This window comes from Microbulbifer maximicatervae (SeqCode) (assembly GCF_052467815.1).
Genome location: NZ_CP174326.1, coordinates 180,515 through 238,185 on the forward strand (window position 1 = coordinate 180,515; position 57,671 = coordinate 238,185).

General features: G+C 52.2%; 54 protein-coding genes and 1 other RNA gene (1 of these 55 cut by a window edge). 18 read left to right on the forward strand and 37 right to left on the reverse strand.

Translation table 11 applies throughout. The features are described 5' to 3' along the window. The 5 genes from pilB to yacG all read left to right on the forward strand — a co-directional run. On the forward strand, positions 1-1,414 hold the 3' portion of the coding sequence (gene pilB, locus ACJJIW_RS00750) for a type IV-A pilus assembly ATPase PilB (RefSeq protein ID WP_282933852.1). 299 nt of this gene lie to the left of the window's left edge; the window shows 1,414 of its 1,713 coding nt (coding positions 300-1,713); the start codon falls outside the window, past its left edge; the stop codon is at positions 1,412-1,414. Between the two features lie 167 nt (positions 1,415-1,581). Continuing rightward, positions 1,582-2,796, forward strand: a complete 1,215-nt coding sequence (locus tag ACJJIW_RS00755) for a type II secretion system F family protein (protein WP_282933853.1) — start codon at positions 1,582-1,584, stop codon at positions 2,794-2,796. Between the two features lie 6 nt (positions 2,797-2,802). Beyond that, entirely contained in the window at positions 2,803-3,687 is an 885-nt protein-coding gene (locus ACJJIW_RS00760) for a prepilin peptidase (protein ID WP_444936465.1), read from the forward strand. Between the two features lie 110 nt (positions 3,688-3,797). Next, positions 3,798-4,406 (forward strand): dephospho-CoA kinase, encoded by a 609-nt coding sequence (gene coaE / locus ACJJIW_RS00765; RefSeq protein ID WP_444936466.1) that lies wholly within the window; start codon positions 3,798-3,800, stop codon positions 4,404-4,406. 319 nt (positions 4,407-4,725) lie between these two features. Next, positions 4,726-4,941: a DNA gyrase inhibitor YacG gene (gene yacG, locus ACJJIW_RS00770; RefSeq protein ID WP_108734183.1), complete on the forward strand. Its 216-nt coding sequence runs from the start codon at positions 4,726-4,728 to the stop codon at positions 4,939-4,941. Positions 4,942-4,994: 53 nt separating this feature from the next. Here the strand turns inward: yacG and mutT are convergent, their stop codons facing one another. The 21 genes from mutT to rsmI all read right to left on the reverse strand — a co-directional run bounded on the left by mutT (position 4,995) and on the right by rsmI (position 30,173). Continuing rightward, entirely contained in the window at positions 4,995-5,393 is a 399-nt protein-coding gene (gene mutT / locus ACJJIW_RS00775) for an 8-oxo-dGTP diphosphatase MutT (RefSeq protein WP_444911373.1), read from the reverse strand. Positions 5,394-5,402: 9 nt separating this feature from the next. Continuing rightward, on the reverse strand, positions 5,403-6,605 hold the full coding sequence (gene argJ, locus ACJJIW_RS00780) for a bifunctional glutamate N-acetyltransferase/amino-acid acetyltransferase ArgJ (protein ID WP_444936467.1): 1,203 nt from the start codon (positions 6,603-6,605) through the stop codon (positions 5,403-5,405). Between the two features lie 232 nt (positions 6,606-6,837). Further along, on the reverse strand, positions 6,838-9,588 hold the full coding sequence (gene secA / locus ACJJIW_RS00785; protein WP_444936468.1) for a preprotein translocase subunit SecA: 2,751 nt from the start codon (positions 9,586-9,588) through the stop codon (positions 6,838-6,840). Positions 9,589-9,751: 163 nt separating this feature from the next. Beyond that, complete coding sequence (locus ACJJIW_RS00790) at positions 9,752-10,687, reverse strand: M23 family metallopeptidase (RefSeq protein WP_444936469.1); 936 nt, start codon at positions 10,685-10,687, stop codon at positions 9,752-9,754. Between the two features lie 157 nt (positions 10,688-10,844). After that, positions 10,845-11,759 (reverse strand): UDP-3-O-acyl-N-acetylglucosamine deacetylase, encoded by a 915-nt coding sequence (gene lpxC, locus ACJJIW_RS00795; protein ID WP_282933860.1) that lies wholly within the window; start codon positions 11,757-11,759, stop codon positions 10,845-10,847. 394 nt (positions 11,760-12,153) lie between these two features. Next, on the reverse strand, positions 12,154-13,395 hold the full coding sequence (gene ftsZ / locus ACJJIW_RS00800) for a cell division protein FtsZ (RefSeq protein ID WP_444893039.1): 1,242 nt from the start codon (positions 13,393-13,395) through the stop codon (positions 12,154-12,156). 88 nt (positions 13,396-13,483) lie between these two features. Further along, positions 13,484-14,719, reverse strand: coding sequence for a cell division protein FtsA (gene ftsA, locus ACJJIW_RS00805; RefSeq protein WP_282933862.1), 1,236 nt, complete (start codon positions 14,717-14,719; stop codon positions 13,484-13,486). 115 nt (positions 14,720-14,834) lie between these two features. Next, positions 14,835-15,521: a cell division protein FtsQ/DivIB gene (locus tag ACJJIW_RS00810; protein ID WP_413665884.1), complete on the reverse strand. Its 687-nt coding sequence runs from the start codon at positions 15,519-15,521 to the stop codon at positions 14,835-14,837. 133 nt (positions 15,522-15,654) lie between these two features. Next, complete coding sequence (gene murC, locus ACJJIW_RS00815) at positions 15,655-17,118, reverse strand: UDP-N-acetylmuramate--L-alanine ligase (RefSeq protein ID WP_444936470.1); 1,464 nt, start codon at positions 17,116-17,118, stop codon at positions 15,655-15,657. Between the two features lie 29 nt (positions 17,119-17,147). Continuing rightward, on the reverse strand, positions 17,148-18,245 hold the full coding sequence (murG, locus tag ACJJIW_RS00820) for an undecaprenyldiphospho-muramoylpentapeptide beta-N-acetylglucosaminyltransferase (RefSeq protein WP_444936471.1): 1,098 nt from the start codon (positions 18,243-18,245) through the stop codon (positions 17,148-17,150). Continuing rightward, positions 18,245-19,468, reverse strand: a complete 1,224-nt coding sequence (gene ftsW, locus ACJJIW_RS00825; RefSeq protein WP_444936472.1) for a putative lipid II flippase FtsW — start codon at positions 19,466-19,468, stop codon at positions 18,245-18,247. The genes murG and ftsW overlap by 1 nt, the downstream gene beginning before the upstream one ends. Next, positions 19,465-20,847, reverse strand: a complete 1,383-nt coding sequence (gene murD, locus ACJJIW_RS00830) for a UDP-N-acetylmuramoyl-L-alanine--D-glutamate ligase (protein WP_444911379.1) — start codon at positions 20,845-20,847, stop codon at positions 19,465-19,467. The genes ftsW and murD overlap by 4 nt, the downstream gene beginning before the upstream one ends. 8 nt (positions 20,848-20,855) lie before the next feature. Then, entirely contained in the window at positions 20,856-21,941 is a 1,086-nt protein-coding gene (mraY, locus tag ACJJIW_RS00835; RefSeq protein WP_444893034.1) for a phospho-N-acetylmuramoyl-pentapeptide-transferase, read from the reverse strand. Continuing rightward, a complete protein-coding gene (locus tag ACJJIW_RS00840) occupies positions 21,941-23,320 on the reverse strand; it encodes a UDP-N-acetylmuramoyl-tripeptide--D-alanyl-D-alanine ligase (protein ID WP_444936473.1) in 1,380 nt (459 codons plus the stop codon). The genes mraY and ACJJIW_RS00840 overlap by 1 nt, the downstream gene beginning before the upstream one ends. Further along, the gene (locus ACJJIW_RS00845; protein WP_444936474.1) at positions 23,313-24,845 is read right to left on the reverse strand and encodes a UDP-N-acetylmuramoyl-L-alanyl-D-glutamate--2,6-diaminopimelate ligase; all 1,533 of its coding nucleotides are present in this window, start codon (positions 24,843-24,845) and stop codon (positions 23,313-23,315) included. The genes ACJJIW_RS00840 and ACJJIW_RS00845 overlap by 8 nt, the downstream gene beginning before the upstream one ends. Then, on the reverse strand, positions 24,842-26,602 hold the full coding sequence (locus ACJJIW_RS00850; RefSeq protein WP_444936475.1) for a peptidoglycan D,D-transpeptidase FtsI family protein: 1,761 nt from the start codon (positions 26,600-26,602) through the stop codon (positions 24,842-24,844). The genes ACJJIW_RS00845 and ACJJIW_RS00850 overlap by 4 nt, the downstream gene beginning before the upstream one ends. 188 nt (positions 26,603-26,790) lie before the next feature. After that, on the reverse strand, positions 26,791-27,066 hold the full coding sequence (ftsL, locus tag ACJJIW_RS00855; protein ID WP_413663017.1) for a cell division protein FtsL: 276 nt from the start codon (positions 27,064-27,066) through the stop codon (positions 26,791-26,793). 4 nt (positions 27,067-27,070) lie between these two features. After that, positions 27,071-28,003 carry a 16S rRNA (cytosine(1402)-N(4))-methyltransferase RsmH gene (gene rsmH, locus ACJJIW_RS00860; RefSeq protein ID WP_413663018.1) on the reverse strand — a complete coding sequence of 311 codons (933 nt, stop codon included), beginning with the start codon at positions 28,001-28,003 and terminating at the stop codon, positions 27,071-27,073. Positions 28,004-28,015: 12 nt separating this feature from the next. Continuing rightward, positions 28,016-28,459: a division/cell wall cluster transcriptional repressor MraZ gene (gene mraZ, locus ACJJIW_RS00865; protein WP_444936476.1), complete on the reverse strand. Its 444-nt coding sequence runs from the start codon at positions 28,457-28,459 to the stop codon at positions 28,016-28,018. Between the two features lie 455 nt (positions 28,460-28,914). Next, an RNA gene (gene rnpB, locus ACJJIW_RS00870) (RNase P RNA component class A) lies at positions 28,915-29,271 on the reverse strand. A 59-nt stretch (positions 29,272-29,330) separates the two neighbouring features. Beyond that, entirely contained in the window at positions 29,331-30,173 is an 843-nt protein-coding gene (gene rsmI, locus ACJJIW_RS00875) for a 16S rRNA (cytidine(1402)-2'-O)-methyltransferase (protein ID WP_444911383.1), read from the reverse strand. 39 nt (positions 30,174-30,212) lie between these two features. On the opposite strand from rsmI, the gene ACJJIW_RS00880 reads away from it, so the two are divergent. The 4 genes from ACJJIW_RS00880 to ACJJIW_RS00895 all read left to right on the forward strand — a co-directional run bounded on the left by ACJJIW_RS00880 (position 30,213) and on the right by ACJJIW_RS00895 (position 33,724). After that, positions 30,213-32,126 carry a penicillin-binding protein activator gene (locus tag ACJJIW_RS00880; RefSeq protein WP_444936477.1) on the forward strand — a complete coding sequence of 638 codons (1,914 nt, stop codon included), beginning with the start codon at positions 30,213-30,215 and terminating at the stop codon, positions 32,124-32,126. Then, on the forward strand, positions 32,113-32,475 hold the full coding sequence (locus ACJJIW_RS00885) for a YraN family protein (RefSeq protein ID WP_444936478.1): 363 nt from the start codon (positions 32,113-32,115) through the stop codon (positions 32,473-32,475). Before ACJJIW_RS00880 ends, ACJJIW_RS00885 begins: the two co-directional genes overlap by 14 nt. A 64-nt stretch (positions 32,476-32,539) precedes the next feature. Continuing rightward, positions 32,540-33,130, forward strand: coding sequence for an SIS domain-containing protein (locus ACJJIW_RS00890; RefSeq protein WP_108734203.1), 591 nt, complete (start codon positions 32,540-32,542; stop codon positions 33,128-33,130). A gap of 3 nt (positions 33,131-33,133) precedes the next feature. Then, the gene (locus ACJJIW_RS00895) at positions 33,134-33,724 is read left to right on the forward strand and encodes a BON domain-containing protein (protein ID WP_444893027.1); all 591 of its coding nucleotides are present in this window, start codon (positions 33,134-33,136) and stop codon (positions 33,722-33,724) included. 70 nt (positions 33,725-33,794) lie between these two features. Here ACJJIW_RS00895 and ACJJIW_RS00900 read toward each other — a convergent pair whose 3' ends face one another. After that, positions 33,795-34,985: an acetyl-CoA C-acyltransferase gene (locus tag ACJJIW_RS00900; RefSeq protein WP_444936479.1), complete on the reverse strand. Its 1,191-nt coding sequence runs from the start codon at positions 34,983-34,985 to the stop codon at positions 33,795-33,797. A 174-nt stretch (positions 34,986-35,159) separates the two neighbouring features. On the opposite strand from ACJJIW_RS00900, the gene ACJJIW_RS00905 reads away from it, so the two are divergent. Continuing rightward, entirely contained in the window at positions 35,160-35,756 is a 597-nt protein-coding gene (locus tag ACJJIW_RS00905; protein WP_444936480.1) for a LemA family protein, read from the forward strand. Between the two features lie 2 nt (positions 35,757-35,758). After that, positions 35,759-37,666 carry a M48 family metallopeptidase gene (locus ACJJIW_RS00910; RefSeq protein WP_444936481.1) on the forward strand — a complete coding sequence of 636 codons (1,908 nt, stop codon included), beginning with the start codon at positions 35,759-35,761 and terminating at the stop codon, positions 37,664-37,666. Between the two features lie 38 nt (positions 37,667-37,704). Here ACJJIW_RS00910 and ACJJIW_RS00915 read toward each other — a convergent pair whose 3' ends face one another. The 9 genes from ACJJIW_RS00915 to zapE form a co-directional block, all read right to left on the reverse strand. After that, positions 37,705-38,328 (reverse strand): Yip1 family protein, encoded by a 624-nt coding sequence (locus tag ACJJIW_RS00915; protein WP_282933883.1) that lies wholly within the window; start codon positions 38,326-38,328, stop codon positions 37,705-37,707. Positions 38,329-38,435: 107 nt separating this feature from the next. Further along, positions 38,436-39,623 carry a GGDEF domain-containing protein gene (locus ACJJIW_RS00920; RefSeq protein WP_444936482.1) on the reverse strand — a complete coding sequence of 396 codons (1,188 nt, stop codon included), beginning with the start codon at positions 39,621-39,623 and terminating at the stop codon, positions 38,436-38,438. Between the two features lie 134 nt (positions 39,624-39,757). Next, positions 39,758-40,153: a ClpXP protease specificity-enhancing factor gene (locus ACJJIW_RS00925; protein WP_108735312.1), complete on the reverse strand. Its 396-nt coding sequence runs from the start codon at positions 40,151-40,153 to the stop codon at positions 39,758-39,760. A 25-nt stretch (positions 40,154-40,178) separates the two neighbouring features. Beyond that, positions 40,179-40,805 carry a glutathione S-transferase N-terminal domain-containing protein gene (locus ACJJIW_RS00930; protein WP_108734210.1) on the reverse strand — a complete coding sequence of 209 codons (627 nt, stop codon included), beginning with the start codon at positions 40,803-40,805 and terminating at the stop codon, positions 40,179-40,181. 107 nt (positions 40,806-40,912) lie between these two features. Continuing rightward, positions 40,913-43,114 (reverse strand): ubiquinol-cytochrome c reductase, encoded by a 2,202-nt coding sequence (locus ACJJIW_RS00935; RefSeq protein WP_282933885.1) that lies wholly within the window; start codon positions 43,112-43,114, stop codon positions 40,913-40,915. Then, positions 43,111-43,710 (reverse strand): ubiquinol-cytochrome c reductase iron-sulfur subunit, encoded by a 600-nt coding sequence (gene petA / locus ACJJIW_RS00940; RefSeq protein ID WP_444936483.1) that lies wholly within the window; start codon positions 43,708-43,710, stop codon positions 43,111-43,113. Before petA ends, ACJJIW_RS00935 begins: the two co-directional genes overlap by 4 nt. A gap of 301 nt (positions 43,711-44,011) precedes the next feature. Continuing rightward, on the reverse strand, positions 44,012-44,404 hold the full coding sequence (gene rpsI, locus ACJJIW_RS00945) for a 30S ribosomal protein S9 (RefSeq protein ID WP_282933887.1): 393 nt from the start codon (positions 44,402-44,404) through the stop codon (positions 44,012-44,014). A gap of 15 nt (positions 44,405-44,419) precedes the next feature. Continuing rightward, positions 44,420-44,848 (reverse strand): 50S ribosomal protein L13, encoded by a 429-nt coding sequence (gene rplM / locus ACJJIW_RS00950; RefSeq protein WP_444930018.1) that lies wholly within the window; start codon positions 44,846-44,848, stop codon positions 44,420-44,422. A 114-nt stretch (positions 44,849-44,962) separates the two neighbouring features. Then, a complete protein-coding gene (gene zapE, locus ACJJIW_RS00955) occupies positions 44,963-46,087 on the reverse strand; it encodes a cell division protein ZapE (RefSeq protein WP_444936484.1) in 1,125 nt (374 codons plus the stop codon). Positions 46,088-46,432: 345 nt separating this feature from the next. Between zapE and ACJJIW_RS00960 the strand changes: the two genes are divergently transcribed. After that, positions 46,433-46,873, forward strand: coding sequence for a Z-ring associated ZapG family protein (locus ACJJIW_RS00960; protein ID WP_282933890.1), 441 nt, complete (start codon positions 46,433-46,435; stop codon positions 46,871-46,873). Positions 46,874-46,961: 88 nt separating this feature from the next. Here the strand turns inward: ACJJIW_RS00960 and sat are convergent, their stop codons facing one another. Further along, positions 46,962-48,152, reverse strand: coding sequence for a sulfate adenylyltransferase (gene sat / locus ACJJIW_RS00965; RefSeq protein WP_282933891.1), 1,191 nt, complete (start codon positions 48,150-48,152; stop codon positions 46,962-46,964). A 388-nt stretch (positions 48,153-48,540) separates the two neighbouring features. On the opposite strand from sat, the gene ACJJIW_RS00970 reads away from it, so the two are divergent. Both ACJJIW_RS00970 and ACJJIW_RS00975 read left to right on the forward strand, forming a co-directional pair. Beyond that, positions 48,541-49,683 (forward strand): S1C family serine protease, encoded by a 1,143-nt coding sequence (locus ACJJIW_RS00970; protein WP_282933892.1) that lies wholly within the window; start codon positions 48,541-48,543, stop codon positions 49,681-49,683. 21 nt (positions 49,684-49,704) lie between these two features. Then, entirely contained in the window at positions 49,705-50,133 is a 429-nt protein-coding gene (locus tag ACJJIW_RS00975; RefSeq protein WP_282933893.1) for a nuclear transport factor 2 family protein, read from the forward strand. 43 nt (positions 50,134-50,176) lie between these two features. On the opposite strand, the gene hisD is transcribed toward ACJJIW_RS00975, so the two are convergent. From hisD to ACJJIW_RS01000, 5 genes are all read right to left on the reverse strand, one after another. Beyond that, the gene (gene hisD, locus ACJJIW_RS00980) at positions 50,177-51,487 is read right to left on the reverse strand and encodes a histidinol dehydrogenase (RefSeq protein ID WP_444936485.1); all 1,311 of its coding nucleotides are present in this window, start codon (positions 51,485-51,487) and stop codon (positions 50,177-50,179) included. Between the two features lie 14 nt (positions 51,488-51,501). Continuing rightward, positions 51,502-52,140 carry an ATP phosphoribosyltransferase gene (hisG, locus tag ACJJIW_RS00985; protein ID WP_444936486.1) on the reverse strand — a complete coding sequence of 213 codons (639 nt, stop codon included), beginning with the start codon at positions 52,138-52,140 and terminating at the stop codon, positions 51,502-51,504. A 50-nt stretch (positions 52,141-52,190) separates the two neighbouring features. Then, positions 52,191-53,453 (reverse strand): UDP-N-acetylglucosamine 1-carboxyvinyltransferase, encoded by a 1,263-nt coding sequence (gene murA / locus ACJJIW_RS00990; RefSeq protein ID WP_444893015.1) that lies wholly within the window; start codon positions 53,451-53,453, stop codon positions 52,191-52,193. A gap of 46 nt (positions 53,454-53,499) precedes the next feature. Further along, entirely contained in the window at positions 53,500-53,733 is a 234-nt protein-coding gene (locus tag ACJJIW_RS00995; protein ID WP_282933897.1) for a BolA family protein, read from the reverse strand. An 87-nt stretch (positions 53,734-53,820) separates the two neighbouring features. Beyond that, positions 53,821-54,474, reverse strand: coding sequence for an MlaC/ttg2D family ABC transporter substrate-binding protein (locus ACJJIW_RS01000; RefSeq protein ID WP_282933898.1), 654 nt, complete (start codon positions 54,472-54,474; stop codon positions 53,821-53,823). Positions 54,475-54,883: 409 nt separating this feature from the next. Here ACJJIW_RS01000 and ACJJIW_RS01005 point away from each other — a divergent pair, with 409 nt between their 5' ends. Genes ACJJIW_RS01005 through lptA form a run of 4 tightly spaced genes read left to right on the forward strand, consistent with a single transcriptional unit; the run spans position 54,884 to position 57,583 of the window. Then, complete coding sequence (locus ACJJIW_RS01005) at positions 54,884-55,855, forward strand: KpsF/GutQ family sugar-phosphate isomerase (RefSeq protein WP_282933899.1); 972 nt, start codon at positions 54,884-54,886, stop codon at positions 55,853-55,855. A gap of 60 nt (positions 55,856-55,915) precedes the next feature. Beyond that, on the forward strand, positions 55,916-56,461 hold the full coding sequence (locus ACJJIW_RS01010) for a KdsC family phosphatase (protein ID WP_444894794.1): 546 nt from the start codon (positions 55,916-55,918) through the stop codon (positions 56,459-56,461). Further along, positions 56,458-57,027: an LPS export ABC transporter periplasmic protein LptC gene (lptC, locus tag ACJJIW_RS01015; protein ID WP_282933901.1), complete on the forward strand. Its 570-nt coding sequence runs from the start codon at positions 56,458-56,460 to the stop codon at positions 57,025-57,027. The genes ACJJIW_RS01010 and lptC overlap by 4 nt, the downstream gene beginning before the upstream one ends. Then, positions 57,014-57,583: a lipopolysaccharide transport periplasmic protein LptA gene (gene lptA, locus ACJJIW_RS01020; protein ID WP_444936487.1), complete on the forward strand. Its 570-nt coding sequence runs from the start codon at positions 57,014-57,016 to the stop codon at positions 57,581-57,583. The genes lptC and lptA overlap by 14 nt, the downstream gene beginning before the upstream one ends. Positions 57,584-57,671 lie beyond the last annotated feature (88 nt).

Below are 57,671 nucleotides of genomic sequence, written 5' to 3' on the forward strand. Positions count from 1 at the left end.
GCTTTTTATTGCGGTGGCCGACCCCACCAACCTCGCCGGCCTGGATGAAATAAATTTTAACACCGGATTAAACACAGATGCGGTACTTGTAGAGGCTGATAAGCTCAGCAAAGCAATAGAGAGCTACCTTTCTGACGGTGATGATATCGGGGCCGGATTGGAGGGTATTGATGATGATGAACTCGACGCCCTGGATGTCGGTGGCGATGAGCAGAGCCAGGATAGTGATGATGCCCCTGGGGGAGATGAAGCTCCTGTTGTTCGCTTCGTCAACAAAGTCCTACTCGACGCAATCCGTACCGGCGCATCTGATATTCATTTTGAGCCCTACGAAAAATCTTACCGCGTCCGCCTGCGTACCGATGGCGTTCTTCACGAAGTAGCCAAGCCACCTATACAGCTAGCACCTCGTATTTCTGCCCGCTTAAAGGTGATGTCGAAAATGGACATCTCCGAGCGTCGCGTCCCCCAGGATGGGCGCATCAAAATGAAGCTGTCGAAAACCAAAGCTATTGACTTCCGTGTTAACAGCTTACCGACACTTTGGGGAGAGAAAATTGTTTTGCGGATTTTGGACCCGTCTTCAGCCAAACTGGGAATTGATGCACTCGGCTATGAGGATGAGCAAAAAAAGATCTACATGGATGCCCTGGCACAGCCACAGGGAATGATTCTGGTAACCGGCCCCACTGGATCGGGGAAAACAGTTTCCCTTTATACAGGCCTAAATATTCTCAACACACCAGAACGCAATATTTCAACAGCCGAAGACCCTGTAGAGATCAACCTGGAGGGCATTAATCAGGTTAACGTATCATCCAAGGTAGGACTGGATTTTGCCGAGGCACTGCGCTCTTTCTTACGCCAGGATCCGGATATTGTCATGGTGGGTGAGATCCGAGACCTGGAAACAGCAGAAATCGCGATCAAGGCAGCACAAACCGGCCACTTGGTTCTTTCAACACTTCATACCAATTCTGCCCCTGAAACCCTAACCCGCCTTATGAATATGGGCGTCCCCAGCTTCAACATTGCAACCTCGGTCAGCGTTATTATCGCTCAACGACTTGCGCGGCGTTTATGTGGAGAGTGTAAAAAGCCCACAACGCTCCCACCTGAAGTTTTAACAGCCGAGGGGTTTGATGCGGTAACAGTACCAGAAAACGAGTGGACAATATTTCAACCAGTCGGCTGCGATCATTGCTCGAAAGGCTATAAAGGGCGAGTCGGCGTCTATGAAGTGGTTCGCATCACCGATGGTATCGCAAGAATTATAATGGAGGGAGGCAATTCAATTCAGATTGCCGACCAGGCAAAAAATGAAGGATTCAACAACCTAAGAACCTCAGCCCTACGCAAAGTTGTCATGGGCGTTACAAGCCTGGAAGAGGCTAATAGGGTCACGAAGGATTAGCACTTCGCGACGACTGATCTATAGCGGTATCCTAAGGAAAGGTCAGGCATTATTGCCTTTGCATTTAGGTTTCAGCCCTAAACACAAAGAAAACACCAAGGTCTGATAAAATCCACACTGCCAGCCTCATCACTGGCACCAAGAGACAACAGGCAGGAATAATAACTATGGCCAACGCCGCAGCAGTAACATATATCTACAAAGGCGTAGATAGTAAGGGCGCAAAGGTCGAGGGTGAAATCAACGGAACCAGCCCTGCGCTAATTAAGGCCCAGCTTCGCAAGCAAGGGATTATCGCCAATCGCGTGCAGAAAAAGCCAAAACCTTTATTTGGCGGCGGTAAAGGTAAAGTAAAGCCTGTCGATATCGCCATATTTACTCGCCAAATGGCGACCATGATGAAAGCCGGTGTCCCTCTGGTGCAGAGCTTTGACATTGTTGCAGATGGCTCCGACAACCAAGCCCTTAAAGAGTTGATATTAAAAATTCGGAGTGAAGTTGCCTCTGGCACAGGGTTTTCCGAGGCACTCCGTAAACACCCCGTGTACTTCGATGATCTGTTTTGTAACCTGGTTGCCTCTGGTGAACAGTCTGGTGCCCTGGAAACTATGCTGGACAGGATTGCTACCTACAAGGAGAAAACCGAGTCTCTAAAGGCAAAGATCAAGAAGGCGATGACCTATCCTATCGCCGTCATTATTGTAGCTGTTATCGTCACATCCATTTTGCTGATTAAGGTTGTTCCTCAATTTGCACAAACTTTTGCGGGGTTTGGTGCAGACCTTCCCGCATTCACCCTCTTAGTGGTCAATATCTCAGAGTGGATGCAAGCCAACTGGTTTTATGCCCTGCTTTCCGTCATTGTTGGTGTCGGCGGTACGATTGAAATAAAGAAGCGTAATAAAAAAGTCGCTGAGGCTTTTGACAGGATTATGCTGCGTATTCCCATTCTTGGCACTATCACCTACAACTCAATTGCTGCCCGCTTTGCCAGAACCATGTCAACCACATTTGCAGCCGGTGTCCCCCTTATCGATGCACTCAAATCCGTTGCCGGAGCAACCGGCAACTGTGTTTATGAGGAGGCAACCCTAAAAATAAGGGACTCAGTTGCTACCGGTGTACCCCTTAACTTGGCGATGCGACAATCTGGCCTTTACCCCACCATGTTGATTCAAATGGCTGCAATTGGTGAAGAGTCCGGCGCTCTCGATGAGATGCTGGGTAAAGCTGCAGACTTTTACGAAGAAGCAGTAGACAACCTGGTGGATAATCTTACTACCTTGTTAGAACCGATGATCATGGCTGTTCTGGGTGTCCTTGTCGGTGGCCTGATGATCGCAATGTACCTCCCAATATTTAATATGGGTAATGTAATCTAAAGCCAAATGTTAGACGTACTCCAGAATCATCTAGCGCTGCTCATAGGCAGCGCCTTTATTTTAGGCCTCTTAATAGGCAGCTTCCTTAACGTCGTAATCCTGCGCCTCCCCGTTATGATGGAACGGGAATATAAGCGGGATTTCTATAGCTATTTTGATACAAAGCCCACTGCCCAAGAGCAAAAAGAGTTAAATAAGCCTTTTAACCTGATACTCCCCCACTCCCACTGCCCCAAGTGCCAGGTTGAGATTAAGCCCTGGCAAAATATCCCCGTCATTAGCTACCTTTTCCTTCGCGGAAAATGCGGTTCTTGCGGTACTGCTATTTCCAAGCGTTACCCAATGGTGGAATTGGTAACTGGTATTCTGACTGCCATTGTTGTTTGGCAGTTGGGCTTCACTTGGCAGGCATTAGCTGGATGCTTCTTTACTTGGGCTCTCGTTGCTCTAACAGGTATCGATTTTGACAAACAGCTGCTTCCAGACAGCATTACTCTACCGCTACTCTGGGCCGGTTTACTGATCAATATTTGGGGAGCTTTTACTTCTTTGCAGGACGCAGTCATCGGCGCTATCTCCGGCTATCTGTCACTGTGGCTGGTGTTCCATATCTTTAAGATTGTTACCGGTAAGGAAGGTATGGGAGCTGGGGATTTTAAAATCCTAGCAGCCATTGGCGCCTGGTTTGGCTGGCAAGTGCTGCCGTTAGTTATCCTACTTTCCGCTGCTGTTGGCGCAGCTGCTGGAATTTCCTGGAGTATTGCCGCAGGGCGGGATCGCAACTTGCCCATCGCTTTTGGCCCCTACCTTGCCGGAGCCGGCTGGATCGCCATGCTTTGGGGTGATCAAATCATGAGCTGGTATTTCAATATCTCTGGTCTTAGCAGCTAAACGACCAACTCACTATTCTCCACCTATTTGCTTTACTATGACCCCGGCCAGCTATCTGGCCGGGGTTTTTATTTATACCGCAACCTATTTATTCTTGGGGAGGGCAGCCATTGTTTACCGTAGGCTTAACCGGCGGGATCGGTAGCGGAAAGTCAGCAGCAGCTGGGTATTTCCGTGGCCTGGGCATTAATGTAGTAGATGCAGACTGGGCGGCAAGGGTTGTGGTACAACCGGGAAAGCCCGCTCTGGAACAGATAGCCCGGCACTTCGGGGCCGATGTCTTACTGGAAAGTGGCGAATTAAACCGGAGCAAACTGCGCACACTGATATTTGACGACCCAGGCGAACGGCAATGGCTGGAAAGTCTATTACACCCACTGATAAGAGAGGAGATAACCTCCTCACTGAACGCAAGTCAGGGGCCCTACGCGATACTGGAATCCCCCCTCCTGATTGAATCAGGCCAATATGAGCTCGTAAACAGGATTTGTGTAGTCGATCTACCTGAGGCTTTGCAGCTTGAGCGCGCCAGCGCGCGCGATAACAGCCAGCAGGAACAGATTCGCAAAATCATGGCGGCCCAACTGACAAGGGAGCAACGACTAGAGAAGGCAGATGATGTGCTGGATAACGCTAGTGACTTAGCCTCACTCAAAGCTCAAATAGAGCAGCTCCACCGGGAATACTTACGGATTGCTCGGCCGGAACAGTCGAGCTAAGGAGCCTCTGAATAACTCCGTAATGCCTCTGCGGGCCTTGAAGGTTGCAGATGTTAGGCGCAGCTCACCGCGAATGGCCGTAGCCCTTTGCAAGAGATGCAACGCAGCAGCTGTGGCCTTCAAGGCCCGCCCTCCGGGGCTTGCAGAGCGATTCACACTCCGCGTTGCGACCTCTTGAAAGGTCTAGACATTCCTGCGAAGCCGCGCCTTGATTGTGAACCGCTCTGCATGCCAGAGGTATCACGGAGTTATTCAGAGGCTCCCTAAGTTAATTAGAGTACAATTCCGATTCAGATCACTTTAGAGCCCAAGCTAACTTATGCCTAAATCCAGCGTAACGCCGACACTCAACTGCCCTACCTGCAAAAAGCCCATTGAGTGGAGCGATAAGTTTCCCTTCAAACCTTTTTGTAGCGAACGTTGCAAGCTGATTGATCTCGGCGAATGGGCTAGTGAGGGACACAAGATTCCCGGGGAGTCAGTGTATGACGATGTGCTGAGTGATGACCTGGACCCGAACAAGCCCCGCCATTAAGGCCATCCAATCCACTTGAACAGCTGCCTGCAAGCAGCTGTTCAAGATGAAGCTTAGGAGAAACTCCCTTTTACCGCTTCAATAATTGCTTGATTGGCATCGGGGAAGTGGAATTTATCCAGCTCCCCAGCAGACACCCACTTGATTTCCTGCTGCTCTCGCCCAAGAGCCTCACCCGTGAACTGCGTTACCTGCCAGGTATCCAGCAGCACGGTTTTTTCAGGGTAATCGTGACGAATTTCCACCAGCGGCTGCAACTCCTGTACTTCAATGGCCACTTCTTCAAGTAGCTCCCTATAGAGCGCCTCCTGCACAGACTCACCAGCTTCCACCTTGCCACCGGGAAATTCCCAGCGCCCTCCCATATGCAAATGGTCGGGACGGCGGGCAATCAGGATCTTGCCATCCCCTCGGGTTACTACACCGACAGCAACATGGACAACCTTACTCACTCTACTACCTCAAGTCCGATATTCTGCGTTGATGGTGACATACTCGTGAGAGAAGTCACAGGTCCAGATGTGCTCACTGCTGGCACCGCGACCCAGCTCAATACGGATTGTAAATTCAGGTTTTGAAAATACCTGCTCTCCAACCTGTTCTTGATATCCAGATGCGCGCCCACCGGCACTTACCACCTGTACATCATCGAGAAAAATTTCCACCTTATCGGTGTCTAATTCGCCTTGGATAGCATTGCCGATCGCCATAACCAGCCGACCCCAGTTGGGGTCTGAGGCATAAAGTGCAGTTTTCACCAGCGGAGAATCACCGACTTCAAAAGCTACCGTCAAGGCCTCTTCACTGCTGAGCGCGCCATCCACTTGTACGGTAACAAACTTGGTCGCCCCCTCACCGTCCCTGACAATGGCCTGGGCCAGCTCTATATGTATTTCCGAAATTGCCCTATACAGCTCCAGGTAGCCAGTGCTCTCAGAGCTGCTGATCATCTCCCCCCGCGCACCTGTGGCCATCAAAACACAAGCATCATTCGTCGAGGTATCTCCGTCTACGCTAATTCGATTAAATGAGGCCCCGACAACTTCGCGCACCATTTGATCTAGCAGGGACTGTGTCACACCGGCATCAGTGGCGACATAGGCCAGCATGGTAGCCATGTTCGGCTGGATCATGCCGGAACCTTTGGCAATACCGACAACGGCAATCTCTTCACCATTAATCATTAACTTGCGGCTCGCAATCTTTGGCCGGGTGTCCGTAGTCATAATGGACTCGGCCGCCAATTCCCATCCGGCGGGATCAAGCTGTCCAGCAGACCCCGGGATAGCAGTGAGTAACCTCTCCATCGGCAAGTGCTCACCAATGACACCAGTACTAAAAGGCAATACTTGTTCAGCAGAAATCTTCAGTGCATCTGCCACCGCCTCGCAAGTAGCCCGGGCATCCGCCAGTCCCCTTACCCCAGTAGCGGCATTGGCATTGCCGGCATTAACCACCAGGGCTCGCACTTCTCCTTTGGCGATATGCTCTTTGGCCACCGTTACCGGAGCCGCACAAAAAGTATTCTGGGTAAAAGTGGCTGCAACTGAAGTTCCTTCAGCAAGCTCAACCAACAACAGGTCATTGCGTTCCCAGTCTTTGATCCTGGCTGGCACACTGGCGAGGCGAACCCCTTCGACAACGGATATGGATAATTCAGGCATAAGAATAACGACTTTGGGCTATCACAGCTGCAGGTAAACCTAGACCCCAGTTCACCCAAACGGAATAGCGGAAATAAATGAGCGGCCGACATTATCAAAGCCGAACCTCAGTAAGGCAAGCCAAAAATAAACTTATCTGCGGAATTAAAATCTTTTTCCGCAGATAATTCTTTTACCGGTTAAAAAAATACCCCGCTAAGCGGGGCACTTTCTGAATTCAAGCAGTAGAGAACTAGCTCTGGGTAGAGGAAGCCAGCTTGCCGTGACACTGCTTGTACTTTTTCCCGGAACCACAGGGGCAGGGATCATTGCGCCCGACCTTAGGGCCGCGACGTTCTGGTGCCGGAGTAGCCTGCTGCTGCTCCTTGGGCTCATTTTCTGGAAGCGCCGAAGCTTGAGCGTGTTGCAGCTCAAGCTGCTGCCTGCGCTGCTCTTCCAGGCGACGCTGCTCCATCTCTTCCGCTTGCTCACGAGTCATCGGCTCTACGTGGGCAAGAATACGCACCACTTCATGCTTGAGGTTCTCCAGCATGCTCTGGAACAGGTGGAAAGACTCGCGCTTGAATTCCTGCTTGGGGTTTTTGTTGGCGTAAGCCCGCAATCCAATACCCGCACGCAGGTGGTCCATGCTGGAAAGATGCTCTTTCCACAACTGATCCAACACTTGCAGCATAATCTGACGCTCGATAGTCGGCATCAGATTGGCATCACCGGAAGATTCACCAATGCGGGAAACTTTTGCAGCATAGGCTTCCTGCGCGGCGACAGTAATCTTTTTCCGCAGGCTCTCTTCGTGCAGAGTGCGATCTTCATCGAGCCACTGCTGAACCGGCAACTGGATACCCAATTCACCAGAGAGCTGCTGCTCCAGGGCTGGAATATCCCACTGCTCTTCCACGCTCTGGGGGGGGATAGAACCGGAGACAATGCCGTCAACTACATCTTCACGAATGGCAGAGATCGTATCACTGATAACCTCAGCTTCCAGCAGCTCATTGCGCTGGCCGTAAATCACCTGACGCTGGTCATTGGCCACGTCATCGTACTCCAACAACTGCTTGCGAATATCAAAGTTGCGGCCTTCAACACGGCGCTGGGCTTTTTCGATAGCGTTGGAAACCATGCGGTGCTCAATCGCCTCACCGCGCTCCATACCCAGCATCTGCATAAAATTCTTCACCCGGTCAGAGGCGAAGATGCGCATAAGGTTATCTTCCAGAGATAAGTAGAAACGAGTAACACCCGGGTCACCCTGACGACCTGCACGACCTCGCAGCTGGTTATCAATACGGCGGGATTCATGACGCTCAGTACCGATAATATGCAGACCGCCCGCAGCGATCACCTGCTCGTGACGCTTCTTCCAATCTTCCTTAACTTGTGCGAGCTCCACTTCAGTCAGTTCGCGATCTTTTTCCTGGCCCAAGGCCGTCGCTTCAGCCTCCCAATTACCACCGAGAACAATGTCGGTACCGCGACCAGCCATATTGGTAGCGATAGTCACTGCACCCGGGCGACCCGCCTGGGCGATAATCTGTGCTTCGCGCTCGTGGTATTTCGCGTTGAGAACCTGGTGCTTAATGCCCGCCTTTTGCAACTTGCGGGACATTTCCTCTGAAGTCTCGATAGAGGCGGTACCTACAAGGATCGGAGCCTGCTTTTCGCGACAGTGCTTCACATCCTCAATAATCGCTTCCATCTTCTCTTCCTGGCTCAGGTAAACCAGGTCATTGAGATCTTCACGTTGAATTTGTTTATTGGTGGGGATCACCACCACGTCCAGGCCATAAATTTGCTGGAATTCAAACGCTTCTGTATCCGCTGTACCGGTCATTCCCGAAAGTTTGGGGTAGAAGCGAAACAGGTTCTGGAATGTTGTAGAAGCGAGGGTCTGGCTCTCACTCTGAATCTGCACACTCTCTTTTGCTTCCAGCGCCTGGTGCAGGCCTTCGGAGAGACGGCGACCGGGCATGGTCCGACCGGTGTGCTCATCAATTAACACCACCTGGCCGTTCTGAACGATGTAATCCACATCGCGGTTAAACAGCACATGCGCGCGCAGGGCGGCGTGCACATGGTGCAACAGGCCCAGGTTCCCAGGGGCGTAAAGGGACTGGTCTTCCTTCATCAACCCACTGCGTGACAGCAGGTCTTCGATTAATAAGTGCCCCTGCTCGGTCAGCTCAACCTGACGAGTCTTTTCATCAACGGTGTAGTGCCCCTCCCCACCTTCTTCGGCACGCTCCAGCTGGGGAACCAGCTTATTCATCGCCATATAAAGGTGAGAAGAGTCTTCGGCGGCTCCAGAAATAATCAATGGAGTACGCGCCTCATCGATCAGAATGGAATCCACCTCATCGACAATAGCGAAGTTCTGAGGGCGCTGGGTGCGGTCCTCTTTGCGCAACACCATGTTGTCACGCAGGTAATCAAAACCGAATTCGTTATTAGTGCCGTAAGTAATGTCAGCCTCATAGGCCGCTTTCTTTTCTTCCGGTGGCTGCTGGGAAACAATAACTCCCACCGTCATGCCCAGGAACTCATATACCGGGCGCATCCAATTGGCATCCCGCGAAGCGAGGTAATCGTTCACCGTAACAATATGAACGCCCTTACCTTCAAGCGCATTCAGATAGGCCGGCAGGGTTGCAACCAGGGTTTTACCTTCACCGGTACGCATTTCTGCAATACGCCCTTCATGCAAGGTCATACCACCGATCAGCTGAACGTCGAAGTGGCGCATTCCCATGGCCCGGCGACCCGCTTCACGCACTGCAGCAAACGCCTCAGGCAGAATTTGATCGAGCTTTTCCCCGTCAGCGAGTCGCTGTCTGAACTCATCCGTTTTAGCCCGCAGGCCTGCATCGTCAAGCTTCTGGAAATCCTCTTCCAAAGCGTTGATCTTTCCCACGACGCGTCGCATGCGCTTCAGCTCGCGGTCATTTTTTGAACCAAAGACCGATTTAATCAGTTTGCCAATCATTATCTAGAAACCACTTATCTTATTTGCGCTGTCGGCGCTAATATCGGGCAGATCGATGCACCGACGCTCCTTTATGCGAGGGGTGCAAGTAAACAGGAAGGCGCAAGCGCTGGCAACTCTTATGCCAAGCTACCAACAATTACGCGTAAAGGAAGGATAGTTCTTATCTGCCTGTGCGGCGGATATAGCTAGCTGGATCAACCGTGCGGTTGTTCTTATATATCTCAAAGTGAACATGGGGCCCGGTAGAGCGACCACTGGAACCCATCAGGGCAATAGTCTGCCCCCTCTTGACCACGTCACCCAACCCCACTTTAAGCTCACTATTGTGCCCATAGCGGGTTGAATAACCATTGCCGTGATTAATCTCTACCAACTGACCATAGCCATGGCGCTCATCAGCCCAGGTGACAACACCTGCGGCTACTGAAACAACATCGGATCCCATCTTGCCAGCAAAATCCACCCCCTTGTGCCAGGTCCTACGGCCAGTGAATGGATCGGTGCGATAACCATAACGGGAAGACATCCACCCCTTGCTGATCGGGCGGCCCGCCAAAAACTGCTCGTCCTCAAGCTTGAGGTTCGCCATCAGGGATTCGAGCGTGTTCAGCTGCATTTGGCGATCTTCAATCTGATGAGAAAGATCTCCAATAACATCCAGGAATTCCGGTGGCTGATACGGCAACTCCGATGCGCCTGCGATTCCGGGGTCTTCCGGCCCACCGATAGCAGGTGCACTGCCAAACTCAAACTCTCCTTCATCAAGGTTGGCAACAGAGGTTAAACGCTCACCCAGTGCATCAAGGCGAGTTAAACGCGCCTGCAACTCTGCAAGCTTGACGGTAAGAGCAGCCAGCTGCTCCCGCGCCTCTCTATCGGCTTCAGCAATTTCTTCCTGCTGCTTGCGCAGTGCTCGGTTCCAGGCCTTGGCCGTTCGGGAGTCAAATAAGTCCGTTTTGGTAACCGGTAAATTCGCCCCCAGTAGAAATGCGCCCACAGGAAGACTTAGCAGGCACAACCCCAACAGGGCTTTGCTCAAACTGCCAAAATTAAAGCTGCGAGTCGCACCGCGCTCATTAACCAGGATTACTTTCATAGGAGCTGTGAGGAGTTCGACATTTTTAATTTTCGTTAGTCCCCAACCTATAAGCTGAGGTGCCAAACCAATAAGGATACCAAAAATCTATAGGCTTTCTCTGTGAAACAATCATACAAAAAAGCCGGCACTATAATGCCGGCTTCTTGCGAAAGTATCAAACTGCCAAAATCGGCTTGATATAGGAGATCGGTGCTTCTTCCTGCTCACCTTCAAAGGTGACCATTTCCCAAGCATCCTCCTGAGCCATCAGGTTGCGAAGGGATTTATTGTTCAGCGCATGGCCAGACTTAAAGGCCTTGAACTCACCAATCAGGCTGGTCCCCAGAAGATAGAGATCGCCAATCGCATCCAGAATTTTATGTTTCACAAATTCGTCTTCATAACGCAACCCGCCTTCATTCAGAATACGGTACTGATCAATCACAATTGCGTTATCAACGGAACCGCCCTGAACCAAGCCTTTAGAGCGCAAGTACTCAATCTCGTGCATAAAGCCAAAGGTACGGGCGCGACTCACTTCCTTCACAAAGGAGGTACTGGAAAAGTCCACGGATGAACTCAGGTTGCGCCCTTGGAAAACCGGGTGGTCAAAGTCGATTGTAAAAGACACCTTAAAGCCATTAAAAGGTAGGAAGCTGGCAACCTTATCGCCATCCTCTACAGTTACTGGCTTCTTGATTCGCAGGAATTTCTTCGGAGCTGCTTGCTCCTGGATGCCCGCGGATTGAATTAGAAATACAAATGGGCCGGCACTGCCATCCATAATGGGCACTTCTTGCGCGGATAACTCGACAACCGCGTTATCAATGCCAAGGCCCGCCATTGCTGAGAGCAGGTGCTCTACCGTAGCAATGCGAACATCACCCTTTTCCAGGGTGGTTGAAAGGAGAGTGTCGCCGACATTTTCCGCACGAGCCTCGATTTCAACAACCGGGTCCAAATCGGTTCTACGGAACACGATACCGGTGTCTACGGGCGCTGGTTTAAGGGTAAGTACAACTTTCTTGCCAGTGTGCAGACCTACGCCAGTGGCGCGAATAGCATTCTTAAGCGTGCGCTGTTTGATCATGAAACTATCTTTTCCCCGTCGGTGGACTACGCCCCTGAGGCGCAGCAAGCCATCGATACTAGCACAATTGCGACGCCAATACCAATTCTGGGCGAGTGGTCACCACAACTGTGCACCACCTACCTATAGAGGATAGATCAAGCAAAGATTGCAGCGCCAACGCATGTCGCTATGACAGCATTCTAAGATCGGAAGCTCCGCAAGCGCTGTTAATAATTGTTAATTATTTTAGATAGTTATTGCGACTCGTTGGTTCTGGCAGAAATCTGCATAAACGGGGCAAGGGCCTACCCATTCGACAAGGTAGACCCGAGCAAAAGCCGTACCGCAGCGGCAATACCCAGCCGGAGCCGGGCAGACATGAGCGGTGTTCTGCCTCTGCGGTACCGTTTTTCTAGTCTGCCTGACGGCGCAGGAAGGCTGGAATATCCAGGTACTCCATATCCGCATCAGCGGGATTCAAGGCAGGGGCCGGGCGCTTGGGGCGCTCCGCTTCAGTACGCGGGCGCGGATCAATAGCTTCGCGGCTTGCCAGCCCTGCAGAGCTGTGACCAGCATGAGCTGTGTGACTATCGCGAGCCTCACGGGTTTCACGAACGGGCTCCCGAGGCTCAGGGCGGCGGGTATTATCCACTACCTTTGCCGGGCGCGCGGCCGGAGAGCCCTCTCCAAGGCCTGCGGCCACAACAGTAACCCGCATCTCATCACCAAGCTTGTCATCCACCGCGGTACCAATAACCACAGTAGCTTCATCGGAGGCGATTTCCTGGACAATCTCACCCACTTCAGAGTACTCACCCAGGGTCAGCTCCTGACAGCCCGCCTCTTCGCTACCAGTGATAATATTCACCAGAATACCGCGAGCACCAGCCAGGTTGACGTTATCCAGCAGCGGGCTTCGCACGGCTTTCTCAGCCGCTTCGCGTGCACGGTTCTCACCGACAGCGGAGCCGGACCCCATCATCGCCATACCCATTTCAGACATCACGGTTCGCACATCGGCGAAGTCCACGTTCATGATGCCCGGGCGAATCATCAGGTCGGCAATACCTTGTACAGCACCCAATAAAACGTTATCTGCTTCTTTGTAAGCAGATTTCATTGTGATCTTGCTGCCGAGTACTTCCAACAAGCGATCGTTGGGGATAGTAATCAGAGAATCGACTTTATCGCGCAGTTCGAGGATACCCTCTTCAGCTACAACTGTGCGTTTGCGCCCTTCGATCTTAAATGGGCGAGTAACTACCGCAACGGTAAGGATGCCCAGTTCTTTTGCAATCTCAGCGACAATCGGCGCACCACCGGTACCGGTACCACCGCCCATACCGGCAGTGATGAATACCATATCCGCACCGGTTAATACCTCAGCAATGCGATCGCGATCTTCAAGTGCGGACTGACGGCCAATATCCGGGTTTGCCCCTGCGCCCAAACCGCGTGTAATTGTGTTACCCAGTTGCAGGATAGTGCGGGCCTCAACATCTTTGAGGGCCTGTGCATCTGTATTTGCACAGATAAAATCTACACCCTCAACATCATTGGCGATCATATGCTTAACAGCATTACCACCACCGCCGCCGACACCAATCACCTTGATGACAGGCTTATCCTGTACGCTATCAACTAGTTCGAACATTGCTGTTCCCCTTTCTTGCTCATGTCGAATTTTACAGCCATGCCTAAAAAAAATCCTTCAACGGATGGCTAAATCTGGTTGCACTCTATTACAAATTTCCGCGAAACCAGTGCTTTACCTTGTCCCACCACTGATTATCGTTGCGCACAGGCTGTATTTTGCCCTCTCGAGCCTCTTCCTGCTGCATCGCATACATCAATAATCCAACTCCAGTGGAATAAATTGGGTTGCTGACGATATCCGTCAAACCTGCAATACCCTGAGGCACTGCTAGGCGAACCGGCATATGAAAAATTTCCTCAGCCAGTTCAACCGCGCCCTCCATTTTTGAAGAGCCGCCGGTAAGTACTACACCCGCCGCACACAAATCTTCGAAGCCGCTGCGACGTAACTCCGCCTGTACTAATGTAAACAATTCGTCGTAGCGCGGCTCAACGACCTCGGCCAATGCCTGTCGGGATAAATCCCTAGGCGCGCGATCACCAACGCTCGGTACCTTAATCGTCTCACCTTCGCGAGCGAGTTTTGCCAACGCGCACGCATATTTGATTTTCAAATCTTCTGCGTGCGGTGTCGGTGTGCGCAAAGCCATGGCAATATCATTGGTAACCTGGTCTCCAGCAATCGGTATCACACCGGTATGCCGAATAGATCCACCAGTAAACACAGCAATATCGGTGGTTCCCCCACCAATATCTACCATGCATACTCCCAACTCTTTTTCATCTTCGGTCAGGACTGCGTAACTTGAAGCCAATTGTTCAAGAATGACATCTTCTACTTCCAGACCACATCGACGAATACACTTTTCAATATTCTGTGCAGCATTCACTGCACCGCTGACCAAATGGACCTTTGCTTCGAGGCGAACACCAGACATTCCGAGAGGTTCTTTTACCCCTTCCTGATTATCAATCAGGTATTCCTGCGGAAGCGTGTGCAAAATCTTCTGGTCCGCAGGAATAGCGACAGCCCTGGCAGCATCAATAACACGATCGAGATCCTGTTGGGTAACCTCTCGATCCTTAATCGCAACTATACCGTGAGAGTTCAAGCTGCGAATGTGACTTCCCGCAATCCCTGCGTACACAGAGTGAATTTCACAACCCGCCATCAACTCAGCTTCTTCCACAGCGCGCTGTATAGATTGCACAGTTGATTCAATATTAACCACTACGCCCTTTTTCATTCCAGTGGAACGATGAGAGCCGATACCGACAATATTAAGTTCCCCATCACCGGAAGCTTCACCGACAATAGCGACTACTTTAGAGGTGCCTATATCCAGTCCAACAATCATGCGCTGATCGGATACCTGTGTCATTTTCGTGCCAACCTCGCTGAGCTGCATTCTGTTTCAGGTTCTGCTATCGGACCAGAACACAGCATTCGCTTTTAAACTTTTATCTATAAAACAGCCACCCGGGCTGCCTCGATGTTTACTTTTCTTCGTCTTTCCACTGAACCGCTACCGCATTGCTGTAGCGCGTATCGACGCTGACAACTTTTTGCAAGTGCGGCGCCAGTACACCCCGACTCAAATACAGAAAACGGTGTACCCGCTCCAATAAAGCATCATGGCCAAGTTTTAATTCAATTCCCGACACTAACTCCAGATGCCAACCGCTTAGGTCGTCAAATGACAACCGTTTAACCTCCATATCCCGCGTGGTCAGTAACCCCGCAAGCGCGCGGTATTGCAGCATAATCCGCTCTACCAATTCTTCATCCCCGGCAAGCTCGGGCAGGGACTGAACCCCCATATGTGACGGACGCGGCAGCAAATCCCCACTCGCTACCAACAATTTATCTTTACCCCAGGTCGCGAGAGGTTGCGCTTCAGTGATATCAACCTCAACACCCTTCGGCCAACGCCTGCTCACCGAGGCGGAAGTAATCCAGGGGTTAGACAGTAATGTCTGCTGCATCGCCTGAATGTCCGCTGAAAAAAAGCCCGCTTTCAAGTGAGGAAGAAGCACCTCTCTTAACTCTTCTTCAGTTACCGCATTAAAAGCCCCGCGTACTTCAACTTGCTCTAGGGCATCAACATTACTCAACTCAACCGATGGCACCCATCGCCATAACCAAACTGCACCATAGAGCAAAGCACTAAAGCCTGCGAACATCACCAATAAAAAAAAACACCGCTTCCAGTTCAGACGAAGCTTCTCGGGATCATCGGTTCCAAGAGGGCTCGCTCCGCGAGCTGTCTTTTTTTTTCTCCCGGCTGATTTCGTTCCAGCTCCTTTCACTAGCTACTTAGCCCTCGCCGCTGCGCTCGCCTAAGCGCCAATCAGCCAACCTTTGCGAAAGTGCTCCGACGTTGCCAGCTCCCTGGGTCAGGACAATATCACCTGGCTCCAACAGATCAGCTAATACCGGGGGAACCTGATCGATAGTTTCCATAAAAATCGGATCTACCTGTCCCCTGTTGCGTAAACTTCGCGCAAGCGTTCTGCCATCGGCACCAGCAATTGGCGCTTCACCCGCACTGTATACATCCAGCAAAATTAACTTATCCACCTCAGAGAGGACCTGGACAAAGTCTTCAAACAAGTCCCGCGTACGGGTATAACGGTGGGGCTGATAAATCATTACCAAGCGACGATCCGGCCAGCCATCTCGAACTGTCTTTACAGTAGCGGCTACCTCACGTGGGTGGTGGCCGTAGTCATCTACCAACATCACCTTATCAGCTTCGGTATCATCGCTAACGGCATAATCACCGTAGATCTGGAATCGACGACCAACGCCCTGGAAGCCTATCAGGCCTTGGCGAATTGCTTCATCACTAACGCCTTCATCACTAGCTACAGCAATTGCTGCAGTCGCATTGAGAACATTGTGAATACCCGGCGTATTCACAGAAACCTGCAATAGATCACCCTTGGGTCTCTGTACCGAGAAATGACTGCGCAGTGGTTCCTGCTTTACTTCAACGATACGGTAGTCATTACCCTCATCAAATCCATAGGTCAGAACCGGGCGGGAAAACTTGGGAATAACTTCCTGAACATTGGCGTCATCCCCGCAAACTACCGCCAAACCGTAAAACGGCAGGTTGTGAACAAAATCAATAAAGATCTGCTTTACCTTTTCGAAGTCTCCACCATAAGTTTCCATATGGTCTGCATCGATATTGGTAATCACCGTCACCATCGGCTGTAAGTGAATAAAAGACGCATCGCTCTCATCAGCTTCAGCCACTAAATAACGACTTTCGCCCAAGGCAGCATTGGCACCTGCAGCATTGACCAGACCACCGATAACAAAGGTCGGATCTTTTTTGTCTGCCGCAAAGATTGAGGCGATTAAGCTGGTCGTGGTGGTCTTTCCGTGGGTTCCTGCCACAGCAATGCCATAGCGATAGCGCATTAGTTCACCGAGCATTTCGGCACGGCGTACAATAGGGATTCTCTTTTCTCTCGCTTCAATCAGCTCCGGGTTATCGCCATGTACGGCAGAGGAATTAACCACAACATCAACGCCGCGAACATTTTCCTCGCTGTGTCCGATTTGGACCTTAACCCCTAATTTGCGCAATCTATCAGTAACCGCAGATTCACGCAGGTCAGAACCTGAGACTTCGTAGCCCTGGTTCTGCAATACCTCTGCAATGCCACTCATACCGGCACCACCGATCCCAATAAAGTGGATACGGCGGATACGACGCATGGCCGGTACCGCATAACTTTTATCTTCGTTTGTCCGCACTGAAGACATTACTTTAACCTTCGTCCACTTATTCTGTGTTACCTGGCCGAGGCCAGCTCTTCCCTGCAAGCATTTACTACTTGCTCGGTCGCATCAGTTTTTGCCGCGCGCCGCGCGGAGGTCGCCATTTGCAATAGTTTCTGGCGATCTTCTAACAGACTTTGTAATAAGCCGGATAACTTCTGCTCGTCCATTTCCCGCTGCTGCATAACAATCGCTCCGCCAGCATTTTGCAACCACTCGCCATTACGCGTTTGATGATCATCAATTGCAAAGGGGAAAGGCACCATGATTGCACCGACTCCCGCAGCTGAAATTTCAGAAACAGTCAAAGCCCCGGAACGGCAAATAATCAGGTCCGCAGAGCGGTAGGCCTCAGCCATATTCGCAATAAAAGGGACCACCTCAGCTTCTACTGCCGCCTCTTTATAGGCGTCTTTGGCAGCCTGAAGGTGACGCTCTCCAGCCTGGTGGACCACTACCGGGCGCAGGGAGGGTTTCAGCAATGCGATTGCCTTAGGAACCAGTTCATTAATTGCTACAGCACCGAGACTACCGCCCAATACCAAAAGGCGCAGAGACGACTGGCTGCCAATTCGTGTTTCTGGCTCAGGCAATTCTGCAATTTCTTTGCGCACTGGATTACCCACCTGCCTGGCACCGGGTAACCCACTGGGAAATGCTTCAAGCACCTGGCTGGAAATCCGCGCTAACAAGCGGTTTGTCGTTCCGGCAACAGCATTTTGCTCGTGAATTATCAACGGTATCCCCCCGAGACGGGCTGCAACGCCCCCTGGGCCGGTCGCAAAGCCACCAAAGCCGAGTACTGCATCAGGTTGTACCTGCTTAACAACTGTCCTGGCCTGAGCAATTGCCCGCAAAATTTGCAACGGGGCTTTGAGTAAGGCCAACTTTCCCTTCCCCCGAATACCCTCCACTTTAATGCAGTGCAAAGGAATATTCGCCGCAGGTATTAATCGGGATTCAATCCCACGGGCAGTACCTAACCACTCGACAACAGCTCCCTGCTCTTGCAACGCTTTAGCCACAGCCAACGCTGGGAACACATGACCGCCGGTACCACCGGCCATCAGCAAAAACTTCTTTCCAGAAAAACGCTTATTTACTTCAGACATCAAACCGTTTCTCCGTTGCTGCCCTTCACACTGGACTTGGTTGAATGGAATATTGGCAGCTGACGCAAAAGCTCAAGCCCCCCGCTTCCGTTTTCAGCAGGCTCTTTTAGTTCAGCCCGAATCCGCATCGCCAAGCCAAGTAATGCACAACATACAATCAGGCTGCTGCCACCAGAGCTGACAAATGGCAGCGTTAGCCCTTTAGTCGGCAACAGGCCTGAAGCAACGCCCATATTCACGAAAGCTTGTCCTGCCAATAGCACTGCCATACCAAAAGCTAGAAGTGCAGCGAAAAATTTCTCCTGCACCAGGGCCTCTTTTACCAGGCGGAGCAGTGAGTAGGTGAGAACAACAAAAAGCCCTACCAGCACTACGCCACCCAACATTCCCCATTCCTCTGCCAAAATGGCAAAAATAAAATCCGTATGGGCCTCAGGCAGGTAAAACAGTTTCTGCACACTATTGCCCAAACCAACTCCAAACCACTCTCCGCGACCAAATGCAATCAGGGACTGGGTAAGTTGGTAGCCACTGGCAAACTGATCCCCCCAAGGATCCAGAAACGTCAGCAATCGCTGTAAGCGATAGGGGCTCATCAGTGCCATTAGCACCAGTCCACTCGCAGCCGCAGCTACCAATAAAAAAGTATGGGGAAGACGCGCTCCCGCCAAAAAAACCATTGCCAATACGGTGCCTGAAATTACAACCACCGAACCGAAGTCCGGTTGTAAAAGCAATAACAGAGCAACCGATGCGAGAATCACCACTGGCACCATAAAGCTGGTCCAGTGGCGTAGTTGCTTATTTCGACGAGTTAAAAAACTGGCAAAAAAAACTAACAGACAGAACTTAGCCACTTCCGCGGGTTGCACAGTTATGCCTGCAAATACCAGCCAACGCCGGCTACCGTTCACCTCCCGTCCAATCCCCGGCACAAGCACTGCAATCAATAACAGACAGGCAAACAGTAATAATGGCCAGGACAGTCGCGACCAAATTGACAGGGGAATCTGACTAACGACAAATCCAGCTAATCCACCAACCATCAAAAAAGCCAAATGACGCCTGAGGAAATACCAGGGATCACCATAAATATCCGTAGCAAAAGCGATAGATGCTGAAGCGACCATCACCACACCAATGCTAGCCAGAACCAGAACACTGAGTAGCAGCAGCCCATCCTGCCATTCACTACCTTGGGCCTTGATTACCTGGGCACTCACTGGGAGCCTCCAGCGGTATAGCCTAATTCCAAAACGGCCTGGCGAAAATCATCACCGCGGGCTTCAAAATTCTTATACATATCAAAGCTGGCACATGCCGGTGATAACAATACATAGTCACCGCTATTAGCTAATTGTCTGGCCTCAGCAACGGCCTCTACCATTGTGCTAGCCCTGCGAATCTCGCACAGGCCATCAAAGACACCGGCTATTTTCTCTCCATCCACACCGATACACACCAGGGCCCGGAGTGCTCTTGCACTTTTTCGTAAGGGAGCAAAATCAGCACCCTTGCCATCCCCTCCAGCAATAAGCACTATTTTACTGGTTGCCGTAGCCAAGCCATCCAATGCCGCCTGGGTTGCTCCTACATTGGTGCCTTTTGAATCGTTAACATAAACAACGTCTTCAAAATCAGCCACGCGCTCACAGCGATGTTTCAGCCCGCGAAAGCTGCGTAAAATTTTTAGCATCGCCTCAGTGGGTAGGCCCAGTGCATAACCCATTGCCAGGGCTGCCAAACCATTGGCAATATTATGCTTACCCACCATAGCCAAATCGGCCACAGGTATTAAAACTTCTGTGCCTCGAGCCAACCAGTTCTGCCCCTCATGCAAGCGCAGGCCAAACTGATTGAGATCCGGCTGATCAAGCCCAAAACTCCACTCCCGTCTCTCTCGAGAAAGAGGCCCCTGGGATAAGGGGTCCGCGCGATTTATCACGAACTGATCCGCTCCGCGATAAATGCGCTGCTTGGCCCGGTGGTACTCCACCATACTGGGGTAGCGGTCCATATGGTCCGCACTCATATTTAAAATGGTGGCTACGGTAGGTGCCAGCGAGTAGGTGGTTTCCAATTGAAAACTGGAAAGCTCCAAAACAAAGATGTCCGGCAGAGGTTTCTCAAGTAAATCCAGCACCGGCACACCGATATTGCCGCCCACACCAACTGTCAGCCCTGCCTCTTCAACCATCTCCCCCAGGAGTGTGGTCACTGTACTCTTTCCGTTGGAGCCTGTGATCGCGGCGAGCTTCGCTGTCGATTGCATCCGAGTCAGGGCCTGGGCAAATAACTCAATATCCCCAACCACAGGAATCCCATCCGCAATCGCCTGCTGCAATACGGGTTCAGCAAGCGCAACTCCCGGGCTGGCAATAATCAAGCTCGCAGCGAGTATTGTCCCCGGGCGCAATGGACCTGTTTCCACCGCAACCTCTGGGAACTCCTGACGAAAAGCTTCGAGCCCCGGCGGGTTATCGCGACTGTCTGCAACGACCGGTGTATGGCCGTAACGCAGCAGGTAGCGCACCACCGACTTTCCGGTAGCGCCAAGACCTATTACCACTTTCTGCTGTGAAGAAGTCGCGATCAGGCTCATTTATCTATTTATCGAATTTTCAGTGTTGCCAAACCAGCCAAGACCAGAATGACGGTAATAATCCAAAAGCGCACAATGACCCGAGGCTCCGGCCACCCTTTTAACTCAAAGTGGTGGTGCAGAGGCGCCATGCGAAAAATTCTCTTCCCCGTTAATTTAAAGGATGCCACCTGCAAAATTACGGAAACCGTCTCCATCACAAACACACCGCCCATAATGAACAGAATAATTTCATGACGAGTAATTACTGCAATAATTCCCAGCGCCGCCCCCAGTGCCAGAGCACCCACATCTCCCATAAACACCTGGGCCGGATAAGTGTTAAACCATAAGAATCCGAGTCCGGCACCACCGAGGGCAGCGCAGAACACCGCCAACTCCCCGGCTCCTGGAATTGCGGGAATATGCAGGTAGTCAGCAAATTCCATATGGCCGGATAAATAAGCAATCACCCCAAGTGCTCCACCCACCATCACAGTAGGCATAATCGCCAAGCCATCGAGGCCATCAGTCAGGTTAACCGCATTACTGGAGCCAACAACGACAAAATAGGTCAACAATATAAAAGATACCGGTCCCAGGTTTATCGCAACATCTTTAAAAAACGGGACAAAAAACTGAGTCTCTGCCGGGCTTGAAGCACTCATATACAGATAAATAGCTGCACCCAACCCGGCAACGGATTGCCAAAAATATTTCCAGCGAGCAATAAGGCCACGGGGATTTTTATAAACGACTTTTTTATAGTCATCCACGAAGCCCACAGCACCGAAAACAAAGGTAACTAATAAAGTAACCCACACGTAACGATTACTGAGGTCAGACCAGAGTAGGGCTGAGGCAAAAATTGAGGCGAGAATCAAGGTGCCGCCCATAGTCGGGGTACCAGATTTACTCAAATGGCTTTGCGGACCATCATCGCGAACAGCCTGCCCCACCTGTAAATGATTCAACCAATGAATCATGCGCGGACCCACAAGTAGTGAAATACCCAGAGCCGTCAACGCAGCAAGAATTGCGCGCACTGTCAGGTAGTTAAATACCGAAAAACCGCTGACATGTTGTTGTAATAGCTCCGCTAGCCAAAGCAGCATTACTTCTCCCCTCTGCTATTGCCAAGCAGTGCCTGCGCTACCAATTCCATACGGGCGCTGCGTGATCCTTTAACCAAAACTGTGGTTTGTTCATCCAATTGTTGAGTGAGAGCAGTAACCAGGGGCTCTCTCTCGCGATAATTGCGCAGCGACTCTTGCCTCCCCGCAGAAAAGGCCATGCTGGCGGCAGTACCCAGCGGCCCCAATGTAAACAGCGCATCCAAGCCCCGCTCTCGTGCCAAAGCTCCAACGCTTCTATGCATTTCCTCCGCGTCCGGCCCCAACTCCGCCATATCCCCCAGCACCAGAATTTTTTTACCTGAACGCTGTGACAGCAATTCAATGGCCGCACCTACTGAACCCGGGTTCGCGTTGTAACTGTCATCAATAACGGTTGCACCGGCTATACCTGCCTGCTCCTGCAAGCGCCCAGCAACCCCGGTCACCGTGTTAAGTCCGCTGATAATTTCAACCGCAGGTATTCCCGCAGCAAAAGCACATCCAGCAGCAACCAGAGCGTTGTGAACGTTGTGCTCACCAAGCAATTTCAGGCTAACAGGGTGGGCAACGCCTTCAATTACCAAGTCAAATGAAGGGCAACCATTGGGATTCAATACAATATTATCCGCATGGATAGCACACTCATTGGATAAGCCAATACCCAGAGTCTTTACCCCCTCGGGCATATTCTCCAACCAGTAATTCGCATAGCCATCATCGGTATTGATCACCGCCGTCGCCGATACATCCAAACTGGTATAAATTTGGCCCTTGGCTTTTGCGATAGCATCAACTGAGCCAAAGCCCTCGACATGCGCTGGCATTACGTTATTTACCGCCGTCACCTGCGGCTTGCCGATACTACACAGGTAGCCAATATCGTCAGGGCCGTTAGCTCCCATTTCGAGAATCAACACATCGTGTTGCACTGTCAGCCCAAACAAAGTCATAGGTAAACCGAACTGGTTGTTCAGGTTTCCCTCGGTTACGCAGGGTGTATGACTCTGGGAAAAAATTGCAGACAGCATCTCCTTAACGGTGGTTTTTCCGCAGGACCCTGTGATCGCCACAACTGGACCGTCAAACTGCTCACGGCACAGTAAGCCAATTTGTCCTAATGCGACCGTCGTATCTTCAACGCGCCACTGCGGTAAACTGCAACTGGGCACTTCACGATCGACGACCAACCCCAATACCTGGCCATCCAGCTCACCGACAAAGTCGTGAGCATCAAAATTTTCGCCAACCAGAGCAACAAATAAAGATTTGGGGTCCAGCTTGCGGGTATCCGTACAAACCAGTTCAAACTCCACAGAGCCATTGATTAACTCACCGCCAAAACGGCTTTGCAGTTGCTGCAACGTAAGGGAATTAATCACCTTGGCTCTCCTTGCCTTCACTTGACTGGCCCGATACATCCACGCGGACTTTGAGAGCTGCAGCAGCTTGCTCACGATCACAGAAGTGAATTTTTTCACTGCCGATTATTTGGTAATTCTCGTGCCCTTTACCGGCGATCAATACAATATCCCCCGGTTGGGCTGCAGATACCGCCTGAGATATCGCTGTCGCGCGATCAATTTCAACTTCGATATTACTGGCAGCCCCTTCGAGAATATCGTCGATAATTTTTTGCGGTTCCTCGCTACGCGGATTATCGCTAGTCACAATGGCACGGTCCGCCATCTCGGAGGCAATACGCCCCATCGCCGCGCGCTTACCCGTATCCCGGTCACCGCCACAACCAAAAACACACCACAAATTACCGCGACAGTAAGGGCGCGCTGCTGCTAAAGCCGCGCGAAGGGCATCTGGTGTATGGGCATAATCCACCAATACACCCACATCATCGGAACCCTCAACCAGGACACGCTCCATACGCCCCGGCACCGCTTTAATAGTGGGGAAAGCGGCAAGAATATCTTCAAAAGGCATGCCCTCTGCCGCTGCAGCAGCTACCACAGCCAGAGCATTGTGAATATTGAAATCGCCGATTAAGGGTGCGTGCAGTTCACCGCTGCCCCAGGGGGAATTAAGCTTTACAGAAAAACCGCGCTCATGGCGACGCAGATCAGCAACATATAAATCACCCGCCTGCAGCCCATAAGTAATAACGCGCAGGCCATGCAATTTGCAGCGCTCTGCCAACTGGGCGCCAAACGGATCATCCAGATTAATGACTCCTCGCTTCAATTTTGGCAGTCCGAAAAGTTTCTCTTTGGCTGCGCCGTAAGCGGCCATATTGCCGTGATAATCCAAATGATCGCGGCTCAAATTGGTAAAAATTGCCGTATCAAAAATCAGCCCATGCACACGTCCCTGAGAAAGGGAATGCGAAGAAACTTCCATTGCGGCAGCGGCAACGCCACTATCGCGATAATTTGCAAAGTCCGCTTGTAAACTCACCGGGTCAGGCGTTGTTAAACCCGTTTCCTGCAATTCGATTTGGTTATCTTTCCAGACACCATTACCAATGGTGCCTATCAATGCTGCACTGCCAAAGTGGCGAGCCAGTAATTGGGAAGTCAAATAGGCGCAAGTGGTTTTACCGTTGGTGCCAGTCACTCCAACCAAGTGCATTTCACCACTGGGATTACCGTGGAAGCGCGCGGCAATTTCCCCTACCCGCTTTGCCAGACCGGGAACACTGACCACCTGGATATCACCACGGCTTTTACATTCCAACTTGTCGCCGTCGGCAAGCACTACCGCAGCACCTGCAGTAATTGCCGCATCGATAAATTCCCGACCATCGACCACAGAACCGCGCAAGGCCATAAATGCATCGCCCGCTTTTATCTTGCGGCTATCCAGGGCAATACCAGTGACAAAAATATCGGGAATACCGGCGTAACCCGGCACTAATTCTTTGATAGAAACAGAATGTTTTTCGCGCTGACTCACGATTTTGAACCCCTCTCGCTTAACTGCGCGGCCAATTGCCCCTCCGCCGATTCAATTTTTTCCGGCGGAACCTGCAACAGGCGCATAGCACCAGTCATCACCGAACCGAATACCGGTGCAGCAACTTCACCACCGTAATATTTGGCATGACTGGGATCATCAATAACAACTACCGCGGCAAGGCGCGGATTATCAGCGGGGATAAAGCCCGCAAATACTGAGCGGTAGCGATTATCCGCATAACCACTACTGCCAACTTTGTGCACAGTACCGGTCTTGCCGGCGACACGATAACCTTCTACAGCGGCAAGGCGTCCGGTACCCTTAGCACCAATCACCGTCTCCAACATCGCAGTAACCTGCCCAGCCAAGGACTTCTCAATAACCTGCTCAGGCTCGCCCGGAACTTTGTTACCGGATAAAACCAGGGAAACAGGACGCTTAACCCCTTCATTCGCCAGCACGCTGTAGGCTTGTGCCAGTTGCACAGCGTTAACTGTTAAACCGTAGCCGAAGGCGAAATTAGCCCGCTCGATTGGGTGCCAGCGGCTGCGACTGGGCAAGATCCCCTGTGCTTCACCGGGGAAGCCACTGCCCACTGCCTCGCCCAGACCCAAGCGATAAAAGAGTCCCCGCAGAGAATTTGGTTCCAAATCGAGAGCAATTTTTGTAATTCCCACCTGGCTCGACTTGGTAATAATCTTGGTGAGGTCTATTTTTCCGTAATTAACCGGGTCCACCAGGGTTTTTCCCGGCACGCGAATATATCCAGGGCTGGTGTTTATTTCTGTTCTTGGGGTGTAGCGCCCGGTTTCCAAAGCCGCCAATACCGTTAAGGGTTTCACTGTAGAACCCGGCTCAAACTGGTCGATCAGCGCACGGTTGCGCATAGCCGCCGATTTAACCCCTTTGCGATCATTGGGATTAAATGAAGGCTGGTTGGCCATGGCCAACACATCGCCACTGTGAGTATCGAGAATCACCATAAAGCCGGAAGCGGCACCGTTTTCCGACACCGCCCGCTTTAATTCCCGGTAAGCCAAATATTGCAGGCGCATATCGATAGACAAACGCAGATCCCTGCCCGGTTGCGCTTCCTGACGAATTGCCAAATCCCTTACCGTGCGCCCTTTCAGATCTTTAATTACCTGACGTGATCCCGGCTGTCCGGACAGCCAATCGTCGTAGGCCAATTCCATTCCTTCCTGGCCGCGATCATCGATGTTGGTAAAACCGAGAAGTTGGGCTACGACCTCCCCAGCAGGATAGAAGCGCCGATACTCTTTTTTACTGAAAACACCTGTAATACCCAGGTCCAGCACTTTCTCAGCCTCTTCTGGAGACAGGTGCCGGCGCAGGTACATAAATTCTTTATTGCGGTATTTCTTCAGGCGAGAGCCCAGTTTGGAAGACGGTAAATCCAGCGCGCGAGCCAGGCGCACTAAATTCGCATCGCTTATTTCACTCAACAGCTTGGGATTGGCCCACAGGCTGTGTACCGGTGTACTGACAGCGAGAAGCTCACCGTTTCGATCGACTATTGAGCCCCGATAGGCAGCAATCTCTTCGGTGCGCAAGGTGCGGGCCCGGCCCTGGTCTTGCAGGAAACGATATCCGCGCTCAGCAGCAGGCACTACCTGAAGTTTGGCCAAGTGGAACACAAGGGTAAGAGCGAGCAGGCACAGCAGGACCGCCACCAGCGCAAAGCGCCAGCGGGCTATACCCGGCTGAATATCCTTTTTTTTGACTGCGCCCATGTTTTCCCAGTTGGCGTTATCTATTTATTTTGCATCCCGGCTGAGCATGCCACTCTCCAGGGCCTGAACTCCAAAACTCAATTAACGCAAAATTCTTTATAATTATTTAAAGGCCAAAGCCCCCAAACGCAGAAACCCCACCGGGCAAGCAGTGGGGTACTTACGTCTTCATCCAAGGCGGTTAAAACTTAATCCGCCACTACCAATACCTGTTCCGAAGGTGCTGGCATATGCATTTTTAATTTTTCTCGGGCGACCTGTTCGACCCGGCTATAGGCAGACCAGGCACTTTTCTCCAAAAGGAGGCGCTCCTGCTCATAGCGCAATTCATCGTGGGCTTTTTGTGCCTTACCCAGCTCAGCAGTTAACTCTCGGCTTTGTTGGGTGGTATGAATAACAGATAGCGACGACAGTATTACCGCTATCCACATTACCCCCACTCCAAGTAGAGCCTTGCCAGACATAAACTCAGCTTCCCGCCAGTTTTTCTGCCACCCGCATTACTGCACTGCGGGACCGCTGATTTTCATCCACTTCAACCGTGTTGGCTTTCACTGCCTTGCCCACCGAGCGCAGTGACTTGGCTATCTGACTATCCATAACCGGAAGGCCACGAGGCAACTGGGGACCGCGCTCTTTTTCCCGAATAAAACGCTTCACCATTCGGTCTTCAAGAGAGTGGAAACTGATAATCACCAGTCGCCCACCCGGTGCCAGCAACTGCAGGGATTTATCCAATGCACTCTGCAGGTCATCCAACTCGCCATTAATATGGATACGAATAGCCTGAAAGACTCGGGTAGCAGGATGTTTACCTTTTTCCCAAGCCGGATTCGCCTCTTTCACAACCTCGGCAAAATCGAGGGTGCGCTCAAATGGTTTTTCCAGCCGGCGCTTTACAATGGCAGCTGCCATTCGGCGGGCAAAACGCTCCTCGCCGTACTCTTTAAACACCCGGGCCATTTCGGCCTCAGCCTCAGTGTTGACCCACTCCGCTGCACTGATACCCCGACTGGTATCCATACGCATATCCAGGGGGCCATCCTGCATAAAACTGAAACCGCGTTCGGCCTGATCCAGTTGCGGCGAAGACACTCCCAGATCGAGCAATATTCCACTGACCTTACCGGCAGCTTGCCCGGCAGCCTTATCCATATCGGCAAAAGACCCATGCCAGATGGAAAAACGGGATTCACCGGCAAACCGCTGCTCTGCAAATTCAACAGCCTGGGGATCTTTATCCACCCCTACCAACTGACCATTGGGCCCCAAGTGCTCAAGGATTGAGGCGCTGTGCCCACCCCGGCCAAAGGTGCCATCGATATAAAACCCATCCGGCTCAGTCACCAGAGCGTCTACGGCCTCGCGTAACAACACACTGCGATGCAATTCTTGAGACACCCGGTACTCCCCTTATAAAGAGAGGGATGCCATTTCCTCAGGCATATCCTCTTCGTCTTCACTATCATCGAGCCAGGACATCCAGCGCTCCTCACTCCAGAGCTCCAGCTTTTTCCCCTGACCCACCAACATCAATTTCTTTTCAAGCCCCGCGTACTCACGCAGCGTGGGCGGAATCAATACCCTGCCATTGCCGTCCACTTGCAGCTCACAGGCATACCCGATCAGCAGGCGCTGAGCGCGCCGAGCCACTTTGTTAAAGCTGGGCAATGCTTCAATCTTCGGGAGAATTTGCTGCCACTGGGGCGACGGATACACTAACAAGCAGCGTTCCTCTGTATGGGCAGTCACCACCAAGCACCCAGCACACTCATCCAGCAGCCTATCGCGGACGCGTGCCGGTATTGCCAGACGCCCCTTGGCGTCCATATTGATTGCGTGGCTGCCCAAATACACGTTTAGTGGTTCTCGCTTTGGAGATCGCGCCTCTCGCGACTCACTCCCATATGGCAGGTCAATGGAGAAAGATGTTCGACTTTAACCTGGTGGTGTGAACACCCACTTACTTATCGCGAATAAACCACAAATTTCCACGATTTTCCACTTTTTCCCACTATCGACACTATAAAACTGGTCGACACAAAGTCAAGGAATTCGACCCCAAAGTCCCCATAACCCCTTGTAAAATCGCGGCCTCCAGAGAAGTGGCGCATATTGGCACATTGAAACTAGTCGGAACAGCACTATCTGGCACGATCGCCCCCTTAACAGTTAATCAATTTTTTTGCGCCAAGAAGAGGCTTTAGCCGAAATTAAACGAGAAGAAATAGGCGAATACAAAGAGGGCTACCGGAGCCGGTACCACCACATCAGGCAAACAAAAAAGCCCGGCAAATGCCGGGCTTTTGAAATTGTTGAGCTGGCCTGTAAGCCGGGTTCTGTCGAGGACAATCATTCATCTGGGATGCCTGTCACCAGACACCTCAAGCGACCTACCCGCCCTCAGTGCGGGTCACACCTATAGAGGGCCTATTTGGTCTTGCTCCGAACGGGGTTTACCATGCCGCGGACTGTTACCAGCCGCGCGGTGCGCTCTTACCGCACCCTTTCACCCTTACCTGTACTCCCCAAAAAGGAGCCATCGGCGGTCTACTCTCTGCTGCACTTTCCGTAGGCTCGCACCCCCCAGGCGTTACCTGGCGTTCCACCCTATGGAGCCCGGACTTTCCTCCATCGCACAAGGCGACAGCGATTGCCCGGCCAGCTCGCGGCGAAGAGTAAAGAGGCGACAGACGGATTGCAACAGGCAATTGCAGCAATCAGTGCCTTATTTTTGCTCCAGGCTCCAGTTGTACAGGACTTTCTTTTTCACTCCAGTAATTTCGGCAGCGATCGCCGCCGCCTTTTTCGGCGGCAACTCCGCCAGCAGCAGCGACATCACACGCTGTGCCTCCCCATCCAACTCGCTTTCACGAGAGCGCTCTGCACCACGCACCATCAAAACAATCTCACCGCGCTGCTGATTGCTGTCAGCGCGGACCCACTCAACCAACTCAGCCAGAGGCATCAACTGAAAAGTTTCAAAGGCCTTGCTGACCTCGCGGGCTATCACCGCCTCTCGATTACCGCCGAATACGACCGCCATTGCTTCCAGAGTATCAGCAACCCGATGCGGGGCCTCGTAGAACACCAGGGTACGGGTATCACTGGCCAACTCCTGCAGGGCTCGCTCACGGGCACCGGACTTAGCCGGCAGAAATCCCTCGAAACTAAACTTGTCACTGGGGAGTCCGGCGGCACTCAGTGCGGAGACGAAAGCACAAGCCCCCGGTATCGGGGAGACTTTGATTCCTCGCTCCCGGGCCTCACGTACCAGGCGATAACCGGGATCTGAGATCAGTGGGGTGCCCGCATCGGAAATCAGGGCAATGGTCTGGCCCTGCTCCAAGCGCTGCAAAATCTGCTCTGTGCGCTTGTCATCCGAGTGATCGTGATATGCCATCAGTGGCGTATCGATATTAAAATGGGAAAATAATCGCTGACTGTGACGTGTGTCCTCCGCCGCAACCAGATCGGCACATTGTAGAACTTCGATCGCTCGCGGTACCATATCGGCCAAATTACCAATGGGCGTAGCGACAATATAAAGCAGCGCCTGATCCGGCCCCATAGCTGTTCACTCCAAATATAAATATTGCGGGAGAAGATTATGTCCGCCTCTTCCCGGCGCACCTCTACTGTAATCACCAGAATGGCAGCTGCCTCACTGGCAGTCGCACTGGCTGCTTGCCAGACACCGGCCTCCCGGCCAAACGTTTACCAGCCAGATTATTCGGCCGGCCACACCGCAAGCCGCAGTGAAGCTGTACGCATGCTGCGCAGTGCCGACACCCTGCCGGCACCGGCGCGGGATCAACAGCGCCTGCAAGCGGCCGCTATTCTATACGAGCTGGGAGATAAAGAGACGGCAAAAGAGGCGGTAATCAAAATTACGCCCGAACAACTGGACGACAACCTCTTTGCCAGTTATGCACAAGTCTATGGCAGTCTCCTTGCCGCAGACGACGACTTCTTTGAAGCCCTCGACCTGGCAGCCTCTCCACGCCTGGAAAATGTGTGGTCGGAGCTGCCACAGAAGACTGCCTTACCTCTTCGCAGCCTTCGGGCTGATCTGTGGGGACTTCTGGGCAATCTGGACAGCGCAATTAGTGAGCGGCGCGAAATCTCCTATATCGCCCAGTCCGACGAAGCGATCACAGAAAATAACAACGGCTTTTGGCACCTCTTGACCCAGTTGCCCTCCAGTGAATTGCAGGCTCGCGCCACCCAAAGCAATGACACCCAGATGCGCGCCTGGTATCAACTGGCCCTGCTGGGCCGCGACACCCAGACGGATATCAGCTCACAGCTGACCGCCCTCAGCCGCTGGCGCGAGCGCTGGCCCGCCCATAGTGCCAACTCCCATCCGCCACAGGCACTGCAGCTGTTAGAGCGCTTGGCCACCCAGCGGGCAGACCGCGTGGCGCTACTCCTGCCACTGTCCGGCCCCCTGGGCAATGCCGGCAGGGCAATCCGGGATGGCTTTATGGCCGCCCACTACACCGCCCTGAATGCTGGCGGCGCAACTCCGAAAGTGATGGTTTACGACACCGGTACCGAGCAGCCATTTGAGGAAATTTACCAGAGCGCCGTAGATGCCGGTGCGCAGATGATTGTTGGCCCACTGGATAAGAGCAAGGTAGCCAACCTGCTTGCCACAGAAAAACTGCCAGTGCCTACTCTCGCCCTCAACTACGGCGATGAGGGGCGCCTGACTACAGACCTGGTCCAGTTTGGCCTGGCAATTGAAGATGAGGCGCGGCAAATTGCCCAGCACGCCTACCGGCAGGGCAAGCGACAGGCAATGGTCCTCACCGCTGACAATAGCTGGGGGCAGCGCGGCGCTGAAGCATTTGAAGAAGAGTGGCTGCGCCTCGGTGGCTCAGTCAGCATTCGCCGGACGTTTAAGGACAACAGCAAGTTCTCAGCCCTGGTCAGCGATGCCCTGTTAATTCCCGCCAGCAACGCGCGTAAGAAGGAATTGCAGAGCCGCCTGGCTGCAAAGCTGGAATTTACCCCCAGACGCCGTGACGATGTCGATATGGTATTCCTGGCAGCACAACCCCAGCAGGCGCGCCAGCTCAACCCCATGCTGACCTACTACTACGCCAGTGACCTGCCCGTATACGCTACCTCTCATGTCTTTGGTGGCAGCATTAACCGCAATCGCGACAGGGATATGAACGGTATTCGCTTTACCGCCCTGCCCTGGCTGTTTGAAAGCAATCAAACCAAGCAGGATATCGAGGAGCAGGCGTCGCCCGCACCGGCTTTTGCCAGACTGTATGCCTTAGGTGCCGATGCCTTCCGCCTCTACCCGCGCTTGCCGATGCTGCGCCAATTCCCGGAACAGAAAGTACACGGTCTCACTGGCGCATTGAGCCTGAGCGCTGATGGCCGCATAGTGCGCGAACAAATGTGGGCGCGAATCGACAAAGGGGTGCCGGTGCCCATCACTACCGTCGAGCCCCAATTGCCGCAGCGGGAGCCGATCGAATTAAGTGGGAATCGTGAGGCTTTTTAAGGGCTCAAGCGGCACTGTCGGCAGCCAAATGGAGGCTGCCGCAGCCCGCTATTTGCAGCGCGCGGGGCTCACCTTATTGGAGCGCAATTATCGCAGTTCACACGGAGAGATAGACCTTATCGCCCGTGAAAGCGATACTGTGGTGTTCGTGGAGGTGCGCTTCCGCCGCAAGAGCCAATTCGGCGGGGCCGCAGCCAGCGTGGATTCACGCAAGCAAGCTAAGCTACTGGCCACTGCCAGCCGCTATTTGCAGCAATATAAACTGGACTGTCCGTGCCGCTTCGATGTCCTTGCCATAGATGGCGATGCACAAAACATCCAGTGGATTAAAAGCGCCTTCGAAGCCTGAGGCAAAACCGAGATTTACCCCGTCAAGTTATGGTGAGTTCGAGCTCACCTGAATTAAGGACACAATGGAACAGCGAGTCGTAACCCTTTTTCACCACAGCCTTGAAGCCACAATGAACGCTGGCGAGATACTGGCCCCGCTGATTGCAGAAGCCAGCGAAATGGTGGTGCATACACTCTTGGCAGAGAGCAAAGTCCTGCTCTGTGGCAATGGTGTCAGTGGCGCATTGGCGCAAAGTTTTAGCTCGCAACTGACCGGCGGCTTCCAGCGCGAACGCCCCGGCTTACCGGCTATGGCCCTCAACAGCGACGGCGTCTCCATGGGCACTGTTGCCTCGAACCACGGCGGTGCAGACACCTTCGCACACCCGGTTCGCGCCCTGGGGCAGCCCGGTGATCTTCTCGTAATCATCAGTAGCGATGGGCGCGACTCAAACCTGGTTCAGGCCATGCGTGCGGCTCGGGACCGGGATATGGGCATACTCGCACTGACCGGCGGTGATGGCGGCGACTGCGCCGCCCTGCTCGATACCCATGATATTGAACTACGGGTGCCATCCGATGTCGCAGCAGAGGTACACCAAGTACATCTTCTGACAATTTTTTGCCTGTGCGACCTAATCGACAGTAGTTTGTTTGGTGGCTACGAGGAATAAACGATGAACAACAAAAAGTTGACCCTGGGGAAATATCTCCTGGCTGCCTTCGCGGCAACCACCTTGTTAGCGGGATGCAGCACTGTATTGGAGGCCACCCATGACGGTCCCATACAGCAGGACCCCGGCGAGCGATCTTTTGGCACCTATATTGATGACCAGCGCATCGAGACAGTGACCACAGTCAATATCAACAAAGCTCACCCGGACCTGAAAACCTCGAATATCAATATCAATTCTTTTAATGGTGTTGTACTGCTCACCGGCCAGGTGCCCAGCCAGGAACTGCGCCTGCTTGCCGGACGCACGGCGGAACAAGTACAGAATGTTCGCCAGGTCTACAACGAAATTCAAGTGCGCGGTAAAGTCACTTTACTGGCTAGCACCAGCGATACCTGGCTAACCACCAAGGTGAAAAGCAACTTGTTTGCCAATAAAGAAGTAGACAGTGGTCGCATCAAAATCGTGACCGAGAATGGAGTTGTTTATTTGATGGGACTGCTAACTCCCGCCGAAGCGGAACGGGCAGCCGAAGTAACCCGCTCGGTAGGCGGGGTACAGAAGGTTGTAAAAGCAGTGGAATACATCAACTAATATTTCCCGCACTACACAAACAAAAACGGAGGCAACTGCCTCCGTTTTTGTTAGCGCTCAAGTCTGTAACTTATACGCGCTCTATAGCAACCGCTGTAGCCTCACCGCCACCAATGCACAGGCTTGCCACGCCCTTCTTGGAATCGCGCTTTTCCATCGCTGCCAACAGGGTAACCAGGATACGGGCACCGCTAGCACCTAACGGGTGGCCGAGGGCACAGGCACCACCGTTAACATTGACCTTCTCCCAGGGCAAATCGAGCTCACGCATTGCAGCCATAGTCACTACCGCAAATGCCTCATTAATCTCGAATAGGTCCACATCCGCCGCAGACCAACCGGCATTTTCCAGCAGCTTGTGCATAGCGCCGACCGGAGCCGTAGTGAACCACTCGGGCTCACGGGCAAACTGGGATTGCCCCTTGAGAACAGCCAGAATTTTCAAGCCGCGCTTCTCAGCTTCACTTTTGCGCATCAACACCAGCGCCGCAGCACCGTCAGAAATAGAGCTTGAGTTCGCTGCAGTTACAGTGCCGTCTTTACGGAACGCCGGTTTTAGCTGAGGGATTTTGTCTGGACGGGCATTACCTGGGGCTTCGTCAACACTCACCTCAATCTCACCTTTGCGAGAGGCAATCGTGACGGGGGCGATTTCACGAGCAAAATCCCCACTCTCAATCGCAGCCTGGGCACGCGCCAGAGATTCCAGGGCAAATGCATCCTGCTCTTCGCGGGTGAAATCGTACTTATCCGCAGTAGATTCGGCGAAAGTACCCATCAGCTTGCCATCCGCAGCATTTTCCAGGCCATCCAGGAACATGGAATCTTTAACCTCTCCATGACCGAGGCGCATACCAGAGCGGGCCTTGGCCAGCAGGTAGGGGGCATTGCTCATGCTTTCCATACCACCAGCAACGATAACCTTACCCTCACCCATCAGCAGGGCATCGCGGGCTATCATCACAGTCTTCATTCCGGAGCCACACACCTTGTTAACAGTGGTGCAAGGAGTGCCGACCGGGATGCCGGCACCCAGTGATGCCTGACGTGCCGGAGCCTGACCAACACCTGCCGGGAGTACACAACCCATCAGCACTTCATCCACATCGGCAGGTGCCACACCCGCGTCCTCAAGGGCTGCGCGAATTGCCGCAGCACCCAACTGCGGGGCAGTGAGGGCAGAAAGGCTGCCCTGCATAGCGCCCATTGGCGTACGCGACATTCCGACAATCACTACAGGGTCCGAAGTTACATCACTCATTCTGGCTGCTCCAAGTTCTGTGCCGCCATCACTGTGGTGGCGGCAATTGTTTTAATGTCGCCGCATTATAGCCGAAGCCCCACCCCGCTCCGCCAGGGGTGCGGCCGGTGCGCATCAGTATCAGCCCATCGTGTTACTATTTACGCCACCAACAGGGATAAATAGGGGAGCGTTATGGGGTCTACGGGACTTATTGTGCTGGTTACCATTGTCGCACTATTGTTTTACATCATCAGTATTTTCAACAAACTGGTTTCACTGAAAAACCACAGCGAAAATGCTTTTGCGCAGATAGAGATACAGTTAAAGCGACGCCACGATCTGGTACCAAATCTGGTAGAGAGTGCCAGGGCATACCTGAATCACGAGAGGGAAACCCTGGAAGCGGTAATCAGTGCGCGCAATACCGCAATTTCAGACCTTAAATCTGCTGCTAAAAACCCCACTAATCCGGCCGCCATCGATAAGCTCGGCCGCGCAGAAGGCCTTCTCAACAGCGCTCTGGGCCGCCTGAATATGGTGATTGAGGCCTACCCGGAATTGAAAGCCGACCAGATCCTTCGTGAACTCAACGAGGAGTTAAACAGCACCGAAAACCGCGTGGCATTTGCACGCCAAGCTTTTAACGACTGCGTCACCAGCTACAACATCTACAAGCAGAGCTTCCCCCCAGTATTTCTGGCCGGCTTTTTTGGCCACAGAGCCAACGCCCAACTGCTTGAGTTCGCAGACTCAGAAACCTTTCAAGTCGCGCCACGTATCGAGTTTTAAATATGAACTTTTACGTTCACCGGGACAAAGCCAAGCACAGCAGTCGTTTGCTGGTTTTCCTGTTCAGCCTGGCCCTCATTGCCCTAATCAGTTTGAGCACCCTGGCTACGGCAGCCATGGTGTCACTGTCCCGCGGCCAACCATTTACTCCCTTTGACGTTGTGCAACTTCTAGGCTGGGAGACCCTTGGCTCAATAGCCTTTGTCATCGGTACCGTCGTTATCCTGGGCAGTCTGTACAAGTTCCATCAATTATCCCCTGGGGGAAAGGCTGTGGCGGAATCCCTAGGAGGGCGCAAGCTTAATACTTCCGCGCGAACTGAGCGGGAAAAGAGAGCACTCAATGTGGTGGAAGAGATCGCTATTGCAACAGGTATTCCGGTACCCGATGTCTACATCATTGAGGACAGCACCATCAATGCCTTTGCCGCTGGCCAAACCCCTACCGACGCCGTTATTGGCCTGACGCGGGGCTCCTTGGAAAAGCTTACCCGGGAGGAGCTACAAGGAGTTGTTGCCCACGAGTTCAGTCATATTCTCAATGGAGACATTCGTCTAAACACCCAAATCACCGGGCTACTACATGGAATCTTAATTATTGGACTTTTGGGGCAGCTCCTTATCAGAAGCCCAGCACCCCACAGGCGCGTAACCCCCATAAGATATCCGCTACTAGGCCTGGGAATAACTCTGATTATCCTCGGCTACACCGGTACGCTGATCGGCAACCTGATCAAGGCCGCTGTCAGTCGGCAACGGGAGTTTCTTGCCGATGCCTCCGCAGTACAATTTACTCGCAACAACCTCGGTATTGCCAACGCGCTGAAAAAGATCGGTGGCCACGATTTAGGCTCAGAACTCAGCAGCCCCAATGCAGCAGAGTTTAACCATATGTTGTTCGCGGTTGGGGTAAAACGCTCCCTGCTCAGCCTTTTTGCCACCCACCCTCCACTACCGGTGCGCATAAAGAGGTTAGAACCCGCCTGGAACGGCCTATTCGCCAATACGGAAGAACAGGTAAAAAGTGAAGCACAGACTGTAAAACCCAGTGAATTGCAAAATCCGCAGCTCGCCATGGCCGCTCCTACGACGCCTTTCCAGGCTGCTCTGGATGCGGTGGACAACAGCATTGCCAAACCAGATACACATCAAGTTGAGCTTGGATATCAACTGCTGGGTTCTATTCCACCTCTGATCCAGCAGGCTGCACACGAACCTTTTACCGCCCGGGCACTGGTTTACTACCTTCTTCTACACAAGGATAAAACCGAGCGAGACAAACAGCTAAACCTCCTGGAGAAAATTGCCCATCCCGCTGTTATCCGCGAGATGAAAAAACTCACACCACATATGGAATCACTGCCGAGCAACGCTCGCCTCGCATTGATTGACCTATGTATCCCGGCCTTGCGTGCCCTAGTCCCTCAGCAGTACCAGATCTTTAAACGAAATCTTATCAAGCTTCTACACAGCGATGGGAAAGTTGAAGTTTGGGAATGGGCCCTGTACCGGGTATTAATGCACGCGCTCGACGGCGCTCCAGATCGACAGCGCCTGTCCCATAGCAAACATGCCAACAAAGATGCTTCACGATTTATCATTGCAGCCATCGCCCATGCGGGAAACAGCCAATACCTTCCAGCAAAACGTGCTTATGAGAAGGGGCTCAATGCTCTCAGCCTTGAAATAACCCCGCTACCCGGCATCGCTGATATCACTCTGCCACGACTGGACAAGGCCATTGCAATCGCCAGCCTTATACCGCCCCTGGAGAAACCCGACTTACTGAAAGCGATTGTGATCACCTTGAATCACAATGGGGTAATTAAAGCGGAGGAGATCGAACTGTTAAGGGCCGTCGCTGACAGCCTGGACTGCCCTATGCCACCGATTATCGATAAGTCTAGGTAGCCGCACAACGCCAGCACAAATACTGGCGTTGTGCGGCCTTAATAGGCGTGGTGCTGATAAACCGGCCCGATGCCCACACTCCATAAAATGACGGAGCCAATAAGCACCGTAACCATCATTACCAGAGCAACGGTTAATACTGCACAGGCATACAGAAATGCTCGATCCTTATTCATATTCATCAGGATCGGAATGCCGGCAAAGACCAGGTAAATAGAATACATCCCGGCAATGCCTACCGACGCCATCGTGAGCCAGGGGTGCGGATAAAGGACGACGATACTCGCCAGGAAGATTGGCGTAGTAATAAACACCGCAAGTGCCGTGCCTTCATAATGGCGCGTGGGCTCATCGCCCTCAACTCCGTAGGATCGCGCCATCCAGTTAATAAACTCTCCGAGGCAATAGACGCCAACCAGCAATGCAAAATAAGTAACAACCGACAGAACAGCTGCACTTTCAGGTGTCAGCTTTGCCAGATGCCCCCCAACCTGAAAGCCTACCCGGGTAACCCCAAAGTAACCGGCCACTGTAGGAATCAACGCCAGAAGCGGCACATGAGTTACAAACACCTCAAAAAAAGAATGGCGATCAGCGCGTATCGCTTTCCACTCTTTTTCCGGGTTGGTAAGAATACCTATTGTATGACTGAGTATCCGCACACCAAATCTCCCTTCCAATACCCTGCTTTGCAGTATCGGTGGCGCACAACAGATTGACCAATGCCAAAAGGGAATTAAGCGTCACTTTCAAATTTACTTGATTTATATCAGCTGTGGACAGACAGGCAATTTCGCCCGCTGCGCTTCGCTTTATAAAGCGCTTGATCAGCCGCTTTAAGGATACTCTCGGGTTTCTTTAGTTTTTTATTGCGGTGGGCAACGCCAATACTCACAGTAACTTTTACTGGCTTCCCTCCACCCTTCCCCCTGAGCGAGGCCCCTGCGGCAAGACGCCCCGATGACCTTAGGCGCAGTGGGTAGCTTGAGATTTTCTCCCTGATTTTTTCCAATAAAGCTTCTTTCGCCTCGCGACTGCGGCCCGGAAGATAAATAACAAACTCCTCGCCGCCATAGCGAAACACGGTACCGTGAGAGTGGTGCGCGAGTTGAGCCGCAACCATTTGCAAAGCCTGATCACCCACTTGGTGCCCATAGCGATCATTCAGCTTCTTAAAATGATCGATATCAACCATGGCAAGACTGTAATTCCATGCTGGCGTCAGCATCTGATAGCGGAAGGCCCGCCTGGAATGAAGCCCAGTCAGTTCATCGCGAAACGCCAATTCATAACTGGCCCCAAGCAGCGAAGCGACCAACAATATTCCCGCTACAGACCCGGTAAACTCGAGAGGAAGGCTCAACCAAACACCGCACAGCAGCAAAATAGAACAACTAAACAGACCCATAGCGGTGGGGCCAGGGTAGAGAAAAAGTAAGGCAAAAGCACCGAGAGCGGAGACACTGCCAATCAATTGTGGCAACGAAAATGCGTCGGGTAAAAACCCGGACAACCCCCTGGGCAAATTCTCGACCGGAAATGCCAGCTTCAGCGGCGCGCAGCAATCGTAGAGCAAGACAAAACCCACCCCCTCAGCCAGCAAAAACAGGCCCCACAGCAGCCCAAAAATACTGAAGACACTGCGATCACGACTGCAAGTGAACAGAACAAGATTTACCGCAACCAGTGAGAGATAAAGTGGGAGATCCCTGTGCAAGCTGGGGAGCAACTGGGAGTGAGCCGCGATGTATAGGGCCATGATAAGCAGCGCTGCAAGCGCAACCCGGCTTGAGCGAAAACCAAAACTGAGCAATGCCGCCATAGCCAATAGCAACACAGGCAGCTGCGGACTGTATAAGTGGGTCAGATCGATCCAGGGGAGATACTGCGCAACGAGAAGCACCAGAAGCATCCCTGGCAGCCAAATAAAGCGCAGCCATTGAAGGTACGGCGGCATGACATTCGCGGCAATAAAAGATAACGCGACATTATACGGACTTGGGACAAGCGTATACCCGGAACCGAGTCACAAAAGTGGAGGAAGGGAACTGGCAGGGCTTCAGAAATCTGCCCTACCAGCGAAAAGGAGCACTATTTAACGACACGCAGAGCCGGTTTTTTCACCGATTTTTTACCCAAACTGGTGGGTGGCGTCGGTTCGGGCGGCTCTGGAGTTTCCTCGGCCTCAAATACCATCCCCTGCCCGTTTTCCCGCGCGTAGATTCCGACCACAGACCCCACTGGAACTTGGATATCTGTCGGAACCCCGCCAAAACGGGCGTTAAACCTGATGGCGTAATTATCCATAGTCAGACTGGCAACCGCTGATTCCGAGATGTTCAGCACTATCTGACCATCGTCGTTCACATGTTGTTGCGGCACCAAAACACCGGGGAGGTGCGTATCAACCAGAATATAAGGAGTGCACCGGTTATCGGTTATCCACTCGTAAAACGCCCGCAGAATGTAGGGACGATTGGATGTCATGGCCGGCTTGCTCACCAGTATTCCCTCAACGCATTTCCCGTTCGTATTCGGTCAGACTCTGCTGGAATGCCTCGCGGGCAAACAGGCGGTCCATATAATCCAGCAACGGCTTAACCTGCTTGGTTTTCGGAAGGCTGATTTCAAACTGCTCGAGGCGCCACAACAGCGGGGCCATGCAGCAATCTACCAGAGAAAACTCTTCATTAAAGAAGTACGGCAGGTCGGTAAACATCGGAGCGATACCAACCAGGTTGTCGCGCAGTTCTTTGCGAGCGGAGGCCGCGTCCTTACCACCAGCAAGGATCTTGTCCACCAGAGGACACCAATCGCGCTCGATACGATGCATGATCTGGCGGCTCTGCGCGCGGGCAACCGGGTAAACCGGCAGCAGCGGCGGATGCGGGAAACGCTCGTCCAGGTACTCCATCATCACTTTGGTCTCGAACAGAACCAAGTCGCGATCTACCAGGGTTGGCAGGGAGTTGTAAGGATTGAGGTCAGCGAGTTCAGCTGGTTTATCATCGGCGTCCACATCGGTGATATCGACGGAAACCCCTTTCTCTGCAAGTACGATACGTACTCGGTGGCTATAGTGGCTGCGACCATCGGAGAAGAAGGTCATCGAGGAGCGCTTGTTGGTAGGCACACCCATGTTCAAACTACCTCAAACTTTAAGCCGGCTAGAGCCGACCTTTTATTCAAAATATAAAAGGGCAGTGAGTAAACCCACCACCCATTAGAGACAAACTAGCGACGGCTTTAGTGGTGCACGTCTTTCCAGTATTCGCGGTTCAGCAACCAGGCGAAGATAAAGAACACAAAAATAAACGCCAGCACATAGAAGCCAACACGCTTGCGATCTTCAGCCATCGGCTCAGCAATGTACTCCATAAAGTTGACGAGGTCATACATTGCCCCATCAAACTCTTCAGGTGTCATAGAACCTTTCACCTTACCGACTTCCAGGCTACCACAAGCGGCGTCCATAATCGGGTTGCCCAGCTCATCGCGAACAACTTTACCGTGATCGCGCTTGGGACCAGGGGCACATTCCTGCAAACCTTGCAGCTCCATCAGAACGTGAGGCATGGCCACACTCGGGAAGACTTTGTTATTTACCCCGGTAGCACGACTGTCGTCCTTATAGAAGCTGCGGAGGTAAGTGTAGAGCCATTCCGGTGAGCGAGAACGAGCAACCAACGTCAGGTCCGGCGGCGCGGCGCCGAACCATACTTTGGAATCATCTGGACGCATGGAGATCGTCATCAAGTTACCGATTTTGTCGTCACCCAAAACCAGGTTCTCCATCATCAACTCAACCGGGATATCCAGGTCAGTGGCCACGCGCTCCCAGCGGGAGTAATTGGCACTGTGACAACCCATGCAGTAGTTGACGAAGTACTTGGCACCACGCTGCAGGGACGGCTTGTCCCGCAGATCGATATTGATGTGATCCAGCTCCACTTCAGATTCTGCACCTACCGCTTTAATCGGGATAAAGGTCAGCAGGCCGACAACGATAATACCGATAAACAGAATGCCGAAAGTTTTACCACCAGACGGGCTGGTTACACGCTCGGGCTCTGGGTAGACCTCATCGCGATTGGTAATCCAGGGCAGCAAAGTAAAGAAGGCAGCGAGCAGCAGAGTTACAATCACCATGAAAGTATTCACGGAGTAATTAGCTACCGCCATCCACAGGAACAGCACGCCGAAGATGACACAAACAGCCCAGGAACCAATGCCTTTCTTACTCTTCGGATTCGTCCAAACCGGCATGGTCAGGAAGAAGGCGAAGTAGAACAGGGTCGCTACCTGAGACAGGAAGTTACGATCCGGGGTCGGGGATTTAACACCCAGATAACCAAGGATAATAAATACTGCAGCAAACAGAAGCAGCAGGCCCTTCGGCAACCAACCCTTGTAGCGGATCGAGCGAACCGGGCTCTTGTCCAGCCAAGGCAGCACAAACAGCACAGCGATAGCGGCACCCATGGCTATCAAACCAAGGAATTTCGCAGTCAGCGGACCGATATCCATGGTAACCGCACGCAGGATTGCGTAGAACGGCGTGAAGTACCAAACCGGAGCAATATGCGGTGGCGTCTTCAGCGGGTTCGCCTCTTCGAAGTTAGCGTACTCCAGGAAGAAGCCGCCCATTTCCGGGAAGAAGAACACAACCGTTGCGAAGATAAACAGGAATACCGCGATACCTACCAAGTCGTGAACAGAGTAGTAAGGGTGGAAAGCAATACCGTCTTTGGGGATGCCGTTCTCATCCTTGTTCTTCTTGATCTCGATGCCGTCTGGGTTGTTAGAACCCACTTCGTGCAACGCCAGGATATGCAGAACTACCAGCAATACCAATACCAGCGGCAGTGCAATAACGTGCAGGGAGAAGAAGCGGGTCAGGGTAATACCAGAGATCAGGTAGTCTCCGCGAATCCACTCAACCAGGCTATCGCCAATACCGGGAATTGCTCCAAACAGGGAAACAATCACCTGGGCACCCCAGTAGGACATCTGGCCCCAAGGCAGTACGTAACCCATAAAGGCTTCTGCCATCAGCACCAGGTAGATACACATACCGAAGATCCACACCAGCTCGCGGGGCGGCTTATAAGAGCCGTACATCAAACCGCGGAACATATGCAGGTATACCACCACGAAGAAGGCAGACGCACCTGTGGAATGGAGATATCGTATCAACCAACCCCACTCCACATCACGCATGATGTACTCAACCGAGGCAAATGCCTCCTCGGCAGAGGGGTTGTAGCTCATAACGAGCCAAATACCGGTCAACAGCTGGTTGACCAGGACCAATAGGGAGAAAACGCCGAAGAAATACCACAGGTTAAAGTTTTTGGGCGCGTAGTACTTGCCCATGTGCTTATCCCAGGCCTGGTAAATGGGTAGTCTCTGATCTACCCAATCACCGAAATCTGCGAGCCATTTCATGCGGTGCCCTCCTGGTCTACGCCAATCACGATTACATCGTCGTTTTCATAGGAATAAGGCGGCACCTCCAGGTTGGTAGGCGCGGGAACACCGGTGTAAACACGGCCAGCCATATCGTATTTGGAACCGTGACAGGGACAGAAGAAGCCACCCATCCACTCTTCGCCACCCAGATCGGCAGCACCCACTTCCGGGCGGTACATAGGCGCGCAGCCAAGGTGCGTACACAGACCAACCAGCACCAACAGCTTTGGCTTGATAGAGCGGTTTTCCGGATCTACATAAGCTGGCTGGATAGACTCCTCGGAGTTAGGGTCGCGCAGAAGAGGCTCCACCTTCTCCAGGTCTTGAAGTATTTCATCGGTGCGGCGCACAACATAGACCGGCTTGCCTCGCCACTCTACGGTGACCATTTGGCCCGGTTCAACTTTGCTAACATTGTATTTAACCGGAGCGCCCGCAGCTTTCGCCTTGGCACTCGGCTTCCAGGAAGCGACGAAGGGAACGGCAACCCCCACCGCACCCGCGCCACCAACAACTGAGGTGGCTGCGGTTAGAAAACGGCGCCGTCCTACATTTACACCGTCATCACTCATGACGTAGTTCTCCCATCACAGCGACCCCGATAGCCCGGAGATTCGCTGGCCCAAACCCAAAAAGTCTTGAAAGAAGTCCCGCCCGGCAGATTGCCCGCGCGAATAAACCCCACAAATCAAGCGGATACAAATCGGCGCAATGTTAAAGAAAATGCCAATTTGATACAAGGCAATGCTACGGGGAACGTCGGGAATCACGCGGCGAAACCGCGATATATCCAGCAAAAGTCATAAGAGCACTGGATAACCACAGATACGGGAATATAAAAAAGCCCGGCAAAAGCCGGGCCAAAAAGAAAGCTTATCGCTTGGAGAACTGCGGCTTCTTACGCGCTTTGCGCAGACCCACTTTCTTACGCTCAACCTCACGGGCGTCGCGGGTAACATAACCAGCGGCGCGCAGCGGTTGACGCAGCGCTTCGTCGTACTGCATCAGGGCACGGGTCAGGCCGTGACGGATAGCACCCGCCTGACCAAAGGAACCGCCACCTTTAACAGTAACAGTGATATCGAATTTCTCGACCATTTCAACCTTTTCCAGCGGCTGACGCACGATCATGCGAGCCACTTCACGGCCAAAGTATTCGTCCAGGGTGCGACCGTTTACGGTGATTTTACCTTCACCCGCCGCGAGAAAGACGCGAGCGGTGGAGGTTTTGCGGCGGCCGGTACCGTAGTATTGAGTAGTTGCCATCAGATTTATTCCCGTTTAGATCGCCAGTTCAATCGGCTGTTGAGCCACATGAGGATGTTCACTGCCGCTGTATACTTTCAGCTTCTTGAACATGGCACGACCCAAAGGACCCTTCGGCAGCATGCCTTTTACGGCGCTTTGAACGGTGCGCTCGGGCGCTTTTTCGATCAACTTTTCGAAGCTGATGGATTTGAGACCACCGGGGTAGCCGGAATGGCTATGGTAGATCTTGTCTTTGGCCTTGTTACCGGTCACGCGAACCTTTTCTGCGTTGATTACAACAATGTAATCACCAGTGTCCACGTGGGGCGTGTATTCAGGCTTGTGCTTGCCGCGCAGGCGGGTTGCGATCTCGGCAGCAATACGGCCGAGGGTCTTGTCCGCAGCGTCAACAATGTACCAGTCGCGTTTTACCGCTTCTGGCTTGGCACTGTAAGTCTTCATGTTATAAACACCTGTAATATGACCCCCAGAATTAGGGGCCGTCCCACAAAAGAGCGCGGATAGTACAAAAGGAGTGTATGCTTTTCAAGCAGAATTTACCCCGACCCGACAGACTTATTCGGGGCGGTGGGGCCGCTCCAGATATTCGCGGGACTGCATCTCCAAAAGCCGACTCACCGTGCGTTCAAACTCAAACTTAAGGTTCCGGCCGACGTACAGTTCCTCAGCTGGAACCTCCGCAGAAATCACCAGTTTCACGCACCGGTCGTAAAATTCATCCACTAGATTAATGAAGCGACGCGCCTGAGCATCCATACGCTCATCAAACCTGACCACTGACCCCAGAAGCACCGTATGGAACTCCCTGGCCAATTCGATATAGTCATTTTGCGATCGCGGTCCATCACACAGATCCACAAAATCAAACCAAGCAACATCATCCGCTACTTTCAAGGCTCGAATTGGGCGCCCCTCCACTTGCAGCTGAACCTCGCTACGGGCTTCGCAGCCGCTGACACTCAATTGTGAAAAACTCTGTTCCAGACTGCTATCCGCCTCAGGTCCCAGCGGAGAATGATATAACTCCAATATCTCCAGGGTGCGCAGCCGGTAATCGGTACCGCTATCGACATTAACCACCTTGGTGTACTTCTCCAGCAGATCGATGGCCGGAAGAAACCGTACCCTCTGCAACCCATCTTTATATAAGCCCTTGGGTACAATATTCGAGGTCGCCACCAGAGCCACCCCTCGGCGGAACAATGCATCCAACAGGCCGGCCAATATCATGGCATCGGCAATATCTGAGACGAAAAACTCATCAAAGCAGAGCACCCGAGCGCGGCGGGCAATCTTATCTGCCACCTTCTCCAGCGGATTCTTCTCCCCAGCGTACTCCTTTAGATCCTGGTGAACTCGACGCATAAAGCGATGAAAATGGGTGCGCTGTTTTTCCGCGAACGGCAGGGACTCAAAAAACGCATCCATTAGGTAGGTTTTTCCGCGGCCTACCCCACCCCAAAAGTAGAGACCCTTCTCGGGCTCATTAGCGCCACTGCGAATACGGGACAAAAAACTGACGATCGCACCGCGCTCAGACCGAGCCACCAAGCGCCGATGAAGATCTTGCAGCTCCTCAACTGCCTGACGCTGAGATTGATCCTCAACAAAGTCAGGGCGCTGAAGGTCTCTCTCATAACGCTCAAGAGGAGAAGAAAATAGTGGTTTGGCGGGCAACATAGAGGAAAATTTCTTCGACTACTGAATAACTGGCGCGCACTCTACCAAATTCAACCATTCAGCGCACAGGACAAGACAGTCGACACCTCAATTACCAGTGCAACCATCCGAAATAGCCAGCCCTCCCTGCAAACTGGAACCAGGCGCCAAGCATTCTGTCGCAATTAGCCGACAACATTGAATTGTCAGCGTAATAATCGCGTATACTGCCCACTCTATTATGAGGGGCCACAGCCACGTAACATCGGCTGCCCACAGTGCAGACACCGGCAAAGCCGAACACAGGCAGCCTCACCTCTTCGCGAGGAGATCTGTACAATAAAAAGCAAGTTGAGGAGGTAGTAAGTGCACTCTACATCGGTATTAATTCTAGTCGGCGTCCTCGGTATGACCCTGGGTGCATTCCTGGCATTCCTGGCTGTGCGCGGGCGTACCAGTGTGGAGCGCTCAGAGGAGCTGGAGCAGAGACTCCGTGAGGCCAACAACAAGCTCGAAGATTTCCAGCTACAGGTCAACGATCACTTTGACCAGACTTCACAACTCGTCCACAACCTCACCGAAAGCTACAAAGAGGTTCACGAATACCTCTCTAATAGCGCGCTGCGCCTATCCAGCCAGGATATTGGTCGCCAAATGCTGAAAGCAGGTAGTGGGAAATTAAATGACAACGATGAAAAGCTGCAGGATATAGAGCCACCTCGCGACTGGGCCCCAAAAGAACCTGGTGCCAAAGGTACTCTTGCCGAAGACTATGGACTCGAAAAAGAGGCTCACGAAAGCAGTTAGGACAGACTGAGCCCACCAGACAGGGGGCTAACACAGTTTTTCCAGATATAAAAAAGGCGGGTAGTTACCCGCCTTTTTTATTTGGCACCTACAGACTCTGATAATAGTCCATCAAAATCTGCGCCACTTCAGGACGGGAGAACTCTGGGGGCGGCGCAATACCATCACCCAACATTTCACGTACCTTGGTGCCCGAGAGCAGAATAAAGTCTTCTTTGGTGTGATCCGGAACATCACGCATCATAACCACCTTATTCAATTTCTTGGAATAAGCAGTGTGATCAGCACGGAAGATCTCAATCTCAAGAGCACCCTCGGGTACCTTCTCATCAAAAATAGTCTGCGCATCAAAAGCGCCATAGTAATCGCCAACGCCAGCGTGATCGCGACCTACAATCAGGTGGCTACAGCCACAGTTCTGACGGAATACGGCATGCAGTACTGCTTCGCGAGGGCCGGCATACAGCATATCGAAGCCATAACCGGTAACCATCACAGTATTTGCCGGGAAGTACAGCTCTACCATCTTGCGAATGGAAGCATCGCGCACTGGAGCGGGGATATCGCCAGGTTTCAACTGGCCGAGCAACATATGGATCAGAACACCATCCGCTTCTACGCCATCCAGGGCCATTTTGCACAACTCTTCGTGAGCACGGTGCATCGGATTGCGAGTCTGGAAGGCTACAACCTTATTCCAACCACGCTCCTTGAACTCATTGCGAATTTCAACTGCAGTGCGGAAGGTGTCCGGGAAGTCACTCTGGAAATAGCTGAAGTTCAATACTTCAATCGGCCCAGAAACCAGAGTGCGGCCAGCAGATTTGAAGGTTGCAACACCAGGATGCTTCTCATCCAAAGTGCCAAATACCTGTTCAGCTATGGTGTCCATTTGCTCTTCAGAGATGGTTTCGATCGCCTCAACATCCATCACCGCGAGAACTGGATTACCCTCTACGTTCGGGTCGCGCAGGGCAATACGGGAGGCTCCCTCGATTTCACTGGCATCTTTAACAACGTTGACAACCGGCACCGGCCAGAATAAACCATCTACCGTGCGCAGGGTTTCAGCGACACTCATAGCATCTGCCAGATTCATATAGCCGTGCAACGGATTAAAGTACCCCGCCCCAAGCATTACCGCGTTGGCGGCGGCAGCAGAACTGACCACGATTGACGGCAGGGACTCCGCTTCGTGCATCAATTGGTGATGCCTTTCACTGTCATATACAAAGCGTGGCTGAAGCTCAACGCTGCCATGGGGGCGAACTAGGGACATTTAGGTCTCCAAAAACAGTAGTTACCGGTTAGTCTTAAAATTTCGACTGGCCATTATACGCATCTATCGCAAGCGACCAATGTCAATGGGATACAGGAATCACATTATACCCAGCAAATAAGGACCACCGATCAATTCCTCGGCCTTCCTACCCCCAACTTCACAGATATACCAAAATTGCACAAGGTAGCTGTAAATAAAAAACGCCCAACGCAAGAGACCATAAATACTCATCCAACCAAAACAGAACACAGAGTATTTATGATCCAAGACAGTCCGGTGCTGAAACAAGCATACTCAGGAGAAGCAACAATTTCCTCTAACCAACGCTATGTGCAGCGATTCCACTTGGAGACGTGTGTATAATCAGCGCAAAGAGGAGTCACGAGTGTCCCAGAACCGATTTCTACAAGATTGGGCCCTACCCACCTTGGTAGGCCTAGCCATGGCTGCCCTACTCTTGGTTATATTCCCGCAACTACGTGGTGTCACGCCCAAAGCCGATGGAAACGATATCCAAGGCCCGGTTTCCTATGCCCATGCCGTCAATGTAGCAGGCCCCGCTGTAGTCAACATCTACACGCGAATGGCTATGCCCCAGCGCCAACACCCTTTGTTTAACGATCCCCTATTTAGACGTCTATTTGACAATATGGATGTTCCGCAAAGGCAGAGGATGCAATCCAACCTTGGGTCAGGCGTCATTGCCAGCGACAACGGTTACATTTTGACCAACCATCATGTGGTCGATCAGGCTGACGCCATCGTTATCCTTTTGGCTGACGGGCGGGAAGCACAGGCAAGGCTGGTAGGCAGCGATACGGATTTTGACCTGGCCGTTCTCAAAATTGATCTCGACGGCCTAACCTCCATTTCAGTTGGTGAGCCAGATAGAGCCCAGGTCGGCGATGTAGTCCTGGCAATTGGTAATCCTTTCGGCGTTGGGCAAACTGTGACCCAGGGCATTATCAGCGCAAAAGGTCGCCACCTTGAGAATTCAGGTACCGGAAGCTATCTGCAAAACTTTTTGCAAACAGATGCTGCCGTCAATCCGGGAAACTCAGGGGGTGCCCTTGTTGACTCTCGCGGCCGCCTGCTTGGCATCAATACCTCAATCCTCAATCAGTCCGGCTATTCCGGCGGTATCAGTTTTGCCATTCCCGCCAACATTGCCTTCAAGGTAATGCAGGATATTATTGCTTATGGCCGCGTCGTACCCGGCTGGCTGGGCATTGAAGCTCGCGGCATCAGCCCGCAAATGGCCAAAGAGTTCAATTTAAACTCGACCGGCGGCGTAATGGTGACAGCCATCTACAATGAAGGCCCGGCGCACATTGCAGGACTTCAGCCCGGAGATGTCATTACACATATTGACGGCTTACCCATCGGCGATGGCAAACAAGGGGAGGCTACCATGGCCACTCTGCGCCCCGGCGACACCATATCAATAACATTTATTCGTGATGGAGTGTCCCACACGGTTGATGCCACTGTTTCGGAAGAGCCCCAGACAAAGACGACAATAGAATAATTTCTAAAGAAGGAGCCCTCTATGCGCTCACTGGTTTTAGCTCTGTTTTTTACCATAACCACAACCCCAGCGGCCGCTGGGGATCGAGAAGATTTGCATCAACTGCTGATCGACTTTATCGGCAGGGCCGCCACTGACTCCCAGGCCCATCAACGTTTCTGGGCCGAGGACCTGGTGTATACCAGCTCCGGAGGAAAACGCTTTGGAAAAAGCGAGATTATGCAGGGAATGCAAACATCTCCCAGCGAGTCTGTAACTACGAGCTATACCGCCGAGGAGATCGACATTCGATTGCTGGGGGATACCGCTATCATTGCATTCAAGCTATCTGCAAATGACAGCAGCAAAGATGAACAAAGCTACTACTTTAATACCGGCACATTTATTAAGCGGGAAGGTGAGTGGCGCGCTCTAGCCTGGCAAGCTACCCGTATTCCCACTACAGAATAAGGTTTTACACCCCCGCAGAATCAGCTCTGCCGGGGTGCTCCCCTCACAAGCCCTTTACCCTATAAGCCGCAGAGCGGGCATGAGCATCCAACCCCTCCCCGAGAGCAAGGGTGCGCGCCACACGCCCCAAGGCATCAGCACCTTTTTCCGAGCAGTAAATAACCGAGCTTCGCTTCTGGAAATCGTATACCCCCAGAGGCGAAGAAAATCGAGCAGTACCACTGGTAGGAAGGACGTGATTGGGGCCGGCACAGTAATCCCCCAAGGCCTCTGCGGTATAGCGCCCAAGGAAAATAGCTCCAGCATTATGAATTTCTGCAAGGTAAGCTTCCGGACTCTCTACTGACACCTCTAAATGCTCCGGCGCAATCCGATTAGAGATTTCTATCGCCTGCTGTACGGACTCCACCTGGATCAGCGCCCCGCGATCAACAAGGGAACGTGCGGCAATTTCTGCCCGGGGCAGCTCTGACAAAAGCCTCTGAAGCGAGTTCTCAACTCGATCTAAATATTCGGCGTCTGGACACAACAAAATAGATTGCGCCTGCTCATCGTGCTCCGCCTGCGAAAGCAGATCCATTGCAATCCAATCGGGCTCGGTTTGCCCATCGCAGATCACCAGGATTTCAGATGGACCCGCAATCATGTCGATGGCGACATGGCCAAAAACTGCCCGCTTGGCACTGGCAACAAAGATATTACCCGGGCCAACTATTTTATCCACAGCTGGGACAGACTCAGTGCCATAAGCGAGCGCGGCTACTGCCTGGGCACCACCAATCGTAAACACCCGGTCCACTCCAGCAATTGCCGCTGCCGCCAACACCAGGTCGTTTAGCTCTCCCTTCGGAGCAGGCACTACCATATTAACGGCCTGCACACCTGCCACCTTTGCTGGAATTGCATTCATAAGCACGGAAGAAGGGTAGCTCGCCTTACCTCCGGGAACATAAATACCAACACTTTGCATTGGGGTAATCTGCTGCCCCAACACAGTCCCATCAGCCTCTGTATAGCGCCAGGACTCCTGTCGCTGATGCTCGTGATAGCGCCTAACTCTATCAGCAGCGACTTCCAGGGCCTCGCGCTCTTCGACAGCAATACGATCCAGAGCTGCATTAAGCTCAGTGGCTGGAAGGGCGAATTCTTCTGCAGCTGCGAGATCTCGATGATCGAAGCGGTTAGTAAATTCAATAACAGCCTTATCACCCTGAGAGCGAACCCGCTGCAATATTTCTGCAACGATACTTTCGACCTCATGATTTGCCACCGACTCCCAAGCGAGCAACTGCTTCAATTGTTCATCAAAATCTATATCGACCGTATTTAGCCGACGAATTATTTTGTTCGTCATAACGCTTCAGGAATCTACTTGGTTTGTGCGACAGCCGCTGCCAGTTTCTCAATCAGACTATTAATAGATGCATATTTCATCTTCAGAGCGGCCTTATTGACGATAAGCCGGCTACTAATTTGCGCAATGGTCTCGCGAGCTTCAAGGCCATTGGCCTTTAGCGTATTGCCGCTATCCACAATATCCACGATCTCATCGGCCAGGTTCATTAGCGGTGCGAGCTCCATAGCCCCATACAGCTTAATAATGTCGGCCTGACGCCCGATCGAGGCGTAATGCCTCTTGGCGCTTTGCACAAACTTGGTAGCGACCTTGATTCGGCCACTGGGCAGCTGTCCACCTTTAACACCGGCTGTCATCAGGCGACAGCGAGCAATACCCAAATCTAGAGGCTCATAAATGCCATCAGAACCGTGCTCAAGCAATGTATCCTTACCAGCCACACCGATATCAGCAGCGCCGTGCTGCACATAAGTAGGCACATCCACGCCTCGCAAGAGAAGAAGATGAACCCCTTCGCAATTCGTTGGGAATATCAACTTCCGACTCTTAGTCAGATCCTCAATAGGCTCCAATCCCGCCGCCTTAAGAAGCGGCAGAGTCTCCTGAAGAATCCGCCCTTTAGTCAGTGCGATTGTAATTTGTGCAGTCATTTCGATTTACGCCAGTCCGTCTTTGGCTCTTGGGGTTAACTTTGCAGCAATCAGCCGGGAATACGCCGAATATTCGCGCCGAGCTGTCGAAGCTTCTCTTCAATACACTCATAGCCGCGGTCAATATGGTAAATACGATCCACCATAGTAGTGCCCTCTGCCACCATGCCGGCAATAACCAGGCTCGCTGATGCGCGTAGATCAGAGGCCATTACCGGAGCGCCTTTAAGTTTCTCTACCCCGGTAACAATTGCCGTATTGCCCTCCAGAGTGATATCCGCTCCCATTCGATTGAGCTCATGGACCTGGATTAAGCGGTTTTCAAAGATGGTCTCAACCACAGTCCCCTTCCCTTCGGCTACAGCATTCATTGCTGTGAACTGGGACTGCATATCTGTAGGGAAAGCTGGGTAAGGCGCTGTGCGGAAGCTCACCGCTTTTGGGCGATTGCCTTTCATATCCAGTTCAATCCAGTTGTCACCGCAACTGATATGGGCGCCAGCTTCTTCAAACTTGAGCATCACCGCATCGAGGATATCAGCACGGGTATTAAGCAGGCGCACCTTACCTCTCGCCGCAGCAGCGGCTGCCAGGAAGGTTCCGGTTTCAATACGGTCCGGCATAACGGTGAACTTACAGGGGGTGAGTTTAGGCACACCGTGAACACGCAGGGTGTCGGTCCCAACCCCTTCTATCTGGGCACCCATCGCAATAAGGAATTCAGCCAAATCAACGATTTCAGGCTCACGCGCAGCGTTGTGGAGAGTTGTTGTACCCTCTGCGAGCACTGCTGCCATCAATAAGTTTTCAGTGCCACCAACCGTCACTTTTTCCATGACGATATTGGCACCTTTGAGACGGCCATTAGAGCGAGCCCGGATAAAACCACCATCGATAGTGATCTCGGCACCCATGGCCTCCAGGCCTTTGAGGTGAATATCGACCGGTCGACTGCCAATTGCACAGCCACCAGGGAAGGAGACATTTGCCACACCGTGCCTGGCCAATAGAGGCCCCAGAACCAGGATTGAGGCCCGCATGGTTTTAACCAGCTCGTAGGGAGCCGTCAGGTCATTGACTGAGCGGGGATCGATTTCAACGCCCAACTTTTCATCAATAGTGACATCACACCCCATACACCGGAGCAAGGTGATCATGGTGGTAATATCATTGAGGTGCGGCAAATTATCGATTTGCACGGGCCCATCAGCCAATAACGCAGCAGCCAATATCGGCAAGGCTGAATTTTTAGCACCAGAAATCCTCAGAGTCCCGGAGATCGGGCTACCGCCCTCTATTATCAACTTATCCATTCAATCTCTTAATCTAGATCGCCAACACCTCAGCGGCAATGGCAGGTTAACGACTGGCTTCTTCTGGAGTCAGAGTCTGCATTTGCACGGCATGCAAGGTACCATCGGCGATTTTTTCGCCAAGTGCGGCATAGACAAGCTGTTGTTTTTTTAAACGACTCAAACCTTCAAAGGCACTGCTCACCACAGTCACCATCAGATGACTACCTTCGAAAGCCACTTCAACAGTGCTATCGGGAATTTGCCCTTCAATTAGGGTCTTGATTTCGTCTGGTTGCATAGGAGGGAATTGCGATTAGTTAAAAACAGCACGCAAGTGTACTTGAATCAGGCGGAGTGCGCAGCTGCGCACCCCAAAGTTCGCGGATCAGCTCACTTTATTGGCTGCATCATCTGCCGCCGACCAATTGGAAATCACCTTATCGATATCTCCATAAGTCTGCATTGACTGGGAGAACTGACTGCGGAAAGTCTTGCCCAGGTTGACCCCGTTCAGAATTACGTTGATCAATTTCCACTGGCCCGCCCGATTGCGCACCAAGGTATAAGATACCTTTGTGATTCCTTCTTTACTGCGGACTTCCTGAAGGACATTGACACGATTACCCTGCGGAGTGGTGCCAGGGTTAACCACTTTTACGTCCAAATCCCCAAAATTTGCAACGCCACGAGCAAATGTTGCAACCAGGTCACGACGAAAAGCCTGCGTAAAACGAGAACGCTGCTCGGCGGTCGCTTGCTTCGCATAGCGCCCCATTACACCCCGAGCGATAAAATCAAAATCTACAACCGGTGTCAGCACGCCCTCGACAGCACCGTAATATCTTTGCGGATCTGAATTCGCATACTGGGCATTAGATCGAATCACCCCCAGTAACTCATCAGAAACCCCCTCAATCATTACATATGGATTTTGAGCAGCATTAGCTACAGGCACTACTGCAGACGCAAAAACAACACAAAGCGCAAACCTAATCCATCGCGACAAACCGTACCGGCCAATCCAAAATGATGCGTTCACAAATTATCTCCAGTTAGCAAATCATTCCTTGGACGCACATGGCACAATTTAGTGCCATAGCAATACCACATATCAACTTTCCCGCAGCCCAACTGAGAATGTGTCGATCATCCATTGAGTGACATAGCTGACAGCGGAGACGGCAAACTATACCATGGCCGCACCTGGTAATGTGGCGATGTACAAGCGTGTCATTTGACACAACCGAACAACACACTGGCTTTTTCCTCAGCCAGCAGACCGCTAATATAGATTAGCACGACAGCAAAATGTCGAGCCCTCTTCGAGTGCTGGGCCCTAAAGACAAAAATTATCCACGCTGTCACACAGGTAAATAGCGAAGCTGTCGCATAATAGGCAGTTTTACGGCACTGGTTAAAAAGCACTAGCAAGCGATACGAGGCAGTTGATGACACAGAATTTAATTTTGGAGGCCGGACGCCGCACCGTCCGTATGGAAACCGAAGCGGTGGCAGCACTGGAAAACAGAATTAATGGGGAGTTTCAGCGAGCCTGTGACATGATCATGCAGTGTCGCGGCCGCACAATCGTTACCGGAATGGGGAAGTCAGGGCATATTGGCCGCAAGATCGCCGCAACCCTTGCCAGTACTGGCACTCCTAGCTTCTTTGTTCACCCCGGCGAAGCGAGCCACGGCGACCTCGGCATGATCACCCGAGACGATGTTGTTATTGCCATATCCAATTCTGGCTCCTCCGGTGAAGTCCTCACCCTACTCCCCCTACTAAAACGCCTGGGTATTCCACTAATAAGCATGGCAGGTAAAACTGACTCCCCTCTCGCTCAAGCTGCGGAAGTCAATCTGGATATATCGGTAGCCACAGAGGCCTGCCCCCTCAATCTGGCTCCCACCTCATCCACAACCGTCACTCTCGTGATGGGAGACGCCCTTGCTGTCGCCCTTCTCGAGGCTAGAGGTTTTACCGCAGAAGACTTCGCATTCTCTCACCCAGGCGGCGCCCTAGGGCGAAGGCTTCTATTAAAGGTTGAGGATGTAATGCATGCGGGCGACGAGCTTCCCCAGGTAACTCCAGAGACTCTACTATCAAAAGCCCTACTGGAGATGACCAGCAAAGGGTTCGGCATGACGACTATTGTAAATAACAATGGTGAATTACTGGGTGTATTCACTGACGGTGATTTGCGCAGGGTAATAGACCAAAAAATCGAACTCGACAAAGCAGTTATGGAGGAGGTGATGAGTCGCCGTCCTAAAACGGTTTCTGCTGACACTCTTGCTGCAGAGTCGCTGAGGATTATGGAGGACTATAAAATCACCGCATTAGTTGTGGAAGATGAAGCGCATCACCCAGTTGGCGTACTCCATATGCACGATATTCTGCGCGCCGGTGTTATCTGAGATAATACCGGATATTTAATATGCAGGTTTTGCCCTCACAAACAAAGGCGAAGAGAGATTATTCCGGTGATATCCGAACAAAAAATAAATGATTCCCTTAAAAATATCCGCTGGCTTGTTCTGGATGTGGACGGAGTCCTGACAGACGGAAAGCTTTATTTTGACAACAGCGGCAATGAACTCAAAACCTTTAACACCCTGGATGGGCACGGCATTAAGATGCTGCAAAACTCCGGGGTTCGCGTAGCCATTATTACTGGCCGGCGTAGTAACGTTGTAGAACGCCGCGCCCACGACCTAGGTATCAATAAGTTAATTCAAGGTCGGGAAGACAAGTTTGCCGCCCTACAAGAGTTACTATCTGAGGAGTCTTGCCGCCTGGAGGATATCGCCTATGTCGGTGATGATTATCCCGACCTTCTAGTAATGACCAAGATTGGGTGCCCCATCGCACCACCCAATGCGGCCCCACCTGTACGGGAACGCGCGCTGTGGGTCACCGAAACACGTGGTGGCGAAGGCGCTGTACGCGAAGTCTGTGACCGCATTATGATTGCTCAGGGGACTTTTGACGCGGCGCTCGCCCCCTATATCGGAGAAAAATGATGCGTTCCTGGCTGCCTCTCGTACTGGTCATTCTGCTTATCAGTGCCGGACTCTGGTTTTCCGAGAGTCCGCCAGAACAATTGCTGGGTAAAAGGCCCACACCGCAGCAGCAAAATCGAGCTCCAGAACTTGTTATCATGGGGGCTGAAACTCGAAATTTTGACCAGGCAGGCAATTTAGCTTATCGCGTGGATGCAGAACAAATTACCTACTTTCAGTTTAAGCGCAGGGATCGCGCCAACCTAAAAGAACCGCGCATGCTGTTCTATACGGACGACCAACCCAAGTGGGCAACTCGATCCGAACGAGGTGTGGCCTTCAACCGGGGAAAACGAATCGTACTCACAGGCGATGTTCAAATTGATGAACTCCCCACCCCTAATGGCATCCAACTAGTCACACCACGAATCACAATCTTCCCAGACAGGGAATTCGCCGAGACCGACAAAGTTGTTACTATTAGCTCCGGCCCCAACCGCACTGAAGGAACGGGGATGCGCGCTTACCTGAAAGAAAACCGGATGGAAATCCTGTCCGATGTAAAGAGCAGCTATGACACCCAATAACCGCTATTCCTCTATCTTTAAGGCCCTCACAGCTATTACGCTAGCAGCTATTACTACCGTAACGCAGGCTTTACCCGACGACAGAACCCAGAGAATATCTGTGGGCTCGGAATCTATGTCAGCTGACCGCGCCAACAACCTCGTGGTTTATAGTGACAATGTAGTCATCACACAGGGCTCCCTTCAAATCAGGGCAGATCGAGTGGAGGTCTACTTTACAGCCAGCGATGAAATTAGCCGGGTCATTGCTGTTGGCCGCCCGGCACACTTCCAACAAAAGATATTGGAGAGCGAGGAACCTGTAAAAGCCCACGCTGAACGTATAGAGTATGTCATCAGCTCTGAAGAGCTACAGCTTACCGGGCAGGCTTATATCGATCGCGATGGCAACACCCTGACTGCCGAGAAAATTGACTACGACCTCGCAACCGAACAAATGAGCGCTCGCAGTCAACCGGGCAAGGGGAGAGTTGAGATGATCTGGAAGCCTGAGAGTACCGGAGCCGGCGAACCCACAGAAACCGAAGCCGAAACAGGTACCACCACAGATCAGTAATCCACCCAAATTTCAATGCCTGTAAACCAGCGCTATTTACAATGATGTAATCCGCTGCCTCTCTCGGCTGCGGCTAGATTTCAGGACT

What these genes read in the sequence shown, in the direction of transcription:
- ACJJIW_RS00755 (WP_282933853.1), top strand. Translation starts at nt 1,582, where the DNA reads ATGGCCAACGCCGCAGCAGTAACATATATCTACAAAGGCGTAGATAGT.
- ACJJIW_RS00760 (WP_444936465.1), top strand. Translation starts at nt 2,803, where the DNA reads ATGTTAGACGTACTCCAGAATCATCTAGCGCTGCTCATAGGCAGCGCC.
- yacG (WP_108734183.1), top strand. Translation starts at nt 4,726, where the DNA reads ATGCCTAAATCCAGCGTAACGCCGACACTCAACTGCCCTACCTGCAAA.
- argJ (WP_444936467.1), bottom strand. Translation starts at nt 6,605, where the DNA reads ATGCCTGAATTATCCATATCCGTTGTCGAAGGGGTTCGCCTCGCCAGT.
- secA (WP_444936468.1), bottom strand. Translation starts at nt 9,588, where the DNA reads ATGATTGGCAAACTGATTAAATCGGTCTTTGGTTCAAAAAATGACCGC.
- ACJJIW_RS00790 (WP_444936469.1), bottom strand. Translation starts at nt 10,687, where the DNA reads ATGAAAGTAATCCTGGTTAATGAGCGCGGTGCGACTCGCAGCTTTAAT.
- lpxC (WP_282933860.1), bottom strand. Translation starts at nt 11,759, where the DNA reads ATGATCAAACAGCGCACGCTTAAGAATGCTATTCGCGCCACTGGCGTA.
- ftsZ (WP_444893039.1), bottom strand. Translation starts at nt 13,395, where the DNA reads ATGTTCGAACTAGTTGATAGCGTACAGGATAAGCCTGTCATCAAGGTG.
- ftsA (WP_282933862.1), bottom strand. Translation starts at nt 14,719, where the DNA reads ATGACACAGGTATCCGATCAGCGCATGATTGTTGGACTGGATATAGGC.
- ACJJIW_RS00810 (WP_413665884.1), bottom strand. Translation starts at nt 15,521, where the DNA reads ATGTTCGCAGGCTTTAGTGCTTTGCTCTATGGTGCAGTTTGGTTATGG.
- murC (WP_444936470.1), bottom strand. Translation starts at nt 17,118, where the DNA reads ATGTCTTCAGTGCGGACAAACGAAGATAAAAGTTATGCGGTACCGGCC.
- murG (WP_444936471.1), bottom strand. Translation starts at nt 18,245, where the DNA reads ATGTCTGAAGTAAATAAGCGTTTTTCTGGAAAGAAGTTTTTGCTGATG.
- murD (WP_444911379.1), bottom strand. Translation starts at nt 20,847, where the DNA reads ATGAGCCTGATCGCGACTTCTTCACAGCAGAAAGTGGTAATAGGTCTT.
- mraY (WP_444893034.1), bottom strand. Translation starts at nt 21,941, where the DNA reads ATGCTGCTTTGGCTAGCGGAGCTATTACAACAACATGTCAGCGGTTTT.
- ACJJIW_RS00850 (WP_444936475.1), bottom strand. Translation starts at nt 26,602, where the DNA reads ATGGGCGCAGTCAAAAAAAAGGATATTCAGCCGGGTATAGCCCGCTGG.
- ftsL (WP_413663017.1), bottom strand. Translation starts at nt 27,066, where the DNA reads ATGTCTGGCAAGGCTCTACTTGGAGTGGGGGTAATGTGGATAGCGGTA.
- rsmI (WP_444911383.1), bottom strand. Translation starts at nt 30,173, where the DNA reads ATGGGGCCGGATCAGGCGCTGCTTTATATTGTCGCTACGCCCATTGGT.
- ACJJIW_RS00880 (WP_444936477.1), top strand. Translation starts at nt 30,213, where the DNA reads ATGTCCGCCTCTTCCCGGCGCACCTCTACTGTAATCACCAGAATGGCA.
- ACJJIW_RS00890 (WP_108734203.1), top strand. Translation starts at nt 32,540, where the DNA reads ATGGAACAGCGAGTCGTAACCCTTTTTCACCACAGCCTTGAAGCCACA.
- ACJJIW_RS00895 (WP_444893027.1), top strand. Translation starts at nt 33,134, where the DNA reads ATGAACAACAAAAAGTTGACCCTGGGGAAATATCTCCTGGCTGCCTTC.
- ACJJIW_RS00900 (WP_444936479.1), bottom strand. Translation starts at nt 34,985, where the DNA reads ATGAGTGATGTAACTTCGGACCCTGTAGTGATTGTCGGAATGTCGCGT.
- ACJJIW_RS00905 (WP_444936480.1), top strand. Translation starts at nt 35,160, where the DNA reads ATGGGGTCTACGGGACTTATTGTGCTGGTTACCATTGTCGCACTATTG.
- ACJJIW_RS00910 (WP_444936481.1), top strand. Translation starts at nt 35,759, where the DNA reads ATGAACTTTTACGTTCACCGGGACAAAGCCAAGCACAGCAGTCGTTTG.
- ACJJIW_RS00920 (WP_444936482.1), bottom strand. Translation starts at nt 39,623, where the DNA reads ATGCCGCCGTACCTTCAATGGCTGCGCTTTATTTGGCTGCCAGGGATG.
- ACJJIW_RS00925 (WP_108735312.1), bottom strand. Translation starts at nt 40,153, where the DNA reads ATGACATCCAATCGTCCCTACATTCTGCGGGCGTTTTACGAGTGGATA.
- ACJJIW_RS00930 (WP_108734210.1), bottom strand. Translation starts at nt 40,805, where the DNA reads ATGGGTGTGCCTACCAACAAGCGCTCCTCGATGACCTTCTTCTCCGAT.
- ACJJIW_RS00935 (WP_282933885.1), bottom strand. Translation starts at nt 43,114, where the DNA reads ATGAAATGGCTCGCAGATTTCGGTGATTGGGTAGATCAGAGACTACCC.
- petA (WP_444936483.1), bottom strand. Translation starts at nt 43,710, where the DNA reads ATGAGTGATGACGGTGTAAATGTAGGACGGCGCCGTTTTCTAACCGCA.
- rpsI (WP_282933887.1), bottom strand. Translation starts at nt 44,404, where the DNA reads ATGGCAACTACTCAATACTACGGTACCGGCCGCCGCAAAACCTCCACC.
- rplM (WP_444930018.1), bottom strand. Translation starts at nt 44,848, where the DNA reads ATGAAGACTTACAGTGCCAAGCCAGAAGCGGTAAAACGCGACTGGTAC.
- zapE (WP_444936484.1), bottom strand. Translation starts at nt 46,087, where the DNA reads ATGTTGCCCGCCAAACCACTATTTTCTTCTCCTCTTGAGCGTTATGAG.
- sat (WP_282933891.1), bottom strand. Translation starts at nt 48,152, where the DNA reads ATGTCCCTAGTTCGCCCCCATGGCAGCGTTGAGCTTCAGCCACGCTTT.
- ACJJIW_RS00975 (WP_282933893.1), top strand. Translation starts at nt 49,705, where the DNA reads ATGCGCTCACTGGTTTTAGCTCTGTTTTTTACCATAACCACAACCCCA.
- hisD (WP_444936485.1), bottom strand. Translation starts at nt 51,487, where the DNA reads ATGACGAACAAAATAATTCGTCGGCTAAATACGGTCGATATAGATTTT.
- hisG (WP_444936486.1), bottom strand. Translation starts at nt 52,140, where the DNA reads ATGACTGCACAAATTACAATCGCACTGACTAAAGGGCGGATTCTTCAG.
- murA (WP_444893015.1), bottom strand. Translation starts at nt 53,453, where the DNA reads ATGGATAAGTTGATAATAGAGGGCGGTAGCCCGATCTCCGGGACTCTG.
- ACJJIW_RS00995 (WP_282933897.1), bottom strand. Translation starts at nt 53,733, where the DNA reads ATGCAACCAGACGAAATCAAGACCCTAATTGAAGGGCAAATTCCCGAT.
- ACJJIW_RS01005 (WP_282933899.1), top strand. Translation starts at nt 54,884, where the DNA reads ATGACACAGAATTTAATTTTGGAGGCCGGACGCCGCACCGTCCGTATG.
- lptC (WP_282933901.1), top strand. Translation starts at nt 56,458, where the DNA reads ATGATGCGTTCCTGGCTGCCTCTCGTACTGGTCATTCTGCTTATCAGT.
- lptA (WP_444936487.1), top strand. Translation starts at nt 57,014, where the DNA reads ATGACACCCAATAACCGCTATTCCTCTATCTTTAAGGCCCTCACAGCT.